A 41440-nucleotide genomic window follows, 5' to 3' on the forward strand; every position below is an offset into this window, starting at 1 on the left:
AAATAATGCTGGAATGCAGCAAAGCCTGCCTACCCCCTGAATATTCAAAGATTGCACCCATGGATTCGTCCACATTTCCAGGCAACAATGACGCAGAGGCCTGGATCCGGCTCGGATTGCCAAAGAGCCTGTGGGCCAAGGAGACTGGGTAAATCCCGAGGTCTAGCAATGAGCCTCCTCCTAGTAGGGGGTCATACAGCCTAGGGAATGAATCCTTTGGAAGATATTGATTGTGATCAGCCAAAAGGTACAAAGGTTTCCCGATTAGGCCCTGCTCAAGCTTTTCAAAGAGAGTTTTGTGGTTGGGAAGAAATCTCGTCCACATCGCCTCCATGAGAAAAACTCCATTGAGTCTTGAAATGGCTGCCAATTCTCTTGCCTGAGCCGCGTCGATAGTAAATGGCTTCTCTAGCAATACATTCTTGCCAGAATTAAGTGCCAACTTTGCATTAGCAAAGTGGGCATTGTTTGTAGTTGATATATAGACAATGTCAATATCCTGATCAGCTACCAAATCCTCATAACTGCCGTAAGCGCGATTAATTGAGTGCTTCTTCGCGTAGGACTGTGCGCGATCTAACGACCTAGAACCAACTGCTTCTAAATGCATACCCGCAAGACGCAAGTCATCTAGAAATTCAACGCTGATTTCTCCTGGGCCCATAATCGCCCAATTAAGTTCGTGCTTCACTGTAGCCTCCAGGTCTCAGACAATAGCTTAGACTTAGAGTATGAAATCAAAAATAACCATCACTGCTTTATTGGCTCTTCTGCTGATTCCAACACCGGCTCACGCACACGATCTACTTGTAGACATAAATCCAGCTCCTGGGGCGATTATCTCGACTTCCAGCTTCGAGGCTGTGCTTACCTTCAACAACCCTCTCTTGGTTATTGAATCTGAGACAAACGCAGAAGTTGCAACCAAATTGCAGGGATCTTCTGACTGGATAGTCCACCCTTTTGCCATCGATGACAAAATATTGGTGGCCCAGGTTGAGCTGAGCGAACCCGGTTCTTATGATTTGCGTTGGAGTGTTGTTGGCTCTGATGGTCACACCATCAGCGGAGATTCCAACTTCGTTCTAGAGGGAGTGGCCTCGGAAGAAACTGCTGTTCCTCTTACCGCGGAGCCTGAGTTGGCAACAACCTCAGAATCCCAAGACATTCCTGTTGGTTTCTATGTTGGCCTTGCGCTAGTTGCTCTAGGTGCGGTCTTTGCACCTATTGGCTTGATGATGCGAAGAAAGTCTAAGAAGTCCTAGGCCTGACTAGGGCGTCAATGTTTCCAAGCAGCTCGTCAAACTCAGCTGCGGTCATGAGCTTTAGCTCCAAGACAACTTCCCGAACGCTAGTTTCATCAGCTAGAGCTTTTTGAGCAACGATTGTTGCGTTCTCATAACCCAAAACTGGGCTGATAGCTGTAACCAAACCAATGGAGTTTTCCACGCTCAGTCGAAGCTTTTCAACGTTGGCGGTAATTCCCGAAACGCAGGCATCTGCCAATACGTAGCAACCCTGTCTTAGCTGAGTGATGCTCATCATCAAAGCGCGGCACATGATTGGTTCAAATGCGTTCAGCTGCAACTGCCCTGCTTCAACTGCCATGGTCACAGTCATGTCATTACCAACCACGGCAAATGCAATTTGATTGATTACCTCTGGAATAACTGGGTTGACCTTACCCGGCATGATTGATGATCCGGCCTGTCTTGGTGGCAAGTTGATTTCATCCAGACCAGCACGCGGTCCGCTACTTAGCAGTCGAAGATCATTAGAGGTCTTAGAGAGCTTCACGGCAATTCTCTTCAGCACTCCAGAAACAGTTACGAATACACCGGCATCCTGGGTGGCCTCGACCATGTCTTCGGCAAGCACAAAATCAAAACCGCTTAGCTTCGAGAGGGCTTGGCATGCTTTTTCTGGGTAGCCCACAGGTGCATTGATTCCAGTTCCAATTGCAGTCCCGCCAAGGTTTATTTCACGCAGTAACGGCAAAACTTCGCGCAGTCTTTGGATGTCTTCCATGGTCATTCTGGAAAAGGCTGCAAACTCTTGACCCAGGGTCATTGGTACGGCGTCTTGCATTTGGGTGCGACCCATTTTGATCACGTCTTTGAACTCAACGGCTTTGGACTGGAAGGCCTTCTCTAGGTGGGCCATTGCCTTCAACAGCTCATTGATCTCAAAAATCAAAGCCAGTTTTAGGGAGGTTGGATAAACGTCATTGGTTGATTGAGACTGGTTCACATCGTTGAGGGGGTGAACTATCGTGTAGTCACCTTTTTGCCCACCAAGGAATTCGATTGCGACATTGGCAATAACCTCATTGGCATTCATGTTGGTGGAAGTTCCCGCACCACCCTGGATTGCATCAACTACAAACTCAGTGTCAAACTCGCCAGCAGCTACCCTAATCGAGGCCGCCACAATCGCGTCCTTAATTTTTGGTTCTAGCTCACCAAGTCCAAAGTTTGCCTCTGCGGCCGCTTGTTTGACAATTGCAAGCGCGCGAATCAGAGATCTGTAGTGACCAATAGGCACTCCGGAGATTGGAAAGTTATCAACCGCTCTAGCGGTGTGGATGCCCCAATAGGCGTCTTTAGGAACTTGGTAATCGCCGAGAAGGTCGTGTTCGAGTCTGGTTGATGACATGAGTAAAGTCTGCCACTAAAACGAAGGGGCTTGCTACCAACCCATTTGGCAGAACTCTTCTACATTCTTGGTTCTTCCGGCAACGATCATTACGTCCCCAGCGTTTAAAACTGTTTCTGGGAATGAGGGCATGTAACTCTCCCGTTCCTTGCGCGTAGCAACAATGGTTACACCGTGCAGGGAACGAAACTGCATTTCTGAAAGAGTCTTGCCTTCGAAGCTGGCCGGCGCCTCGGTTTTTGCCATAACGAAATCTTCATCCAGCTGAATGTAATCTAGGGTCTCGCCGCTGACCATGTGAGCTACTCGCTTACCCATATCCATTTCAGGGAAAATTACATGATGGACCCCGAGCTGTTGAAGAATTCTTCCGTGAGAGACACTTGTGGCCTTAGCCCATACCTGCGGCACGCCTAGCTGCAAGACAAGGGAGGCGGTCAAAATGCTGGCTTCTAGATCGCTACCAATGGCAACCACAGCAGAATCAAAGTCGGGGATTCCTAATTCACGAAGCGCCGCTTCGTCGGTCGAATCGGCCTGGATAACATGAGTGAGCTTGTCAGCAATGTTTTGAACTAGCTTCTCATCGCTATCGATGCCAAGAACTTCCCTGCCACCTTTGACAAGTTCCAGGGCTAGCGATGTTCCAAATCGACCCAGACCAATCACGGCGATAGTTGAAGCGCCTTGTTTTTTGGATCCACGAGCCTTTAGCCGGTTAGGCATTTTCTTCTCCATTCGTTGCCGGTAACCGAACCATTTGTCTTGGATTCAGTAACCGTGCTCTTATAACAATAATGAGTTGTTTTGATAGAACAAGTGCATCAGCCAATTAGAGGCCTTTCCTTAGGAAGTTCGTAGTGACGTTTGGTCTTTCTAAGAGCCATAGAGGTGGCCACCACTATCGGGCCAAGTCGACCAAAGAGCATCAGAACCGAGAGCAAGAACTTGCCATGCTCAGGAAGGTCGGCTGTGATGCCGGTTGAAAAGCCCACTGTTCCAGCTGCGGAAATAATCTCAAAAACTAGCTCATCAAGAGTGAAATCTGTTGTAAAGCGAAGAACGAAAAGTGAGCCAAGGACCACAAGCGTGTACAAAGTCACAATCGTTAGGGCCTGACGCTGCATTGAGCGAGGAAGTCTGCGGTTACCGACGTTTACGGCTGCGTCACCACGAATCTCCGTATAGACAATGTAGAACAAGACAACTGCAGTTCCAATCTTGATACCACCGGCAGTTGATGCACTCGCGCCACCGATGAACATCAAGATGTCCATGCCAAGCCAGGTGCTGGTATACATCTGGGTCGTGTCAATTATGTTTAATCCAGTTGAGCGAGTCATTGAAGAAGTAAACATGCTGGCAACAATCTTCTGAGCCGGATCCATGGCGCCAAGAGTTGCCGGGTTAGTCCACTCCGAAATTGAGATTCCAATAGCTCCCACCACCAGCAGGAACAAGCTTGCCCACAAGATAATTCTTGAGTTGAGCGACCACTGTGCCGGCATTGTGTAGTCAGCTACTTTGCCGAATAGTAGGTAAAGCTTGAGCTTCAGGCGATCGCGAATCTCGGCCAATACCGGAAAACCAAATCCGGCAAGAGTGGCGATGACAAATACCGGGAAGATGATCCAGCCATCATTGGCAAAGCCCATGAGGCTGTCTGTATAGAGCGCAAACCCAGCCTGGTTAAATGCCGAGATCGCCTGGAAAGCTCCGTGCGATAGTGCCTTTTCTAGCGAGTATCCGTATTCGGTAAACATCCGAACCGTTAGAAACGCAAATAGTGCCAACTGGAAAAATAGCATCAATTTGGCGATGTTGAGCAAAAGCGTCTTTACATCAGGCTGTTTGGTGGCTGAGGATTCGGACGTTGCCGAGATCCTGTTTTTTAGGGAAATACGTCCTTCGATTAGGAAGCCAACTAGGGTGGCAAAACCGATGATTCCAAATCCACCGATTTGGATGAGAAAAGCGATTATGACGTGACCGGTTGTGGACCAGTAGCTAGCGGTATCTAGGGTTGTTAGACCTGTCACGGTCACTGCGGATGTTGAAGTAAATAGTGCATCAAAGAAATTTGTGACTGAGCCGCTCTTCGAAGAGATCGGCATCATGAGTAAAGATGTGCCAAGAAGGATTAGGGCTGTAAAAGCCGCTGCAATTAGCTGCGTTGCCGACAGCTTGGGTAATTTTGGCATTTCAGGCTCTAACTATACTCCTGGCCAAGAATTCGTCTAGGGCTAGCTTTCTACTGAAACCACGCTTATGCATAAGAAATCTAGACAGATCCAGTCATTTCAGGACCCCTATTGCTCGGAGTCTAGTTTTTGCACCATCTTCAATTGGTGACTCCGGGCCAATGGCTAAACGCATAAAGCGAAGTGACCAGCGGGTAACCGGGCGAACAAACCAAGCTGGTTTAGCTTTCAGTCCCAGTAGTTTTCTAAACTCTGGTCTCAGTGACAAAACGGCCGCTTCAAACAGTAATCCATAAACCAGTTTGGCAACTCCAGGAAGAGGTGGGTTCTTAATGAACTCAATAACTTTCTTTGTGTCTGGGGTAGAAACAAGCAGACCAGAGTTATAGAACTTATCAATTTCATTTTCGAGTTCTTGCTCGCTCATCGGACATGTAGTAAGCCCAAGTGGTGCCACAGAGACACTCCACTGTGCAACGTAGTTATCTGCTCCGCTAGCTGCAGACCCTTTTGGTATCTGTTTCCAGGAATACATCTGGTGTGATACTAAGAAGGACTCCATGAAGGCAATGTGCACCCAAAGCAATAAGTCTTTATCTGCTGCCTGGTAAGGAACAGTTTCACCGGTTCCCTTGGTGTACTCACCAACAACGCGAGTGTGAAGTCTGTTTACGCGATTGGCTTCGTTTTGGACTGCTGTTTTTGAGCCAAAGGTTGTAACCGTGAGCCAGCGAATAGTTCCAGCCAATCTTCCTAGCGGGTCCGATTCGTATCTCGAGTGATTCTTCACTCCCGTCAAAGATCCTGGATGTAGCGCCTGCATGAGCAGAGCCCTAATTCCACCCACCAGGGTTCCAAAATCTGCATGAACAACCCATGGCGCATCAGAGGGTAGAAAGTAGCCCTCTTCTTCACCGGCTGCAACAACACCCAACCAGGGCGGAACTCCATTTGGGTCTCCAGAAAGCAGCTTACGAAATCGCTTGGAAAGAAACTCTTGGAGCGCGTTATTCTTCTTGGATTTCAAAGATCACCTAGTTGATTGTTATAAGCCAGTACAACAAGTCTACGATTCAATTTTTGTCATTTTCTAGCTGTGGAGCCACCTAGCGGAATTGAACCGCTGACCTGCTCTTTACGAGGGAGCTGCTCTACCAACTGAGCTAAGGTGGCCTACGAATCCGGCTCGGCACTATCTGAGCCATTGACTACTTTATTAGAACAGATTCCTGTCCTAACCTGTAGCTAGAAGAAAACTCAAAGGAGTAAGGGTATGAAAGAACTAGATCTAGTAAAGCTTTGGAATCGACTCAGAAATCAAATCATCTTTTCGCAACTGGCTCCAACGTTTTTGCTGATCGTCACAATCGCATTGCTCAATGACGGCCTGGCTGAATCTGCGGCTGAGGTGAGATGGGCAACGCTTGGAATCTTGTTAGCTTCAGGTATCTTTGGGTTCCTCGCCCAGTACTCGGCTTCAACAGAAGCGCGGGCAGTGTTGGGTGATTTGAAAAGACTAAAGTCGAAGTCTAAGGTTTCAATTCAATTGGTTAGATTCGATAGTTGGCTAAATGTCATTCGTTTCCTAACACCAAGCATTTTTGTCGTTATTTATGTATTGTTGTGTATTGCTCTTCTGTTTTAGATTAAAAGAGTAGATGAAGCCCCGGCCACGGTCGGGGTTTTTTCTTGTCCGATTCAGTTTCTGCTAGCTGCAGTTTGGGTCACTGGCTGGTAGCTCGCCTGTTCGGAAGAACTTGTCCACCACTCCATCAATGCACTTATTGTCGTTACCGTAAATGGTGTGACCCTCGCCGTTGTAGGTCATCAAAAAGCCATCTTCGAGAATGTCATTGGCAAGAGATTGAGCCTGCGAGTACGGGGTCGCTGGATCGCCGGTAGTTCCAATCACCAAAATTGTTGGTGCGCCAGCTGCGCTGTAATCGGAAGGCTTGTCAGCTTCTGGGAATGGCCAACTTCCACAGCGCAAACCACCAAACTGCCAGTACCGACCCAAGACCGGAGCTGCCTCAAGCAACTTGGCGTTTTGGGCTTCAATTGCAAACATGCTTTGGCTGGCACCTTCATCGCGGCAGCTGATTGCATAGTTTGCTGCAATCAAGTTTGTTTGATAGCGACCGTCTTCACCTCTGTCGTTATAAAAATCAGCCAAGCGTAGAAACTCATCGCCAGAACCTGTTAGCGCTTCATTAAAAGCGGTGGCCAAAGATGGCCAGTATCGATCTGAATACAAAGTCATAATCAAGCCTGTTACGGCCGCCCAAATTGTTAGCTCTCGTCCAGACGATGTCGCTAATGGCTTTTTCTCTATTGAAGCCAAAAGTTGACGCACGGTTTCAAGGTCAGCCGGAACATTGCCACTGAATGGACAATCGTCAAAGCTGTCACAGTTTTCTAAGAAGGCACTAAGGGCGGATTCAAAAGCCTCAAGTTGAAATAGCGTCTGCTCGTCACCATCAACAGTTGGGTCAATCGCGCCGTCCAGAACAAACCGGCCTACCCGATCAGGGAACAAAGTGGCGTAAGTGGTTCCTAGAAATGATCCGTATGAATAGCCAAGGAAGTTCAGATGTGACTCACCGACGACAGCTCTTAGAACATCCATGTCCCTAGCCGCGGAGACCGTGTCTACGAACTCCAGCAATGCTCCGGTGTTTTCCAGGCACTTGTCTGCAAAATCTGCTGTTGCTGCCCTGGCAACAGCTAGATCCTCATCAGTTCCGATTTCAAAACCAGACACTCCGTATAGAAATTCGTCGTACTCGGCATCGTTTAGACATTCAACCGCAGAACTTCTTCCCACTCCACGCGGATCGAAACCAAGAATGTTCCAGTTGGATCGAAGGTTGTCGGTTCCCAAATAGTCAGCAGAGTCCTTGACCCAGTCGTAACCGGATGCACCGGGGCCACCTGGGTTGAAAAGGATAAAGCCCTGTGGCTCTGAATCCGCCAGTCTAAAAACTGTGGCAATTGAAATTGCCTCGCTACTTTGATCACTCCAATCCATCGGGACTTGGATGTCTGCACAGTAGAGTCTCTCGCCGCACTCTTCAAAATCGGCTACCTGTTCGTAATATTCACTGAATCCTGCAGGTGCCCCACTAGCGTCCGGAACTATCGGTTCCGGTGCCGAAGGAGCGCAGCCCGCGAGCACCAATGCGGAAATGGAGACAGCAGATACCAGCTTGGCAAGTTTTCTAAAGATCACTTATTTCTCCTAAGTGCAACTGCTAGCGATTCCAAAACCATTAGATCTCGAACGTTAGAGCTAATTCGGACTCTCGCCTGAGCCAGCGCTTCGAGCTTAGTAATCACCTCCGACGCGGTTGAAGTTGCTGCCAGCTCTACAATTTGGCTCCTTAGGTCTGCATTCACAAGCTCCGCTTCCGCACCCAGTTCAACAATCAGCACATCTCTATATAGCGACATCAGATCAACCAGAATGCGATCTATGCCATCTCTCAGGCTTCTGGTTGCTCGTCTTTTTTGACCTTCCTCAAGAGCCTTTATATCTGCCCTAAGGGCCGGAGGAACGGTGCCGCCTTCAGGGATACCCAGAGTTGCAAGCAAAGCGGTTCTTTCCTCAGTATCTTTTTCAGCCGTTAGTGCATCGGCGTCTTTTCTTGCCAATTCCAACCAGCGCTCAGCCGTGAACATGGCCTTTGGGATGGAATCAATATGCATCGCGGCAACCAGCGTTTCTTTTCTTCGAGCTCTTGCGTCAGTGCTGGTTGCTAGACGAAGGGCCATTCCGATGTGACCTTGGGCCTCGGCGGCCACCTGTAAAGCAAGCGATGGACTAATGCCATCTCTGGCCACGAGTAAATCTGCCACGGTTTGGCTTGAAGGCTGCTTTAGCGCCACTCGCCTAACTCTCGAGCGAATGGTTGGAAGCATGTCAGCTTCTGATGGCGCACATAAAATCCAAATGGTTCCAGCCGGTGGCTCCTCTAGAGTCTTGAGCAATACATTGGAGGAACGCTCCGCCATGCGGTCTGCGTCTTCGATAATCATTATCTGGTACTTACTTATTGATCCACCAAAGTATGAAGCTGCAACCAAGCTTCTAATTTCTTCGATTGAGATTATGACCTTCTCGGTGGCCAGCACCGTGACGTCGGGATGTGATCCCAAGCCAACCATGCGACAGCTCTTGCAATCGCCACACCCGCCCGCCTCACAAAGCAGCGCTGCAGCAAACGCTGCGGCGGCATTTGATCTTCCAGAACCTGGAGGACCTGTAATTAACCAAGCGTGCTGTAATCCTGCATCCTTGTTTGCTACCGCTTGGCGAAGTTGAGAAACTGCTTCTGGTTGACCTAGGAGTTCGGACCAGACTGGTTCAAACTCCAAGATTTTACTCAAAGCCCTTTGCTTTCTAGCAAAGCATCCAAGCGTGGCTGAATCTGCTTCCAAATTGATTCTGGATCCTGGTTAGCATCAACTACGTGAAATCTTCTAGGTTCGTTTTTTGCAAGGGCCAAGTAAGTATTTCTAGCTGCTTCAAAAAATGTAATCTTCTCTCGCTCTAGGCGATCTGGTTCGGCACCCGTTGTTCCTCTTCTAGCTGAAGCAGCTGCGGCATCGAGATCGAGCAAAACGGTTAGGTCTGGAAGTAAGTTATCAACTGCCCAAAGCGATAGGTTGCGAACTTCAGTTAGGTCCAATTCGCGTCCGGCACCCTGGTACGCAACGGAAGAATCTAGGAACCTATCTGAAATAACAATCTGCCCTTTAGCAAGAGCCGGTCTAATGACACTTGCAACATGGTGAGCTCTATCAGCTGCATATAGAAGTGCTTCCGAGCGAACTGACACCTCGCCCTTGCGGTGCAATAAAAGATGTCTTATCTCAACTCCCAGATCGGATCCACCTGGTTCAAGGGTTCTAGTGACTTCTAATCCTTTGGCAGCAAGGTAGCTTTGCATCAAGTCGGCTTGAGTGGACTTGCCAACGCCATCGATACCCTCGAAGGATATAAACACTCCAGTGGTATCGGGCACGCTATTTCTTCTTTCTAGTTCCGGCCTTTACGGTCTTTTTCGGAGCAACGGCCTTTTTGCTGGCTCGGCCAGCTTTGGGAGCTGCTTGACCAGGCTCTAGTCCTAGTTTCTCACGCCTGATGGCTAGTAATTCAAAAGCCTGGTCGCTGGTGAGCTCATCGAGCTTTTCGTCCTTTGGAATGGTGGCATTTATGGCGCCATCTGTCACGTAGTCACCGAACTGTCCGGTCTTGGCAACCACGTTTAGGCCGCTTGCTGGATCTTCACCGAATTCTTTCAAAGGGGTCGCGGCAGTTCTGCGACCTCCATATTTGGGCTGCTTGTAGATCTCGAGGGCTTGATCGAGAGTCAAGCTAAAAATCTGATCTTCGCTGGTAAGAGATCTGGAGTCAGTTCCCTTCTTGAGATATGGTCCGAACTTTCCATTCTGGGCAGTGATCGGGTTCTCAGTTTCTGGATCAATACCGATAGTTCTAGGTAGCGAAAGAAGTGAAACCGCTTCTTCGAAAGAGAAGGTCTCAGGAGACATGGATTTAAACAACGACGCAGTCTTTGGCTTCTCGGCATTTGGATCTTCAAGCAAAACATAAGGTCCATACCGACCGTCTTTGAACAAGATGTCATAACCGGTGAGTGGGTCTTGACCCATAACTCGATCGGTAATTATTGGTGCATCGATTAGCTCTTGAGCTTTAGCCACCGTTAGTTCATCCGGGGCTAAGCCTTCAGGGATGTTTACAATTCTGCGACCGTTTTCATCGGCACCTTCGCTACCTGGCTCAACCATGATCTCAATGTATGGGCCATACTTTCCAGTTCGAAGCGTGATGTTATCCGCGAGGTAAATGGAGTTCACAGCCTTTGGATCGCTGTCGCCAACGTTCTGCACGGTGTCGTGTAAGCCATCTTCAGAATCGGTTCCAAAGTAGAACTTCTTTAGCCACTCGCTACGGTTGATTTCTCCAGCTGCGATCTGGTCAAGGTTCTCTTCCATCTGAGCGGTAAAAGCGTAATCAACTAGTTTGACGAAGTTCTCTTCCAAGAACCTAGTAACAGTGAAAGCAATCCACTCTGGAACCAGGGCCTGACCGCGCTTGACTACATAACCTTTGTTGATGATGGTGGACAAAATAGCTGCGTAGGTAGAAGGTCTTCCGATGCCGTCTTCTTCCAAGGCCTTAACAAGGCTTGCCTCGGTGTACCTAGCTGGTGGCAAGGTCTGGTGATCCTTGGCAGTTACTTCTACAACCGATAGGGCTTGGCCAACTTCCAAAGATGGCAGCTTCGATTCTTGCTCTTCGTCTGGCTCATCTTCCCGGGATGCATCCCTACCCTCTTCATAGGCAGCCATGAATCCCTTAAAGATCACTACAGTTCCAGAAGCGCTGAATTCAGCTGACTTGCCATCTGCTACAGGAGAAACTGAAATCTTGGCGGTGGTGGTGGAAACCTTGGCATCTGACATCTGCGACGCCATAGTTCTTTTCCAAATCAACTCGTAAAGATCTTTTGACCTGGTGGACATAGTCATTGGCAAATCGCTTGGGTGCAAGAAGGTTTCACCAGCTGGTCTAATTGCCTCGTGCGCTTCTTGAGCGTTCTTACTTTTGCCGGTATAAATCCTTGGCGAATCTGGAACTGAATCTTTACCAAACATTTCTATTGCTAATGCTCTGGCGGCTTGAATCGCCTGAGTGGAAAGAACAGGTGAGTCAGTACGCATATAGGTAATGTGACCTTCTTGATACAAACTCTGCGCGGTGTCCATGGTCTGCTTGGCAGACATGCGAAGTTTTCTCGAAGCTTCCTGCTGCAAGGTGGAAGTAGTAAAAGGTGCAGCAGGCTTTCTAGTTGAAGGCTTGGACTCGACCGATTCAACTTTTACCTTTACATCTTTTGATCTCATCGCTTCAGCTAGTGCTTCGGAGGCTGCTTGATCCAAAAGCAAGACTCCGTCTTTCATCTCACCCTTGTCGTTGAAAGAATCTCCCGATGCAATCTTCTTGCCATCAATCATTGTGAGCTTGGCTTCAAAGTCCTGCTCTTTGTTTTTGTCGGTAGTGAATAGTGCCTTAACATCGTGATAGCTACCAGAAACAAAGGCCATGCGTTCGCGCTCACGCTCAACTACCAATCTCATGGCAGGAGATTGCACTCGACCAGCGCTTAGACCACGGTTTATCTTGCGCCACAAAACCGGAGAAACTTCGTAACCGTAAAGACGGTCAACCACCCTTCGGGTCTCTTGAGCCTGGACCAGGTTTTGATCAACTTCTCTGGTGTTCAAAAGTGCGTCTTGGATGGCCTGCTTGGTAATTTCGTGAAATACCATGCGGCTAACTGGAACCTTGGGCTTTAGCACCTGCAGCAGGTGCCAGGCAATGGCCTCTCCCTCGCGGTCCTCATCGGTAGCTAGAAATAGCTCATCCGCCTCAGCCAGTGCTTTCTTGAGCTCGGTTACGGTTTTGCTCTTTCCGGCAGAGATTGCGTAATAGGGCTCAAAGTCGTTTTCGATGTCAATTGAGAACTTGGCTAGTGAGCCCTTTTTCTTCTTCTCTTCTGGGGGTAAGTTCTTTGGGTCAATTAGGTCCCGGATATGGCCAATCGAGGCCATGACTGTGTAGTCATCGCCTAGGTACTTGGCAATCGTCTTCGCCTTGGCAGGCGACTCAACGATTACTAGCTTGTTACCTTTTGGCATCAATCTCCTAAATCATTAACCTGGTCCCGCCCTGGCTCGTGCTCTTTGCACAATCCCCAACGTTTCCATGTTGGTTTCGATAAAGACCTCGAAACCGACAATACGACATCGTTCCAGAACTATCTGGCTATTGCTAGCAATATCTTTAGCCACAATACACGGATTACCTGTGGATACACCTCTAAGTGCGTCAGCTGCAGCCAGCGCAATCGAATTTGTTGTGGCCTGCAGCCTAGTAAATCCCAGTAATTGCGTGCTAACTAGCGATGAAGCAGCAAACAATGCAAAAAACACAATCAGAATCGAAATTGCAAGGATTGTCCCCGCTCCAGCGTCATTCTTCACTGTCCCGATGCTCTTGCGCACTGCTTCTCTGCTAATTCAAAAAATCCAATTTCAATGCCAGCAATCGGCGTCTCAACACTTAATTTCACACAAATCGAGTCTTCAAGTTCCTCTAATTCAAACGCAACTTGTTCGCCAGCTGAAGAAACTAGTTGATCAATTAGCTCAGCCGGTTCTCCTCTTGCCACCGCACTTGCAACCATTGCAGCAACATTAATCAGTTGAAGCTTTGCAGATTGCAAACTCATAGCACCTATCGCAATGGTCATTATCAGTATTACTACCGGAAGCGTTAGAACGAGTTCTGCAGTAACGCTTCCTCGGTTTGATCTAAATCGCACCGAATGTCAGAGCCGATCGGATTAGGTCAAAAAGAATAGTTTTGACCTCATCGCTTCTCATGATTACTACCAGCAGCCCCGCGAAGCCCACTGCTGCCATGGTGGCAATGGCATATTCGGCCGTTGCGGCACCCTCTTCTGATTTCCAGTTCATTTCTCTCCTTTTTACATGGCACGAAATAGACCTATCCCAACTGGGACCACGGCTAAAAATACGAAGGCTGGCAGGGCAGCTAAACCAAGTGGAATAAGTAGTGAAATCGACAGCTTGGCAAGCCGTGATCGATCATTACTCCAAAGCCTGTGTCGCAGGGTATCTGCCCTGGCTAGCAGTAATCCATTTAGCGCAACACCTGATTGTTCAGAAACATTGACTGCGTCCCAAAAAATGGTCAGCTGATCTGCTGGAACATCCTTAGAAAACTGCTGCTTGGATTTAGTCCTTGCAAGTGCAGCGGCTGCTTTTGGGCTAAGGCCTGCAGACAGTCCAATCGCCACTGCATCCAAAAATGCCCCTGGGTCGGCTTCGCGGGGTTTTGCTTTATCAAGCATCCGCAATGAGCTGATTCTGGCAACAATAAGAAGTATCAGTCCTAGGCCAATTGAAATCACCCCTAGCGCCGTTTCCAAAGAAGCACCAAGTGCTGAAAGACCAAGGAGTTCTGAAAAAATCACGGCAACAAGGGGAAGAAGCAAGATCAGGTTCGCAGTTGCCTTAGGGGAAGCAAATGCAATTCCTAATTCCGCAAACTGCCTTTGTTGTGCTCTAAGGACTTCGGTGAGTCGATCAAGAGCCAGAGCTAAGTGACCTCCTGACTCGGTAGCTACCTCCCAAATGAACTGAAATTGCTTAACTTGAAACTCAGATAGATCTTTTGTTTGCAATTGCATCTTCGCTACCTTTGCACTGGTACCCGAGCGAAGCAGCGCAGTTATCTCCATCACAGCTAGCTCCGCACTCATGCCAGAGCAAGCTTTTGTCTTGGTTGGTAATCTTTCACAACTAGCTCGCCAGCCTCGAGTGCAAACTTTCCAATTCCTGAAACTCTTCGACTGCCAGCTTTTGCCTCGAGAGCAATTACCCAATCAAAAGCTGCGGCAGTCATTTTGAAAAAGGCCGTATCGGAGATTGCAAGATCGGCCTTGATGGTGGAAAGTCGTTCGGGAACTTGAAAGAGGTTGTTTGCGTGAATTGTGGTTGCCCCTCGGTGACCAGTATTTAGAGCTTGCAGCATTGCCATAAGCTCCAAACCTCGAACCTCACCAACCACAATTCGATCAGGACGCATCCGGAGCGCTTCGCGCACTAGCTGTTCCAAGGTAATTTTTCCCTGGCCCTCAACGTTGATACTTCGTGATTGCAGGCAAACAGTGTTATTGCCAGCTAGCTCGGTGACGTCTTCTACGGCTATCACTCTTTCGTTTGTGCCACTCAGCATCGCCCGAAGCAGGGTAGTTTTTCCAGATCCAGTTGGACCCGAAATTAGAAAGCTCTCGCCAGAGTCCGCAATCTCTCGAATAGTTGTTTGCTGCGTTGCCGATACCGAAAGAGAGCAAAACAATTCTTCGAGTGACTTGGGTTTGGCTAGGTGCAGCCTGATGGAAATAATCGTCTGCTCACTGCAACCGGATTTCAGAACTGCATGAACTCGTAGGCCACCTGGCAAACTGACATCGGCAAATGGGTTTGCAAGATCTAGTCTTCTACCGCCTAATTCGATTAACTCCCGAGCAATTGCAGATAGCTCCAATTCGGAAACTTGATAACCTGCCATCTCAACTAATCCACTGCCGTAATCAACTTGTGACAGTGACTCGCTAAGCAAGATGTCGGTGACGTGCTCGTTATCGATTAGCTCAAGCAGCCAAGTAGGTAGTTGGGTTTCCACCCACTAACAATCGGTCAAGCGTGCCCTTATTTGGCGGGGGATAAAGAAAATGTGGATAAATTAGGGGGCGGCAGGTTTTGGGGAAAACCTGCCGCCTGGTGATAGCGATTGGGGGAATCTAACTATCACAAGTCAGTAATAAATTACCGACGCTTTATTCTAGGCAGGGATTAGTCCCCAAAAGCTCATTTGTGCCATTATTACCAGTGAGTTAGAAGGAGTTGGCAATGGTGCCGAACCAGTCAGATATCGAAAACCTTCTTCACGAATCCCGACGTTTCCCTCCTAGCGAGGCCTTTGCTTCTCAAGCCGTGGCCAAAAAAGAGCTCTACGACCAAGCCGCCAAGGACCGCCTTGGCTTTTGGGCCGAAAAAGCTAGAGAGCTTCACTGGCACAAGCCCTTTACCAAAACCTTGGATTATTCCAACCCTCCCTTTGCCAAGTGGTTCGAAGACGGCGAGCTAAATGTTTGTTACAACGCCCTTGATCGCCACGTTCTTGCCGGCAGGGGCGACAAAGTTGCCCTTTACTTCGAAGGTGAATCTGGCGACAGGTCTAAAATCACCTATGCCCAGCTGCTAACCGAAGTGAAAAAGGCAGCCAATGCCTTTGCTTCTTTGGGGGTAGCTCAAGGAGATCGAGTGGCAATTTATATGCCGCTTGTGCCAGAGGCAGTAATTGCCATGTTGGCAACTGCTCGACTAGGAGCTATTCACTCGGTGATCTTTGGAGGCTTTTCGGCCGAGTCACTTCGAAGTCGAATCAATGACGCCGAAGCCAAGCTAGTTGTAACCGCTGATGGTGGAAATAGAAAAGGTAAAGTCTTACCTTTGAAGCCAGCCGTTGATGAGGCGATATCAGATGGTGCCTGTCCGAGTGTGGAGCACGTGGTTGTTCTAAGACGCGGTGGCAACGAAGTTGCCTGGAATTTGAAAACAGATCTGTGGTGGGAAGATGTTGTCGGTAGCGCTTCTGATCAGCACGAAGCTAAAGGCTTTGAATCTGAGAACCCGCTTTTTATCTTGTATACCTCCGGCACCACCGGTAAGCCAAAAGGTATCTTGCACACTTCAGGTGGATACCTAACCCAGGCGGCTTTCACACATAAAGCCCTATTTGATGTTCATCCAGACAAAGACATTTACTGGTGCACCGCCGATGTTGGCTGGATAACCGGACATTCTTATGTGGTCTATGGGCCACTAACCAATGGTGTCAGCCAGGTCATATATGAAGGTACCCCTGACACCCCAGACTGGGGTCGTTGGTGGCAAATCATCGAAAAGTACAAAGTCAGCATCTTCTATACTGCCCCAACTGCTATCCGAACCTTTATGAAGCATGGTCGCGAGATTCCAGACAAGTACGAACTGAGTTCTCTTCGGCTTCTAGGTTCTGTTGGTGAGCCGATTAACCCAGAAGCCTGGATGTGGTACCGAGAAGCCATTGGTCGAAACAACTGCCCAATTGTCGACACCTGGTGGCAGACCGAAACCGGAGCCATCATGATCTCTGCTCTGCCGGGAGTCACAGCCACCAAGCCAGGCTCTGCCCAAGTGCCAGTTCCTGGAATCAGCTTCGAGGTAGTAAACGAAGCTGGAGAAAAGATAACTTCCGGTGGAGGCTACCTGACCTTGACCGAGCCTTGGCCTTCGATGCTTAGGGGTATTTGGAAAGACCCTGCAAGATTTATCGAAACTTATTGGTCGCAATACCCTGGCAAATACTTTGCCGGCGATGGAGCAATGCTCGATGACGATGGTGACATCTGGATTCTTGGACGAGTAGATGATGTTATGAACGTATCAGGGCACCGACTTTCAACAACAGAAATTGAATCGGCTCTTGTGTCACATCCGTTTGTTGCCGAAGCTGCGGTGGTTAGTGCAACTGATGAAACAACCGGCCAGGCAGTAGTTGCCTTTGTGATTTTGCGAGCAGATCAAGTCGGAATTGCGGGATCTGAATCAGAAGCTTCCGCAGTGCTTCGAGAGCACGTTTCTAAACAGATTGGACCAATCGCAAAGCCAAGACAAATCATGGTGGTTGCCGAGCTTCCAAAAACTAGATCTGGAAAGATCATGCGAAGGCTACTTAGAGATGTTGCTGAAGGAAGACAGATAGGTGACGTTACGACCCTGGCCGATACTTCCGTCATGAGTGTCATCGACGGAAAGTTTCACAGCTAGAAACTAAACCTCGACTATTAGCTCTATTTCAACAGGTGCATCCAAAGGCAGCACGGCTACCCCCACTGCACTTCTAGCATGGATTCCCTTTTCACCAAATACTTCACCCAAGAATTCGCTTGCACCGTTGACCACAGCTGGCTGACCGGAGAACTCAGGTACCGAGGACACAAATCCGACTACTTTAACGATGCGCTTTATCTTGTCGAGATCCCCAATGACTGTTTTCACTGCCGCGAGCGCGTTTAGAGCGCAAACGGTAGCTAGCTCCTTGGCTCGCTCTGGCGAGACGGATCCGCCAACCTTGCCGGTTTCGGCAAGGCTGCCTGCAATCATGGGTAGCTGGCCAGAGGTAAAGACCAGGTTTCCGGACTGAACGGCAGGAGTATAGGCAGCTAGCGGCTTGGCGGTTTCGGGCAATAAAAAGCCCAAATCTATGATTCTCTGCTCAATTTGGGACATTTAGCTCACCGGGCGCTTGAAGTATGCAACTAGGCCACCTTCTGGGCCAGTGACGATTTGGACCAATTCCCAGCCCTCTGAGCCCCAATTATTGAGGATTTGGGTGGTGTTATGAATGATTAGGGGGGTTGTGATGTACTCCCATTTTTGCATGGTCAGCCTGCTCTCAGGGTTTGATAGTAACCTTAAGTCTATTCTCATGAAAGGTCTGGCTTTCCCCATGCGCAAATTGTTAGGAAGACTCTTTGGCCTAAGCGCCATAGCCGGTCTACTGACTTTTGCACTTATTACTCCTGTTGCTGCCGTGGCTGGATATGCCTCCTCAGCCGGAATTGTCGCCTTTGAGGGCCTGCCCGAATACATCAAGCCAGTAAATGCCTCGCAAACCTCCACCCTTTATGCAAACCAGGACGGCAAGCCTGTTGCCCTAGCCAGTTTTTACCACGAGAACCGAATCTCGATCGATTACGACCAGATGAGCCCGAACATGATCAACGCCGTGATTGCTACAGAGGACCCACGGTTCTTCCAACACGGTGGCGTTGACATCCTGGCCCTAACTAGGGCAACCCTCGGTGTTGCCACCAGCGGACTTTCCGGCCCAGGTGGTTCCACAATCACCATGCAGTATGTCAAGAACACATTGGTCGAAGCCGCCAACATCGCAGGTGACGAAGCTGGTATTGCGTTGGCCACCGAAACCACCATTGAACGTAAGATTCGCGAAATCCGATTGGCTATCGCTCTTGAGAGCGTTAGCACCAAGCAGGAAATTCTTGCCGGATACCTAAACCTCGCTTTCTTTGGAAACCGACTCAACGGCATCGAGGCTGCTTCGAATTACTACTTTGGCGTTACGGCTAAAGACCTAACGGTCCCGCAAGCCGCGATGCTAACCGCGATGCTTAGGGCACCAAATGCTTATAAGCCAGACGTGGCTGAGAACCTCCCGGTAGCCAAGACTCGAAGAGACTACGTAATCAACAACATGCGAGACGAAGGTTACATAACCTCGGCTGAGGCAGAAGCCTATAAGGCAGAGCCGGTTGTGCCAAACATCACTGAAACCAACACTGGTTGCGAAGCTAATCAGGAAACTGCGTACTTCTGTGACTACGTGGTTTGGGTGGTTAGAAACTCCGAAGAGTTTGGCGCCACTCTCGAAGATCGCGAAGTGCTACTTCGCCGCGGTGGACTTGAGATTTACTCCACCATGGATCTGGAGTTACAAAACACGACTGATGAAGTCGTAAAAGCAGAGTTACCAGTTGATAACCGCTGGGCACTGGGAGCCGCTTCTGTTTCTGTAGAAGTTGGAACCGGTCGAGTGTTGTCCATGAGTCAAAACCGAATCTTCGATCAAGAAGTTGACGAGGACCCCACCACAACAAGCGTGAATTACTCCTCGGACAAAGAATACGGAGGCTCTTCTGGATTCCAGACCGGTTCGACCTACAAGGTTTTTGTTCTGGCTGAGTGGCTCTCAAAGGGTTTCTTGCTCGGTGATCAAGTTGATTCACGAGATAGGCTCTGGAAAGTCGAAGACTTCTCGGCCAAGTGTGGCGGCATCGCAGGTGATTGGGATCCGAATAACTTCGGTAACGCCCAGTTCGAATATCTGAGTGCGCTTAGCGCAACTATCCAGTCGGTAAACACCTCCTTTGCAACCATGGCATCATTTTTGGATCTCTGTGACATCAGAGACCGAGCCTCAGCCTTTGGGGTCAAGCGAGCTGATGGTAACGAGCTGTTGTATGTTCAAGCCTCAGTTCTTGGTACCAATGAGCTTTCTCCATTGACCATGGCTGCGGCCATGTCTGGGTTTGCCAACGATGGAATCTATTGCTCTCCGATTGCAATTGACCGAGTGGTTGTTAGATCAACCGGGTTAGATATGAAGGTGCCGGTTACCGAATGTAATCGTGCTGTTACTTCAGAGGTGGCAGCAGCGGCAAGTTATGCATTCCAACTAGTAATGAGTGGTGGTACCGGATCAGCGTCGCGAACTCCTGACCGAGTGCCCCTGGCTGGAAAAACTGGTTCCACTGACGGTTTCCTTCACACTTGGATGACTGGATACTCCTCCAAGGTCGCAACGGCAACTTGGGTTGGAAACGTTTCTGGCACGCAAAACGTCGGTGGTGCTTCAATTGATGGCACACCAGGTGGATCCCTAAGACATGAGATTTGGCGCCAAATTATGACAGTCGCCAACGAGCTATACCCAGGAGAATCCTTCCCAGCACCACCTCCGATGTATCTCGGCGCTTCGAATGTGATCATGCCTGACGTCAACGCCCTACCTCCAGAGATCGCTCTTGAGATCCTTCGGGATGCTGGATTGGCGGCTCAGATTTCTGGCAGTCAGGTTCTTTCATCTAACCCACCGGGAACTGTAGCCTCGGCTGACTATGGAACGGGTGCAGAACTGCCTCGCGGAACTCTAGTTACTATCTCGCTTAGCCGAGGAGGAACAGTTGCGGTGCCAGATGTTGCAGGCTTGAGCATCGCTGATGCAACATCCAGGTTGCTCTCCTATGGTTTCTCTGCCGTTAGTGCGCCACAACCTAGTCAGACTCAGTACTTTGTGTACTCGTCAACTGTCCCCGATGGAATGGTAGTTGGAACTAACCCAGCTGCTGGTTCATCAGCGGATGCTCTAGGGGCAGTGCTACTGATTATTAGCAAGGGACCTTCCACTTGATGATTAGCCAAGGACCTTCCGCTGGCTAGTATCTGGCTAGCAATTGGCTTTTTGGCAATAGCCATTTGGGCAATTGTCATAGAGCGGCAGCTTTACGTTATTCGTCGTGAATCCATAAGGGTGCTTCCAAAAGGAAGCGACCCGATAAACGTCCTGCAAATAGGAGATATCCACTTAGCTTCCTGGCAAAAATCCAAGCAGCGCTTTATTCGAAACTTGGCAAGCCAGCCAATTGATCTCGTGGTGAACACCGGAGATAACCTTGGGCACAAAAACGCGATCCCGCCGCTCCTGGAGTGCCTCGCACCACTAATGGAAAAACCCGGCGTATTTGTAAACGGCTCAAATGATTACTACGCTCCGGTTCCCAAAAACCCAATCAGTTACGTCTTTCGCTCCTCAGATGTTCCCAAATCAGCCAGGCTAGAAACAGCCAAGATGACCAATGCTTTTGAGCAAGCTGGCTGGATTAACCTGAACAACAAAGCTGCCGAAATCGAGCTTTCCGGAAACCGCATTCGCTTTATTGGAGTAGACGATCACCACGTTGGCAAAAGTAACTTATCGGAGCTAGCCGCGAGTCAAACCTTTACCATCGCACTCACTCACGCTCCGTATCTTGAAATACTTAGAGGACTTACTCTTCGAGGGGCCGAGCTGATATTTGCTGGACACACCCATGGCGGTCAGGTGAGGCTGCCAATTATTGGCGCACTAACAACCAATAGCGATTTACCAAATAAATTTGCCAGAGGAACTTCTGGGTGGAGTTTTGAGGGTAAGAATTCAATTCTCAGTGTGGTGGCGGGACTTGGAAACTCAATTTTTGCACCGGTGCGATTTTTCTGCAGACCAGAGGTCCGGCTAATCACACTGCTCGAGGTTGACTAGGTTATCTACTACTCGCTTTTTGCCCATGCGTCTGGCCCAAGCACAATAAAGTCTTCCGCTGAATTCTCACAGCGCGCAGTTTCTCCCACAACGAAGCAGGTAAAACCAAAAGCAGTTATCTGTTCCCCGTCCTGCAGGGAAGGAGAAGTTGAAGCGTCTGAGTATGGAGAATTTACACAAGTGAAGTCAGCAGTTACCTCACCGGCAGTTGCACTGCCCAAAAGCTTTATCTGATTGCCGTAGGTGAATTCGCAATCCGAAGGCTTTGGTAGCGGCTCGTAACGAACTTCTGTTTCTTTGTGTTCGCAAATTGCGACATCGTCATACTCGCTTAGCGTGCACCAGGTTGGTCCGGTTCCAACCTTAAAAATGATGTCTCCATAGTCAACCAGGAACAAGTCTGAATCCACCTGCACAACATCAGCTGGCGCTTCTTGAGGAATAAGGGCTGGGTCAATGGTTGGAAGTGACTGCGACCCATCGGGGTTTGTGGGGGAAGTTTCAGCGCTGCAGCCGGAAAGGCTGAGCGAGACTATCAGTAGCGCAATTGAAATTGCTTTGTGCCCCATGGCTTAAGGATAGCTATCGGGCTTGAACTAGCTTGCCAAATCCACGCCGTGACTTATCAGAATCAGATTAAGTAATGAACCTTAAAATTCTTTAGCGACCAGCTCGGCAATCTCGTATGTGTTTAACGCAGCGCCTTTTCTAAGGTTGTCCCCCACCACAAACATGTCGATTGAGTTCTCAAAATCCAAAGCTTGCCTAACCCTGCCAACAAAGGTTGGGTCCTGGCCCGCTACGTGGTTCGGGGTCGGATAGATACCCTTTTCAGGGTCATCCATCAGCACAACGCTCGGAGATGCCTCGAGCTCCGCCTGCACCTCGGCAACGGTTAGAGGATTCGCGAAGGTGGCGTGGACAGCCAGCGAGTGAGACACCTGAACCGGAACCCTTACGCAGCTAGCTGCCACCTTTAGATCCTTAATTCCTAGAATCTTTCGCGACTCGTCTCGAACTTTCATCTCCTCCGAGGAATGTCCCCCGGCTTTTAGCGATCCAGCCATGGGAATTACATTCAGCGCAATTGGTACTGGCCAAAGTGAATCAGCTTGGTTCAAACCGGCTGCTTTTAGCAGTGACGCAACATCTCCACTTCTGGTTCCAGCAAGCGGATCGGTGGCTACCGCTGCGATTTCCTTTTGCAGCTGGTCTACTCCAGCAGCACCCGCACCTGAAACTGCCTGGTAACTTGCAACAACCAGCTCGGTTAGTTTCCACTTCGCGTGCAGTGCTCCAAGAGCAGCCATCATGGTCAAGGTTGTGCAGTTGGGGTTCGAGATTATTCCAAGTGGTCGGTTCTTGGTCTGCTCAGGATTTACTTCTGGAACAACAAGTGGCACTTGATCGTTCATTCGGAACGCTGCTGAATTATCAACCACAACCGCGCCGTGTTCAACCGCAATCGGTGCCCAAATTTCTGCAATCTCATCTGGAACATCAAACATGGCGATGTCGATACCATCAAAGGCTTCGGGGGTTAGCTCAACCACAGTTAGGTCTTGACCGTGAACCTTAATCTTTTTTCCAGCAGATTTTTTGGAAGCAATTAGGCGAATCTCACCCCAGATGTTTTCGCGCTCGTTGATGATTGAAACCATCACGGTGCCAACAGCTCCGGTAGCTCCAACTAGTGCGAGGTTCGGTTTCTTGGACAAGTTATCTGCCAGTTCCTGCGTGAACAACCGCTTCGGTGTCGCCATCTAGACCAAAGGCGCTGTGAACCACTCGGGCAGCCTCGATAACCTGATCGCTTCGGGTAATAACTGAAATTCGAATCTCCGAGGTTGAAATCATTTCAATGTTGACTCCTGCTTTTGCTAGAGCGCCAAACAAAGTTGCAGAAACTCCCGAATGAGTTTTCATTCCCGAACCAACAACGGAAAGCTTTCCGATGCTCTCATCAAACTGCAAAGAGGCAAAGCCCATATGACTTTTTGCTGCTTCAAGAGCCTGGATGGCCTTTTTTAGGTCTTCGGCAAGAAGAGTGAATGAGATATCGCTTAGCTTGGTGTTGGAAACAGCAACGTTTTGAACAATCATGTCGATGTTGATACCAGCTTCTGCGACTACGGTGAATAGTTCAGCAGCCTTACCAGGAACGTCGGGAATGCCAACTACGGTGATCTTGGCCTGGCTCTGATCGACCGCAACGCCTGCGACTATTGACTCTTCCATGGTTTCTCCGCTCGAATAAATGGTAGTGCCGGGGTTATCAGTAAAACTAGAGCGAACCCTAAGGTTCACTTTATGGCGCCTCGCAAATTCAACCGCCCTGATGTATAAAATCTTGGCTCCAGCAGCAGCCAGCTCAAGCATCGACTCAATATCGATTGCGTCGATTTTTTTAGCTCTTGGAACAGACCTCGGATCAGCGGTATAAACCCCGTCGACATCGCTGTAGATCTCGCAAACATCAGCGTTTAGACCAGCAGCTAGAGCAACCGCCGTAGTATCTGAACCACCGCGACCAAGAGTTGTTATATCCCCGCTGGTTGGGTCAAATCCCTGAAATCCAGCAACAATTGCGATTTCACCTTTATCTATAGCTTCTTGAACCCGGTCTGGGGTTACTTCAGCGATACGGGCATTTCCATAGGTTGAATCGGTAATGATTCCGGCCTGCAAGCCAGAGAAAGATCTTGATTTTTCACCCATGGAGTTAATCGCCATAGATAGCAATGCAACGGAAATGCGCTCACCTGCAGTAAGCAGCATGTCTAGTTCTCTTGGGGTAGCTTCCGGATCGTTGGAAACGTTGTTGGCTAATTCCAAAAGATCATCGGTAGTGTCTCCCATTGCGGAAACAACGACGACGACTTGATTCCCGGCACGGTGAGTTTCAATAACTCTTTTGGCTACCACTTTGATTTTTTCAGCATCGCCCACGGATGAACCGCCGAACTTCTGAACAATCAGTGCCAAAGGATGCTCCTGTGGGATTTTTGGGGAGACTACCTCAATCTTTGAGGTAAGAAGCCAAGTCTAGCTGACTGTCCTTCTGCCCTCAAAGGCCCGTCCGAGAGTAATCTCATCGGCATATTCCAAGTCTCCGCCCACCGGCAGACCTGAAGCTAAGCGGGAGATGGTGATTCCCATTGGTGAAAGCATTCTGGTGAGATAAGTGGCTGTTGCCTCACCCTCCAGGTTCGGGTCGGTAGCAATGATTACTTCTTTAATCTCTGGATCTGCAAGCCTGCCAACTAGCTCCTTGATGCGCAGGTTGTCGGGGCCAATTCCTTCAATTGGGCTGATGGCCCCACCAAGCACGTGATACAAACCCTTGAATTCCCTGGTTCGCTCAATGGCCTGAACATCCTTAGATTCTTCAACCACGCAGATACTTGCCTTAGAGCGCCTCGGGTCTCGGCAGATATTGCAAAGCTCTTGCTCGGCTACGTTGCCACACTGCTCACAGAAGCGAACTCGTTCGCGAACCTCATTCAAAACCTGAGCTAGCTTGATGGCCTGATCCTCATCTGCCTGTAAAAGGTAAAAGGCGATCCGCTGCGCGGATTTAGGTCCAACTCCAGGCAGTCTTCCAAGCTCATCAATTAGCTCTTGGATTACACCTTCATACATCTAGCGACCGCCAGCTTTAGGGTCTTGAATTGGCTCAGCACCCAGGACTTCACGAAGCAATGATTCACCATATCTAGCGTCTTCGTTGACCATTGAGTTTCTAGAATTAGGTGCAGTCTTTGCCTCCGGAGCCTCGCTCACTTCTTGTTCAACAACTTGAATAACAGTGGTGGCAGGCTCTGCCTGCTCGGTCACCGAAGCAACTTCGGCACCTTCTTCGATGTGTGGGCGGAACTTAACTTGAATTCCAAGAACTGCAAAGATTGCTTTTCGCAATGCATCTGTTGAGCGACTATCTGCCTTGAACGAATCAAGATCTTTTTGGCTCAAGAACTTCAATGTAAGAACATCATCGGTTAGATCCATAACGGTAAGCGTGAAGGCAACCATCCAAGCCGCTCTAGATTCCTTCTTCACCTGACCGATTATTTCCGCCCAAGCACTCATCAAGACTTGTTGTGTAACCGCAGGAACAGAGCCAGCTGCAGGTTTTGCTACCGGAGCAGCTGCCGCTTTTGCAGGCTGTGGGGTTTCAGCTCTTGGAGCAGTAGCTACAGCTTTTGGAGCAGCAACACTTGGGGCTGGGGTTGCTACCGGAGTACTTACTGATTCAGCTGCTGGTGCTACGCCCATACGGCGCTCTAGTCTTTCGATTCTTGCAAGGGAACCAACTTCAGTTTTGTCGCTTGCTGGAACAAGAACCTTCGCACACATCAACTCAAGCTGAAGCTTGGGACTTGTTGCACCAGACATTTCTGTAAGTGCGTTAGCAACCGCTCCTGCAGCGTGGGTTAGCTCTGCCATTCCAAAGCTCATGGCCTGAAGACCCATTTTCTCGAGTTCATCTGGCGCTATGCCCCTTAGAACCGACTTAGCCTCTTCGCCAACCGAGAGGACAACAATTAGGTCCCTAAGTTTTTCTAGAAGGTCTTCAACGAATCTTCTAGGGTCCTGGCCCGATTGAATGACCTTGTCAACGCTTGAGAACACAAGGGAAGAATTCTGAGTTGCGAAGGCGTCGACGACCTCATCAAGCAAGTTAGCGTGGGTGTATCCCAAAAGTGCTGCTGCCCTGTCGTACTCAATCTCAGCAGAGCCAGACTTTAGTTCTGAACCAGCAATTAGTTGATCCAAAAGAGATAGTGAATCTCTAACTGAGCCGCCACCTGCTCTGACAACCAGGGTCAGCACCCCTGGTGCTGGCTTTACTTTTTCGGTGGCACAAACTTCCTCAAGATAGTCGAGCATCTCCGCTGGAGCTACCAAGCGGAACGGATAGTGATGAGTTCTGGAACGAATGGTTCCAATAACTTTTTCCGGTTCCGTGGTAGCAAAAATAAACTTTACGTGAGCAGGTGGTTCTTCCACGATCTTTAGAAGGGCATTGAAACCTTGAGGTGTAACCATATGGGCCTCATCGAGAATGAAAATCTTGAATCTATCTCTGGCTGGAGCAAAGATTGCCCGTTCTCGTAGATCTCTTGCGTCATCAACACCGTTGTGGCTAGCGGCATCAATTTCAACAACATCTAGCGAACCTGATCCGTCACGAGAAAGTTCGATACAGCTTGCACATTTCCCACAAGGAGTATCGGTTGGACCCTCGGCACAGTTTAGGCAGCGAGCAAGAATTCTTGCGGAGGTTGTTTTACCGCAACCTCTAGGACCAGAAAACAAATATGCGTGATTTACCCGGTCTGTTCTAAGCGCTGTCATCAGCGGTGCAGTGACTTGAGCTTGCCCGATTAGTTCGGCAAAGGTTTCAGGTCTATAGCGACGATAAAGGGCTTGATTCACTTTTCTAACCTAGCTCCTTTGTACGACAGACCAATAAAAAGACCCCCCGCACACCCATCAGAGCCCAGCTACCCTTGCTATCTTTCGATCCTGGGGGAGTTCACCAAGATGACGCCGCACGGGGAGTCAGCCTCAATTCTAACGCGACCCCTGAGACGGCTAAACTGAGAGAACCGAACCAGGAGAATTCGCCTAGTGGCCTATGGCGCACGCTTGGAAAGCGTGTTGGGTGAAAGCCCTCGGGGGTTCGAATCCCCCATTCTCCGCCAGCAACTCCCTTGATTTAGAGCCTCAGTAGGGGCGTTTATTGAGGGAGTTTTTGCTTTATGTGCAAGTGTGTGTGCAAGTTCATGTCCCTGGATTCCAAAAATCTAGTGCGATAATTTTCCGATCTTTAGCCTCAGTGCGTTTAAGACGACAGAGACGGAGGAAAACGCCATCGCAGCACCTGCCAGCATAGGATTCAAAAGTCCCAGAGCTGCTACAGGAATTAGCAAAACGTTATAACCGAAAGCCCAACCTAGGTTTTGCCAAATGTTTCGGTGGGTTTGCTTTGCAAGTCCGAGTGCGTATGAAATAGCCCCTGGATTGTCATCTAGGACTGTAACGCTCGATGCCGCCTGCGCAGCATGAGCACCGGAACCCATGGCTATCGAGACTTCTGCCGCGCTCAGGGCGGCGACATCATTGATACCATCACCAACCATGGCGGCGTGAGGAATGTTTCGAACGCGCTCCAACTTCCCTTCGGGAGTCACCCCACCCTCAAACCCCTCAATGCCGAGCTCTTTGGCAACTTGAAAAACTCGATCTGGGTTATCACCACTGAGTAAGAAGCTTTTAATTCCCACGCTCTTTAGATTGGCAATAGCTTCTTTTGCACCAGGTCTAATGTTGTCGCTTAGTTCAATCAGACCGTGAGCCCGACTGTCCCAAGCTACAACGACCAAGGTGTTAGGTCCCGCTTCTCTGATCGCATGGTCAAGCTCTTCTTGATTCTGATACTTGGCGGGCTTCCCCACTGAAACAAGTTGGCCTTTAATCAATCCGCTGAGCCCAACACCGGAAATCTCTTTGATGTCAGTCGCAATCAAGTCGGTCGGGACTTGGTTTACTGCTTTTGCTACCGGGTGCTTGGATCCTGCCTCTACGGCACTTGCGTAGCGAAGCATTGTTTCGCTATCTACTCCACCAAGACCAGTTGCTCTAACCACCCTTAGCTCTCCGTCGGTTAGAGTTCCGGTCTTATCAAAGATCACGGTCTTGACCTGGCTTAGATTGCGCAGGGTGTCAGGGTTTCTAATTACCACCGACCGCTTCGCTCCCAAGCTTGTTGCGACCACAAGGCTCATTGGAACCGCAATGCCAAGGGCGCAGGGGCAGGCAATAACCAAAACCGCAATCGCTGCCTCAAGCCCTTTGGTGCTATCGCCAAGCAAGGTCCAAACGGCAAAGGTCAAAATCGCGAAAATAATAACCGCCGGCACAAACACACTTGAGATGCGGTCTGTTAGCGAGGCTAGCTTTGTCTTCTGTGCGGTTGCCTCACGAACCAAATCTGCAATTTGACTCAGCCGAGAGGTTGCGCTGGTGCCGGTTGCAAGCACTCGAATTTCGCCGGATAGCGATGTTGAGCCGGCGGTAAGCAGTGCTCCCTCGGTCAGCTCCTGCGGAAGCGATTCACCGGTGAGGGTTGAGCTATCAATCGAGGCGTGCGCAGACTGCAGCTCACCGTCCACCGGAATGCGCTCCCCAGCTGCAACCAAAACCAAATCCCCAGGTCGAATCTCAGCGGTGTTTACACTCACCCGCTGACCATCTCGCTCCAGGGTTGCCTGCTGGGGGATAGAACTGAGTAGTGCTCGAACAGAGTCAGTGGCGCTGCGCCGAGCCCGAACCTCTACGAATCGGCCCAAGAGGACCACGGTCGGCACGACAGCTGCAACCTCGAAATAGGTGTGCATCTCACCTGCAAAAACCAGATAGACGCTGTAGAAGTAGGCAACCGAACTACCCAGTGAAACCAGGGTGTCCATGGTCGAAGAGCCATGGCGAAGGTTTTTTAGTGCAGCATAGTGAAACGGAAACGCCACATAGAAAAACACTGGGGTCGCCAGTGCAAAGACCAGCCACTGGTGACCGCCAAACATAAGCTCCGGCACCATCGAGAAGGCAACCGCTAACGCGGACAGCAATCCGCCAACAAACAACCTTGGTCTAAGTAGCGCAAGCTCAGGTTTGCCTTTGCCAACTTTGTATCCGGCAGCTTCAACTGCAGACTCCAGTACCGCGGTCTCGCCGTCAAATTCAACGTGCGCCTTTTCCGTTGCAAAATCGACATAGGCTGTAACACCCTCCAGCTTGTTTAGGTTACGTTCGACCCGTCGAGCGCATGCTGTACAAGTCATGCCCTCGATCTCAAGCTCAATAAGTTTCCTACTCATTTATCGTTGTGAAGCCAGTTGCCTCATAGCCAGCTTCGGTAACTGCCTCGGAGAGCTGCTCATTGCTAACTCCATCGACCTCGACTGTGGCCTTGCCACCTGCGTGGTCAACTTGAACATTGGTTACACCTTGGACAGTGACTAGATTCTTCGTTACGGTCATTGCACAGTGGCCACAAGTCATGCCACTGATTGCGATTTCTATCTTGCTCATTTTTTCCTTTTATGTTGGGTAGTCGCTTTTGCTAAGCGAACAGATTAGACGAGGTCATAAACTTTCTAGCTTGCAAGTTATGCTCCTCGAAGGTTTCAGCATCATCTGATGCTTGTTGTTTGGATTAGGTAGCTGTGAGTACCTGAGTTCAAGCCTAAGAATTCTTGCCTCTAAAGCACAGACAAGGGATCTCAATACCCCCCGGGTTAACAGGGCTTCGATCTCGTCCAAGTTTGAAGTGAAGGGCCCCGGCATTCGCACTCCGGGGCCCCTGGGGCTAACCCAAATCGAGAAGAATCTGAGTCAACTCTTTAATTTGTGCAGTTTGGGAGGTAACTATTGCCTCTGCGAGTGCTCGCGCCTCAGCATTTTTAGAGTTGGTAATCATCTCAGCCATCAGAATTGCCCCTTTATGGTGCTCAATCATGCCTTCGACATAAAGCTTGTCAAAAACAGCCCCTGTCGCCTTTTCTAGTTCAAGCATTTCCTTTTCGCTCAGCATCCCATCCATGCCCATTTCGTGGCCCATTTCCATAGGTGCACCGGCATAATCCAGCCAGCCCTTCATCTGCTCAATCTCGGGAGCTTGTTCGTTCAAGATTCGTGATGCTATCTCGCGCACTCGTGGATCGCTGGCACGAGTTTCGGCCAATTCTCCCATGTCGACTGCCTGCTGATGATGAGGAATCATCATCTGGGCAAACATTATCTCCATCCCATCAAAAGAGGTGTTGGCTGATGATTCCTCAGAAGTTTCCGAACCTCCCATCATGCCTGAAGTGGGCATTGAGTCGTCACTACCAAAATTAATCGTGCAACCTACCAACGAGATGCCCATGAGAGCACTGGCTCCCATTAAGACAGCTGACTTAACTAATTTTTTGTTCATTTCGTTATCCTTAAATATTTCGTAAATTCCTAATGATTTGAGTTCGCGGCGCTCTGCCGCCGTCATAGGAATTTATGTTCTAAGGACTCCGAGCGAAAGCAGGTTGACACTAGTTATGGAGTCGTTCTTGGTCTTTTGATGCTCTCTTTTCCGATACGAAGGTAGCAAGGCCGCGGTCGGGGCAAAACTCTTTTGCTGGCGAAGGGTATAAACGAAAACGAAGAGAAAAACCACAGCCGGTAGGACCGTCAACAAGATAGATACTGGATCGTCCGGACTTTCTGCAATGTTGTTGAATACTCCCGAAATGGGACTAATCACAACTGCATCTTTGGGAGACCCAACGTGCTGTTCCAGGTATGTTTCAGGCTCATGGACGAGAGTCATAAGTGAGCCGTCTGGCATGACATGCGTGTCAATTGAATTGTGTAGGGGCCCCAGACATACCGCATGAAAAACGGGAGCAAAGCCTATCAGCAAGCTTGCAAGTGCAAGAGTTAGGTACTTGCTGAAAATTTGCTTGGTAAGCATTGTTCAACAATACCACGGTTTGCCTGAGTAAAAGCTGGGATACGCTTCAAGACTCCACCCAGGTTTTACCGAACTGACAGTGACTTCGTTGAGACTAGAATTTGGGTCTCTTCGAAGACCGACACGTACCGCGATTGGCGAGGAAGTTTGGAACATTTACCCGCTCAAGGGTTCTATGGAGGCAAATGGAGAAGGCACCTTGCTGGTCATACCTCCTACCGCGGGCGAATAGAAATCGCCTCTTTGGCATGTCGTAGGCGAAGCCCCCAGCCTGGACAGCGCGAACTAATTTGTGGTCTTGAAGGCGACCCATGCCTGAGACTTATCTAAGGCTTCGATACCCCTACCGAAAACGGAAAGGTTGAAATCGAGATCTACCTTCTTGTCCAAAGACTCAGAGAGAGTCTTGATGATAAAACTGCGATTAACCTGTTTACCTTTACTGACTACAAGAATTTTCAGATCTGCTCCCCGGCTGAAGATTTCAAGGGCAAGTTTTCGATTTAATTCGTTATCTCTGAATGAGTACCCAACAATTAGGAGATGATTCGCTGATTCAAGCGATTTTTGAAAAGATTGATACGCGAACCTAAAGGGCTCTTCTTTGATAATTTGCCCTTTATCTGAGGTGTTTGTGAGAACTACAACTGGCCTCAGAGGTATGGTCTTGCGCAATATCCGGTTGAATAGTGCATGGTCGCGCAGATCAGAATTCCGAATCTTGACTGTCTCCAATTCGCCAGGGTCCCTCCAAAAAAGAGTTGAACCGTGCAGGTGGAGAAGCCTGAACCTCCTGGCTGGAACATCGGCCCAGTTTTTTCTCAGAGTTATAGCGTTGATGTTGTGCTTGCCTAGCCTTATTTTCCTCACTGAAGATGACCTACCATCACCCATATCGAGCAGCTGATTCTTCAAGGTCGCAACAAGAGAAGTTAAGAGAATCGAGTCATAGTTCAGATTTGCGATATCGACCTTGTCAAAATCTGTGTCCATCAGTGCCCCGATAAATGAGCCGATAACCGAGTTTCCTGGGCTAACTTCAGATGCAAGCTCGTCTATCGTTTGTAAAATGACTGCGATCCCTATGTCGCTCATCCGACTCACGAAGGAGTTGGTTTTGGCTATGGCGTCTCTGAGGTCCAAATCGCCCGATTTTGCGACTAGGGCCAAATTGTCCAATGTTGCTAGTGTTGCATTTTGATGGTGCAGAGCGCCAACCAGTTCTTCAAAGTTAGTGTCGAAAAATTCCGTATGCCGCTTTGCTATGGCCCGCAGGGCATCTGCATATTCTGGACCTATTGAAAGACGACTTTGTAATCTCAGGAGGATCTCTTCCGTAAGGCTCGATAGCTCCAATTTATGATTTGCCGCAACACTTAGACCATTGCCGGCAACAACCACGATGCGTCTCATGTCCACCCAAGCGTTGTTTTGCAGCTGACTCTCCACTGCCAACGTTATTTCAAAAACGTCCGACCCTCGCTTTAGACTCTTGATAATGCCGATGGGGAGACAAAAGTGGGGGGTGTCAGATGACTTTTGATGACTTCTTGATTCATCTCAACCAAAGCGCTCATGGCAAAGGGAAAGCCTTTGAAGAAGCAGTTGAGTGGTGGCTAACCAACGACATCTACTGGGGTTCACTATTCGAACCGCATAGTGTTGCCATGTGGGAACGGTCAGATTTTAGAGACGGAGTTGACATCGGCATAGATCTGACCGCTCGTGACCGGCTGGGAAACGTATGGGCTATCCAGGTGAAAAACTGGAGTCAAGAGCGCGGTCTCCCGAAGTCAGAGATTGATAAATTCCTCGCTACCTCGAACACTGCTGTTTTTCAAAAGCGATTGCTGATCACGACCACAACATCAATGTCCCCAAACGCTATAAGGGCCATAGAAAGTCAAGAGAAGCCTGTAGTGATTGTGGATCTTGAGGGATTAAGGCAGTCAGAAATCTGGGGTGGCTTTTTAGAGCGACAAAGTCCACTGAAGCTTCAGGCCAAGAATGCCCTCCCTCATCAATCTGATGCGATTGAGCACGTCACTAGCGCCTTCGCTAAAGGCGCGATAAGAACGCAGCTGGTAATGGCCTGTGGATCGGGCAAGACTCTAACGGCACAAAGAATTGCCGAAACCTTAGACTCCCACTGCACATTGGTACTGGTCCCTTCCCTCCTTCTTCTTCAACAGACACGTCTTGGTTGGTTGCAGGATAAGATAAAAGACTTTCAATCGTTGGCAGTCTGTTCCGATGAGTCTGTAGTGGCTGATCAACCGACCCAGAGGACCCTGGAGCTCCCATTCCCCGTAACAACGGATAGCAACGAGATTTTAGATTTTCTGAAGCAACAAGGCAGAAAAGTTGTCTTCTCGACCTATCAATCCTTTGACGCAGTGTCGCAGGCTCTTCATGAAAATGACAACAAAGTAGATTTGGTTATCTGTGACGAAGCCCATCGGTTGGCTGGCAGCAAAGACAGTAAGTTTGGCAAAGTTCTTCGCGACGCAGCTCTGGAAAAAAGTCGCTATCTATTCATGACGGCAACTCCAAAGTACTTTGTGTCCAAAAAGGCAAATTCGGATGATATTGACACCAGCGAAGTTGTGTCAATGTCAGACGCAGAGCTTTTTGGTGAAGTTTCATTCTCCTATAGTTTTGCGTCAGCAATTAGGGATGGCAGGCTCGCGGACTATCGCTTGATAATTGCTGCAGTCACAGATTCACAGGTGCTAAATGCGATTCGCGAGCGCAAGTTATACGCCATCTCGGATTCCGTTATCGATGGGGAGCTCCTTGCATCTCATTTCGGTTTAGCGAAGGCAATGCGGGACTACTCAATACAAAGCGTAATAAGTTTCCACTCCAGGGTTTCCAGAGCAAAAGACTTTGTTGCTCTTCACTCACAGCTATATAGCGAGTACCCTGACCAGTTTCAGGAGGGCAATCTTGTTCTTTCAACTTGCCTCACCGGATCCGATCCGTCGGCGCGAAGAAAGCAAATACTTTCAAAATTGGGGAATATCCAAACTAAGGAATTTGGTCTCGTTAGCAATGCCAGATGCCTAACTGAGGGTGTTGATGTCCCAAACTTAGATGCGATTGCTTTCATCGACCCAAAATCTAGCCAAATCGACATCGTCCAAGCAGTGGGTAGGGCTATTAGAAAAGGTACTAGAAACAAAAAGATCGGTTACCTAATTGTCCCGATCTTTGTCGATGAAAACGAGATCCGTTCGGGTGAAATTCCTGCAGGTCGATTTAAGGCCGCCATCGAAGTCATCAATGCACTCAGGGCTCATGACGAAGGTCTAGTCATAGAGCTGGACTCAGCAAGGCGACAGCTAGGTGCCATTCAGCGTTCAGAGCCTGGACTGCCGGACCGGATTGTCCTCGACATACCATCTGAAGTTCCGGTTGAGTTTGCTGAGAGAATTCAAGCCTTCCTCATCAGAAGTTCCAGCCAAAGCTGGGAGGAAAAGTATGGGCGACTCCAAGACTTCCTGGAACTTAATGGGCACCTAAGGGTCCCTAGCGATTCCGATGATGCAGAACTTGCATCACTTTATTCTTGGATGTCAGCTCAACGTGCCTTGCATGCAAAAACCTTGATTAGAGAGGACAGACGGACACGCCTCGAAGCACTTCGAGGGTGGACATGGGAACCGTTCGATTCAGCATGGGAGACGGGTTTAGCGGCATTAAGAAAGCACCTCGCCAATGGTGGTTCCACTACCGTCCCAAGGAACTTCACGTTTGACGGCGTCAACCTGTTCAATTGGATGCGCCTTCATCGAAATAAGAGCTATCGACTTTCTAAAGAGAGAAAAGAGCAGCTTGAGGCTCTGCCGGGATGGCGATGGAATCCTTTTCAAGATCAGTGGGATTCTAAGTTTGAACAGTTGCGTGACATAGTCTCCACTGATAACAATTTCACGTTCAAATCTTTAGCAGAACCTCAGCGTTCGCAATTGCGCGAGTGGCTTACTTATCAGCGGAAGCATCGTTTCAGTCGACTGGACGATGAGCAAAGAAGGAAACTTGAGAGCCTGAATGGCTGGACCTGGGCGCCATTGGACAAACGGTGGGAAAAGAAGTTTGCGCTTTTGCAGACTTATGTGCAGAAATTTGGCACCTCAAGAGTGCCAGCACAAGCCAGCTTTGAGGGAGTGAGACTTGGTGCCTGGGTGTCGCAACTCAGGGCTAAACGAGAGTCACTTGAGGACAGTAAAATCTCCGATTTAGAGTCGCTTCCTGATTGGACCTGGTCTCCACTCGATGACGACTGGGATGAAAATTTCGACGCGCTTCAGCGCTGGGCAGCTGCACATCCGCATACACCTGTTACATCAAGTCTTGTTTTCGAAGGCAAAAGATTGGGAGATTGGCAAATCCGCCAGAAAAAGAGACGCCTATCGTTAGAAAAGAGCCGTATTGAACGCCTGGAGTCCCTAGCCAATTGGGAGTGGGACAAGTCCGACCCCTGGGAGTCTAACTACGAACTTCTCTTAGAATACCTTGAGGCGTCCTCCGGAAACTTGCCTACGCTTTCTTCGCGATACAAGCAGGTGGCATTGGGGACCTGGCTGGATCGGCAGCGCCGGCGATTCTCTGATCTCGATGACAGAAAAAAGAAGCTCCTATCTGAACTGCCTGGATGGGAAGTTCTCTCCAGCACAAGCAGAGAAATAAATTTGCAGGGCACTACTCTGCGTGGCATGGCATCAGTGGCAGAAGCTCGGAAAAAAACCGAGTGGGACAGCAAGTTCTCGATTTTGGAGAAGTACGTGCAAAAACACGGCACTTCAAGCATTCCCAAAAGTGAAATGGTTGGGGACTTCGAACTAGGAATGTGGGTCAAATACATTAGATCTAAGCGCGAGGGGCTTGATCCGGCCCAGTTGTCCCAGCTCGAAGGTTTACCCGGATGGACGTGGGACCCACTGGAATCTCGATGGCTAGAGAAGTTCGAAGCCCTCAAGGACTTCTGCAAGGAGAGTGGGCATGCGAGAGTTGCTCAAGGTGTAATTCACAAAGGTCAGCCGCTTGGGACGTGGGTTAGCTACCAAAGGAAACACAAGCAGGAGCTTGGGGAATCCAAGGTTAAAGCACTGGAAAGCCTGCCCGGCTGGAGTTGGGATCCAAAAGAAGATGATTGGCAAAACGCGTTTCGCGTTTTTTCAAGCAATCCAGATATTTCGTTTGCAGGTCGCGAAGGCAGAACAATTGTTATAGACGGTATTGGAATTGGAGCCTGGCTCAGAACTCAGAGGTTGAATTTTGACAAGCTCTCTCCAGAAAAGCAGGCTGCATTGCGTGCATGCCCAAATTGGGTTTGGTAGAACACACCTAAGGTTCCAAATCAAGCGCCCCTGTTACGAGAGAAATCTGCTCAGCTACTCTTCGCTGCTCTCCAGTTGAAAGCCATCTAAAAAACGAATTGCCAGCCGAGCCGATTGGTTGCCAACCGAGGGTTTTCAAAATGACATTCGCGTGACCTGGATCATTAGCCCCAGTGGCCGGAGAATCAACCACCAAAAGCGTGGCTTTACTTTGCTGAAAGATGCGCATACGCGCACTGTCTTCGTTTTTTGGATTTTTGAGTTTCAAATTCGAGTATTGAATACCCCTAGAGACTTGGATCCGGGGTGTTTGGGACAAGATGATCTCGATCTCATCGATTGAACGCAAAGCAGTCTTTGGAAGTACAGCCTTAACCGCAGAGCCCTCTGGCTCTCTCGCAACTTTAGTGATTTCAGACAATTGATCAGCCAACTAGCTAAACCATTCTGTGAAGCGTTGCAATGCCTCGGACTGTATTGTCGGAGTCACGTGCGTGTAGATATTCAGAGTCGTGCTGATGTCAGAGTGCCCCAGCCTCTCCTGGACAATCTTCGGGTTCACGCCGGATTGCAAAAGCAAAGTTGCGTGAGTGTGCCGAAGGCCCTTTAGCGTGATAGAAGGTAGATCACCAATATTGGCTTGAGCTTTGACTATTAGCCTTGCCCATCTAGCAGTGACATCGTTTGGAATCCTTAGCTCATTATTTAGGGTTGCGAACATGAATGCGTCATTGGCAACGAACTCTGGCCCCAAGAGCGCTCTCACCTTTTGGTATTCGGACAGAACTTCCAAAGTCTTGGCATCGATCATCACTGATCTTGCCTTGTAAGTTTTCGTTGACTTCACTGCACGAGATGCCGAGACGTCCGCCGCTCGACGAATAGCAAGTGTTGAAGTTGAGAAGTTTAGGTCCGACCACCTAAGTGCAACCGCTTCGCTCCTGCGCATACCGGTCATAGCGATTAGGAGCCACATGGGATAGAGGTCATCATCGGCCTCAGAGTGAATCCAGGTGAGAAGGTCGTTCAGTTGTTCCTTGGTCAGAACCTCTTCAGAAGCAGTCAGGGATCGGGTACGCCTCCCCTGTTTCGGAGCCTTGACCGTGCGGTGCTTCGCTGGGTTATTGAAGATTAGGCCCAGATCTTTTGCAGATTCAAAGATTGCTGCAAGTACAAGGTGGATTTTGGAAACAGTCGTCTCTGAAAGAGCCGAGCCGAATGCTTTCACATCCTTGCGACCGGACGAGCGCAACTTCGAGTACAGGAGTCTGATCTCGGAAGGTTGAATCTCAGACATAACGCGATTTCCGAAGAATGGTTTGAGGTGAGTGCGCACAATCTTCCTGTAACCCATCAGAGTCGACCCGGCCACATCAAGATCCGCAAGCCATTCCTCAGCGAAAGCAGAGAAGCGAGTGTTTGCCTCAACCGCTGAGACTCCCATGGTGGTTCTGGCAAGTGCCGTGGCTAGGTCTTGCTCTGCCATTCTTTTGGACGCGTATCCGCTCTTTGAAATTCGCTTTAGGGGGCCATTAGGCATCTCAGGGTCAGCAGGGACGGTCGCCTGCCACCGGTGAAGAATTCTTCCGTCAGGTGCCTTGTAACTAAAAACCGTACCCTTACCTTGAAGGCGCTTAGTCATCCTGATTAGCCTTTACCTGAATGTCTAAAAGCTGAATCAGCGCGTCCTTGAGGATTAACTTCTTGCGGCCGCCTAATGGCAAAACCGGCAGTCGCCTTTCCTTCAACGCTTTTCCAACAGTTTTTCGATCGACGCGAAGGATTGCTGCAACCTCTTGAATTGTCAAAACAGCCTTGGGGTATGCCCGAAGCTCATCTAGTGTCATTGTTCCTCACTCGCACTTGTTTTAAATTAAGTACCATTCTAGCACGACTTTTGGGGTTTTATGGTGCCTTTTTCAAAAATAGTGCGATGATTGAGTTATGTCGGAGAAAAAAATAGTTGTGACGAGACTGCTTGAACCAGCGAAGTATCGAGCTGTCGGGCCCACATCGGGCGTAATCAGACCCCTTGAAGTACCGTCGGACTTTTCTTACAGCGTCAAGATCGAGGATCTCCCGGCTTTGGAAATTGGGGGGAAATGGGATGGCGATAGGCTTCGCGTCACCCATCTCTCTATGGATCTCGACAGCGGCCTAAATGCTACCCATCTGATTCGGGTCAAACTCCCCGATCTGGTCAATGCCGTTGCTGCGGATGCCGTGCCAAACTCAGAGCTTTGGAGGTCCAGGGAAAAGTTTGAGCAGTTCCCACCGCATGGGAAACCAGAGCAATATTCGCGGATTGCTCAGCTGTACTGGTTTCATCACCTCTCCTGGGGTGCGCCTCGACAGGTAATTATGGACTTTATGGGTTGGTCTAGAAACAACACAAACTTTCACCTAAAACAAATCTCCCAGGTGATCGAGTTGCCGGCTTCGAGGGAGTCTGCTTCCGCAAGACAAATCCGCACCCAAAAACAGTGAGCGGCGAGAGCCGGTTATGTACATTTTGCTACTCGTCCTTATACAGTAACAATCTTTGAAGTTAAGGTACTGAGGTCGCCTAACTTAGACAGCCGTCGTAACGTCCCAAACCATAGGTTTGGGGAACGTTGACGACGTCTACCTACTGATCGGCCAATTGTCACAACGTCAAAAAATGACGATTTTTGACATTCCGGACGTTCTAGTCTTCCGAGTCAATTTCCATGGACCCGGAGTACTCATCGAGAATCCCGGCTTTGATTGTCCGGTGAGCCACAGCAAAAAGTTCGAATGCTATTCCAGACTTTTTTGCGTCTCGGGAGACTCTGTTCCAGACATTCTTCTGTCCCTTTAAGACACCCTGCTCTAACTCGTCGGCCCTGATTAGTTCTAGTGCTTTTGTAAATCTTTCATTCCGAGCTATCAATTCAGCCCAGTTGATATCCTTGCTTCGGTCATGGAGGGTGTGGCGAAGCATGGGTGAAGTGTGCCTGACTAGTTCGAGCTTTTTCGACGGCAATGGAACCCTGCTTTTTTCGCACGAGAGCGCAAGCTTCGGGTCATCGGGTTTCCCGGTAAGGCTCCACACTAGGTCTACGTCGCCCTTCTTCGCTGAACCGCCTCGCATTCCCGCGTCAGCGTTTTTGCCGGTGTGATCAATGCGAATGTAGGCGATTCCGCGCGACTTTAGAGCCTTTCCGGCGTGGATGTAGAACTCAAGCCAAGTTGAATTTGAGTTTTCATCTCCACTAATGGTGCGTGAAACCGTGTCCATGATCACCAGGCGGGGCTTTACTCGCTCAATGATCTCCACTAGCTGCCGTCCACCTTTAGCAGTGTCTAGGGGATCCATCTCTGGAAAGGAGGAGTAAACAAGGTTCCCGATGTCTTTAGCTTCATACCCCATGTTTCTTAATCTGGGTACTACATCGCCCTTTACCGTGTTTTCGTGGTCAAAATAAAGAACCTTCATCGGCTCCAAAGGTGGAAGTCCCAAAGCTGATTTTCCGCTTGCGAGCGCCGCACAAATTTCCAGCACAACTAGGCTTTTGCCCAGTCCGGCTTCGGCGTATATGGCGTGTGAGCGCTCATCACAAATAAGGCCAGGCACCAGCCATACCTCTTCGGATTCATCGGCAAAAGCACTTTCCCAATCCACGATATTGAGATGCACCGCCTCAGGCCCTGGTGGGCTTGATACGGCTGAGGACTGAGAATCGCCAGTCAATGGGTATTCCACCGTTTCAAACTTCGGCCCTCTGGGTGTTGCCGCCCCGAGCTGGATTGCCCCTCCCCCACTGCGACGGATTAGCGTGTTGACCGCTTCCTCCTCTGTCAGCCCAATTCTCAAAGCAGCATCCACAAGGGCAGTCACCCCTTGTTCAAACGGAATTTCTCCACCCGATATCAGTGAGCCGATTTTCAAGCCACTCTTGAACAGGGTGCTATTTCTGGAGCCCTCTCGACTCGACAAAACTGCCTCAACCTCACCTTCAAGAGCGGACAGTCCGTAGGAGGTGATCGGATCGCAATACAGTTCCATGTCATCAAGGGGAAGTCCTACCGATGGGCTCCCGGACCTAGATGAGCTAACAAGCTCTAGTACCTGAGAATTCAACTCCAAGGGTTCTTTCTCAAAAGGTGACCGATCAACCAGCCACTCGTAATAAACACCCGATACGTGCCGTGATCCGGGAAGCAGAACGTAGCCATTGTGCTTGATGTCAATGCCTGGCGAATCAGCACCTAGGCTCCCACGTAGCTTAAGCCCTTCCGGAACTCTGTAATAGAGGTGCATCCCCCTCGTGGAGCGACCATCGACCACCTGAGCTCCTGTGATTGCCGCCCAAGACTGGCCGAGAGGCTCCGTCAACCAAGTTTCAAACAAATCCCAGCTGGCATCGCCACCATTTCTTGGATCAATATCAAAAACCATCAGGCCTGATAACTTCAGATTCACAGCCCAGTTGCAATTTGGGAATTTGGAGTACCACTCAGAGATAACCTCTGCATCCTGCGTGGCAGCATCCATGCCGTTGTTGGTGACAGGGTGCTTGCCAGCGCTGTTGTCGTTTTCGTGTGCATCTCCGCAAGTGCACCTTCCCTCCGTGATTCCGTGCACAGGAAATACAAAAAAGTTCTTAGTTGTGATACCTAAGAGTGTTTCCAGGGATAGTGCTGGGTATTCATTGTGTAAAGCCGTCATTTTGAACCTTTCCTTAGTTATATGGGACCTTGTTTAAGGCAGGTTCCATTATGGCGACGAAAAGGTTGCTAGTAAAGCAGTGTTCGCCCAAGGCGTTAGGAGCGGAGCTACTCTCTGTCTGGTGTGCAAGTCAGTGTGCGGACTCTAATGGTCCAAGAAACCCATTGATGTGCAAGTGTTGTGCAAATAGGCAAGAAGAACGGTTCAAAATTGCCACAGATTCGCCTAAATTCTTGTCAGGTACAAGCGGTATGGGCTGTTCGAATCCCCCATTCTCCGCCAGCAACTCCCTTGATTTAGAGCCTCAGTAGGGGCGTTTATCAAGGGAGTTTTCGTTTAATGTGCAATGTTGTGTGCAATGTCGCCCGACTGTATTCGGAGTGTTCCGCTTGCGAGCTAATTAGGATTTTTTTACCCATCTAAACGTGAGAAAGGTGAAGACGACTCCAAGGGCAACCCAAATAGCAATTGCAATCGCCACTTGAT

35 protein-coding genes, 2 tRNA genes, 1 other RNA gene and 2 pseudogenes (1 of these 40 only partly in view) are annotated in these 41440 nt (G+C 49.4%); 8 read left to right on the forward strand and 32 right to left on the reverse strand.

From position 1 onward, the window contains the following. Positions 1-691, reverse strand: the 5' portion of a protein-coding gene (locus tag AC9UCN_RS06050) for a Gfo/Idh/MocA family protein (protein ID WP_509524912.1). 293 nt of this gene lie to the left of the window's left edge; only the first 691 of its 984 coding nucleotides appear in the window; the start codon lies at positions 689-691; its stop codon lies off the left edge, out of view. A 40-nt stretch (positions 692-731) separates the two neighbouring features. Between AC9UCN_RS06050 and AC9UCN_RS06055 the strand changes: the two genes are divergently transcribed. Next, entirely contained in the window at positions 732-1265 is a 534-nt protein-coding gene (locus AC9UCN_RS06055; protein WP_509524915.1) for a copper resistance CopC family protein, read from the forward strand. On the opposite strand, the gene AC9UCN_RS06060 is transcribed toward AC9UCN_RS06055, so the two are convergent. The 5 genes from AC9UCN_RS06060 to AC9UCN_RS06080 all read right to left on the reverse strand — a co-directional run bounded on the left by AC9UCN_RS06060 (position 1252) and on the right by AC9UCN_RS06080 (position 6029). Beyond that, positions 1252-2655: an aspartate ammonia-lyase gene (locus AC9UCN_RS06060; protein WP_509524917.1), complete on the reverse strand. Its 1404-nt coding sequence runs from the start codon at positions 2653-2655 to the stop codon at positions 1252-1254. The two genes, AC9UCN_RS06055 and AC9UCN_RS06060, sit on opposite strands and share 14 nt — an antisense overlap. Before the next feature lie 33 nt (positions 2656-2688). Beyond that, positions 2689-3381, reverse strand: coding sequence for a potassium channel family protein (locus AC9UCN_RS06065; protein ID WP_509524920.1), 693 nt, complete (start codon positions 3379-3381; stop codon positions 2689-2691). Positions 3382-3479: 98 nt separating this feature from the next. Then, positions 3480-4856, reverse strand: coding sequence for a TrkH family potassium uptake protein (locus tag AC9UCN_RS06070; RefSeq protein WP_509524922.1), 1377 nt, complete (start codon positions 4854-4856; stop codon positions 3480-3482). Positions 4857-4950: 94 nt separating this feature from the next. Continuing rightward, complete coding sequence (locus AC9UCN_RS06075) at positions 4951-5883, reverse strand: oxygenase MpaB family protein (protein WP_509524925.1); 933 nt, start codon at positions 5881-5883, stop codon at positions 4951-4953. A 70-nt stretch (positions 5884-5953) separates the two neighbouring features. Further along, positions 5954-6029 (reverse strand) — tRNA-Thr (locus tag AC9UCN_RS06080). Between the two features lie 100 nt (positions 6030-6129). Here AC9UCN_RS06080 and AC9UCN_RS06085 point away from each other — a divergent pair. Beyond that, complete coding sequence (locus AC9UCN_RS06085; RefSeq protein WP_509524928.1) at positions 6130-6501, forward strand: hypothetical protein; 372 nt, start codon at positions 6130-6132, stop codon at positions 6499-6501. 63 nt (positions 6502-6564) lie between these two features. Here the strand turns inward: AC9UCN_RS06085 and AC9UCN_RS06090 are convergent, their stop codons facing one another. The 9 genes from AC9UCN_RS06090 to AC9UCN_RS06130 are packed head-to-tail and all read right to left on the reverse strand — an operon-like array spanning position 6565 to position 15156. Continuing rightward, complete coding sequence (locus AC9UCN_RS06090; RefSeq protein ID WP_509524931.1) at positions 6565-8085, reverse strand: alpha/beta hydrolase; 1521 nt, start codon at positions 8083-8085, stop codon at positions 6565-6567. Next, positions 8082-9242 (reverse strand): DNA polymerase III subunit delta', encoded by a 1161-nt coding sequence (locus tag AC9UCN_RS06095; protein ID WP_509524933.1) that lies wholly within the window; start codon positions 9240-9242, stop codon positions 8082-8084. The genes AC9UCN_RS06090 and AC9UCN_RS06095 overlap by 4 nt, the downstream gene beginning before the upstream one ends. Further along, the gene (tmk, locus tag AC9UCN_RS06100) at positions 9239-9880 is read right to left on the reverse strand and encodes a dTMP kinase (RefSeq protein ID WP_509524935.1); all 642 of its coding nucleotides are present in this window, start codon (positions 9878-9880) and stop codon (positions 9239-9241) included. Before tmk ends, AC9UCN_RS06095 begins: the two co-directional genes overlap by 4 nt. A 1-nt stretch (position 9881) precedes the next feature. Then, a complete protein-coding gene (topA, locus tag AC9UCN_RS06105) occupies positions 9882-12581 on the reverse strand; it encodes a type I DNA topoisomerase (protein ID WP_509524937.1) in 2700 nt (899 codons plus the stop codon). Positions 12582-12596: 15 nt separating this feature from the next. Continuing rightward, entirely contained in the window at positions 12597-12947 is a 351-nt protein-coding gene (locus AC9UCN_RS06110) for an Rv3654c family TadE-like protein (RefSeq protein WP_509524939.1), read from the reverse strand. Further along, positions 12923-13267, reverse strand: coding sequence for a hypothetical protein (locus AC9UCN_RS06115; protein WP_509524941.1), 345 nt, complete (start codon positions 13265-13267; stop codon positions 12923-12925). Before AC9UCN_RS06115 ends, AC9UCN_RS06110 begins: the two co-directional genes overlap by 25 nt. Next, on the reverse strand, positions 13257-13421 hold the full coding sequence (locus AC9UCN_RS06120) for a DUF4244 domain-containing protein (protein ID WP_509524944.1): 165 nt from the start codon (positions 13419-13421) through the stop codon (positions 13257-13259). The genes AC9UCN_RS06115 and AC9UCN_RS06120 overlap by 11 nt, the downstream gene beginning before the upstream one ends. Positions 13422-13432: 11 nt before the next feature. Further along, positions 13433-14230 (reverse strand): type II secretion system F family protein, encoded by a 798-nt coding sequence (locus AC9UCN_RS06125; protein WP_509524946.1) that lies wholly within the window; start codon positions 14228-14230, stop codon positions 13433-13435. Continuing rightward, a complete protein-coding gene (locus tag AC9UCN_RS06130; protein ID WP_509524949.1) occupies positions 14227-15156 on the reverse strand; it encodes an ATPase, T2SS/T4P/T4SS family in 930 nt (309 codons plus the stop codon). Before AC9UCN_RS06130 ends, AC9UCN_RS06125 begins: the two co-directional genes overlap by 4 nt. Before the next feature lie 227 nt (positions 15157-15383). Between AC9UCN_RS06130 and acs the strand changes: the two genes are divergently transcribed. After that, positions 15384-17345: an acetate--CoA ligase gene (gene acs, locus AC9UCN_RS06135; RefSeq protein ID WP_509524951.1), complete on the forward strand. Its 1962-nt coding sequence runs from the start codon at positions 15384-15386 to the stop codon at positions 17343-17345. A 3-nt stretch (positions 17346-17348) separates the two neighbouring features. Here the strand turns inward: acs and AC9UCN_RS06140 are convergent, their stop codons facing one another. Then, the gene (locus AC9UCN_RS06140; protein WP_509524953.1) at positions 17349-17807 is read right to left on the reverse strand and encodes a RidA family protein; all 459 of its coding nucleotides are present in this window, start codon (positions 17805-17807) and stop codon (positions 17349-17351) included. Then, complete coding sequence (gene sp36, locus AC9UCN_RS06145) at positions 17808-18068, reverse strand: Sp36 family protein (protein WP_509524956.1); 261 nt, start codon at positions 18066-18068, stop codon at positions 17808-17810. It lies immediately after the preceding gene. Here sp36 and AC9UCN_RS06150 point away from each other — a divergent pair. Together AC9UCN_RS06150 and AC9UCN_RS06155 are read left to right on the forward strand one after the other, a co-directional pair. Then, entirely contained in the window at positions 18028-20511 is a 2484-nt protein-coding gene (locus tag AC9UCN_RS06150; protein WP_509524959.1) for a transglycosylase domain-containing protein, read from the forward strand. The genes sp36 and AC9UCN_RS06150 overlap by 41 nt on opposite strands. A 51-nt stretch (positions 20512-20562) precedes the next feature. Then, the gene (locus tag AC9UCN_RS06155) at positions 20563-21402 is read left to right on the forward strand and encodes a metallophosphoesterase (protein ID WP_509524962.1); all 840 of its coding nucleotides are present in this window, start codon (positions 20563-20565) and stop codon (positions 21400-21402) included. A gap of 8 nt (positions 21403-21410) precedes the next feature. Here AC9UCN_RS06155 and AC9UCN_RS06160 read toward each other — a convergent pair whose 3' ends face one another. The 6 genes and pseudogenes from AC9UCN_RS06160 to ffs all read right to left on the reverse strand — a co-directional run bounded on the left by AC9UCN_RS06160 (position 21411) and on the right by ffs (position 26972). Next, a complete protein-coding gene (locus AC9UCN_RS06160; protein WP_509524964.1) occupies positions 21411-21971 on the reverse strand; it encodes a hypothetical protein in 561 nt (186 codons plus the stop codon). 81 nt (positions 21972-22052) lie between these two features. Next, positions 22053-23120, reverse strand: a complete 1068-nt coding sequence (locus AC9UCN_RS06165; protein WP_509524967.1) for an aspartate-semialdehyde dehydrogenase — start codon at positions 23118-23120, stop codon at positions 22053-22055. A 1-nt stretch (position 23121) separates the two neighbouring features. Continuing rightward, complete coding sequence (locus tag AC9UCN_RS06170; protein ID WP_509524970.1) at positions 23122-24387, reverse strand: aspartate kinase; 1266 nt, start codon at positions 24385-24387, stop codon at positions 23122-23124. Positions 24388-24447: 60 nt separating this feature from the next. Next, positions 24448-25044, reverse strand: coding sequence for a recombination mediator RecR (gene recR, locus AC9UCN_RS06175; RefSeq protein WP_509524972.1), 597 nt, complete (start codon positions 25042-25044; stop codon positions 24448-24450). Between the two features lie 231 nt (positions 25045-25275). Continuing rightward, positions 25276-26841 (reverse strand): annotated as a pseudogene (locus AC9UCN_RS06180) (DNA polymerase III subunit gamma and tau); the annotation flags it as partial. Between the two features lie 34 nt (positions 26842-26875). Continuing rightward, positions 26876-26972, reverse strand: an RNA gene (gene ffs, locus AC9UCN_RS06185) — signal recognition particle sRNA small type. A 50-nt stretch (positions 26973-27022) separates the two neighbouring features. Between ffs and AC9UCN_RS06190 the strand changes: the two genes are divergently transcribed. Further along, positions 27023-27110 (forward strand) — tRNA-Ser (locus tag AC9UCN_RS06190). Between the two features lie 102 nt (positions 27111-27212). Here AC9UCN_RS06190 and AC9UCN_RS06195 read toward each other — a convergent pair. The 5 genes and pseudogenes from AC9UCN_RS06195 to AC9UCN_RS06215 all read right to left on the reverse strand — a co-directional run. Next, positions 27213-29252, reverse strand: a pseudogene (locus AC9UCN_RS06195) (heavy metal translocating P-type ATPase); the annotation flags it as partial. A gap of 25 nt (positions 29253-29277) precedes the next feature. Further along, a complete protein-coding gene (locus AC9UCN_RS06200; protein WP_509524975.1) occupies positions 29278-29499 on the reverse strand; it encodes a heavy-metal-associated domain-containing protein in 222 nt (73 codons plus the stop codon). Positions 29500-29776: 277 nt separating this feature from the next. After that, positions 29777-30454 carry a DUF305 domain-containing protein gene (locus AC9UCN_RS06205; RefSeq protein WP_509524977.1) on the reverse strand — a complete coding sequence of 226 codons (678 nt, stop codon included), beginning with the start codon at positions 30452-30454 and terminating at the stop codon, positions 29777-29779. Between the two features lie 6 nt (positions 30455-30460). Beyond that, a complete protein-coding gene (locus AC9UCN_RS06210; protein ID WP_509524980.1) occupies positions 30461-30919 on the reverse strand; it encodes a hypothetical protein in 459 nt (152 codons plus the stop codon). Between the two features lie 285 nt (positions 30920-31204). Further along, entirely contained in the window at positions 31205-32368 is a 1164-nt protein-coding gene (locus AC9UCN_RS06215) for an SIR2 family protein (RefSeq protein WP_509525012.1), read from the reverse strand. Positions 32369-32451: 83 nt separating this feature from the next. Between AC9UCN_RS06215 and AC9UCN_RS06220 the strand changes: the two genes are divergently transcribed. Beyond that, on the forward strand, positions 32452-36261 hold the full coding sequence (locus tag AC9UCN_RS06220; protein ID WP_509524983.1) for a DEAD/DEAH box helicase: 3810 nt from the start codon (positions 32452-32454) through the stop codon (positions 36259-36261). 7 nt (positions 36262-36268) lie between these two features. Here the strand turns inward: AC9UCN_RS06220 and AC9UCN_RS06225 are convergent, their stop codons facing one another. Genes AC9UCN_RS06225 through AC9UCN_RS06235 form a run of 3 tightly spaced genes read right to left on the reverse strand, consistent with a single transcriptional unit; the run spans position 36269 to position 38108 of the window. Next, on the reverse strand, positions 36269-36682 hold the full coding sequence (locus AC9UCN_RS06225) for a hypothetical protein (protein ID WP_509524985.1): 414 nt from the start codon (positions 36680-36682) through the stop codon (positions 36269-36271). Between the two features lie 12 nt (positions 36683-36694). Beyond that, a complete protein-coding gene (locus AC9UCN_RS06230; protein ID WP_509524988.1) occupies positions 36695-37903 on the reverse strand; it encodes a tyrosine-type recombinase/integrase in 1209 nt (402 codons plus the stop codon). Beyond that, positions 37896-38108: a helix-turn-helix domain-containing protein gene (locus AC9UCN_RS06235; protein ID WP_509524991.1), complete on the reverse strand. Its 213-nt coding sequence runs from the start codon at positions 38106-38108 to the stop codon at positions 37896-37898. Before AC9UCN_RS06235 ends, AC9UCN_RS06230 begins: the two co-directional genes overlap by 8 nt. Before the next feature lie 97 nt (positions 38109-38205). On the opposite strand from AC9UCN_RS06235, the gene AC9UCN_RS06240 reads away from it, so the two are divergent. Beyond that, positions 38206-38748, forward strand: a complete 543-nt coding sequence (locus AC9UCN_RS06240) for a hypothetical protein (RefSeq protein ID WP_509524993.1) — start codon at positions 38206-38208, stop codon at positions 38746-38748. A 202-nt stretch (positions 38749-38950) separates the two neighbouring features. Here the strand turns inward: AC9UCN_RS06240 and AC9UCN_RS06245 are convergent, their stop codons facing one another. Further along, on the reverse strand, positions 38951-40954 hold the full coding sequence (locus AC9UCN_RS06245) for a bifunctional DNA primase/polymerase (protein ID WP_509524996.1): 2004 nt from the start codon (positions 40952-40954) through the stop codon (positions 38951-38953). Positions 40955-41440: the final 486 nt, after the last annotated feature.

The organism is Rhodoluna sp. (assembly GCF_036721215.1).
Lineage (GTDB): Bacteria > Actinomycetota > Actinomycetes > Actinomycetales > Microbacteriaceae > Rhodoluna.

Excerpts from the sequence above, each read along its gene's own strand:
- AC9UCN_RS06245 (WP_509524996.1), bottom strand. The coding sequence starts at position 40,954 with ATGACGGCTTTACACAATGAATACCCAGCACTATCCCTGGAAACACTC.
- AC9UCN_RS06140 (WP_509524953.1), bottom strand. The coding sequence starts at position 17,807 with ATGTCCCAAATTGAGCAGAGAATCATAGATTTGGGCTTTTTATTGCCC.
- AC9UCN_RS06210 (WP_509524980.1), bottom strand. The coding sequence starts at position 30,919 with ATGCTTACCAAGCAAATTTTCAGCAAGTACCTAACTCTTGCACTTGCA.
- AC9UCN_RS06240 (WP_509524993.1), top strand. The coding sequence starts at position 38,206 with ATGTCGGAGAAAAAAATAGTTGTGACGAGACTGCTTGAACCAGCGAAG.
- AC9UCN_RS06060 (WP_509524917.1), bottom strand. The coding sequence starts at position 2,655 with ATGTCATCAACCAGACTCGAACACGACCTTCTCGGCGATTACCAAGTT.
- AC9UCN_RS06065 (WP_509524920.1), bottom strand. The coding sequence starts at position 3,381 with ATGCCTAACCGGCTAAAGGCTCGTGGATCCAAAAAACAAGGCGCTTCA.
- AC9UCN_RS06055 (WP_509524915.1), top strand. The coding sequence starts at position 732 with ATGAAATCAAAAATAACCATCACTGCTTTATTGGCTCTTCTGCTGATT.
- sp36 (WP_509524956.1), bottom strand. The coding sequence starts at position 18,068 with ATGGCGCTTAGGCCAAAGAGTCTTCCTAACAATTTGCGCATGGGGAAA.
- topA (WP_509524937.1), bottom strand. The coding sequence starts at position 12,581 with ATGCCAAAAGGTAACAAGCTAGTAATCGTTGAGTCGCCTGCCAAGGCG.
- AC9UCN_RS06230 (WP_509524988.1), bottom strand. The coding sequence starts at position 37,903 with ATGACTAAGCGCCTTCAAGGTAAGGGTACGGTTTTTAGTTACAAGGCA.
- AC9UCN_RS06235 (WP_509524991.1), bottom strand. The coding sequence starts at position 38,108 with ATGACACTAGATGAGCTTCGGGCATACCCCAAGGCTGTTTTGACAATT.
- acs (WP_509524951.1), top strand. The coding sequence starts at position 15,384 with ATGGTGCCGAACCAGTCAGATATCGAAAACCTTCTTCACGAATCCCGA.
- AC9UCN_RS06120 (WP_509524944.1), bottom strand. The coding sequence starts at position 13,421 with ATGAACTGGAAATCAGAAGAGGGTGCCGCAACGGCCGAATATGCCATT.
- AC9UCN_RS06200 (WP_509524975.1), bottom strand. The coding sequence starts at position 29,499 with ATGAGCAAGATAGAAATCGCAATCAGTGGCATGACTTGTGGCCACTGT.
- recR (WP_509524972.1), bottom strand. The coding sequence starts at position 25,044 with ATGTATGAAGGTGTAATCCAAGAGCTAATTGATGAGCTTGGAAGACTG.
- AC9UCN_RS06220 (WP_509524983.1), top strand. The coding sequence starts at position 32,452 with ATGACTTTTGATGACTTCTTGATTCATCTCAACCAAAGCGCTCATGGC.
- AC9UCN_RS06085 (WP_509524928.1), top strand. The coding sequence starts at position 6,130 with ATGAAAGAACTAGATCTAGTAAAGCTTTGGAATCGACTCAGAAATCAA.
- AC9UCN_RS06205 (WP_509524977.1), bottom strand. The coding sequence starts at position 30,454 with ATGACGGCGGCAGAGCGCCGCGAACTCAAATCATTAGGAATTTACGAA.
- AC9UCN_RS06070 (WP_509524922.1), bottom strand. The coding sequence starts at position 4,856 with ATGCCAAAATTACCCAAGCTGTCGGCAACGCAGCTAATTGCAGCGGCT.
- AC9UCN_RS06125 (WP_509524946.1), bottom strand. The coding sequence starts at position 14,230 with ATGAGTGCGGAGCTAGCTGTGATGGAGATAACTGCGCTGCTTCGCTCG.
- AC9UCN_RS06150 (WP_509524959.1), top strand. The coding sequence starts at position 18,028 with ATGCGCAAATTGTTAGGAAGACTCTTTGGCCTAAGCGCCATAGCCGGT.
- AC9UCN_RS06160 (WP_509524964.1), bottom strand. The coding sequence starts at position 21,971 with ATGGGGCACAAAGCAATTTCAATTGCGCTACTGATAGTCTCGCTCAGC.